The sequence below is a fragment of the Rahnella victoriana genome (assembly GCF_021276285.1).
In the GTDB taxonomy this organism is placed as follows: Bacteria; Pseudomonadota; Gammaproteobacteria; order Enterobacterales; family Enterobacteriaceae; genus Rahnella; species Rahnella victoriana.
In genome coordinates, this window is record NZ_CP089920.1 from 57,672 (window position 1) to 115,342 (window position 57,671).

The window sequence follows — 57,671 nt, forward strand, 5'->3', positions numbered from 1 at the left end:
CCGGCGATGCGCCTCGCGCACCTGTAAAAAACCCTGAGCGTGTTCTTCCACATCCAGTAATGGATTTATTTTTTTCTCTTTCACTACGCCTGCCTCTTGCTAACTCAATGGTTTTTCCGCCCCCGCGTACATCACGGCAACTCACGCATTGTAAACCAAGTGCACACATCTACCAATTTCTGAAAACTTTGCCTTGGCTATGGAGTATAGCCTGTGCTATACCTGAGTAATAAACCGCCGGTTGATGTGCAGTGTGACAGGAGAACTTTCATGGGAAATGGACAGAACATCGTAAAATTATTCAGTCAGTCGCCGTTCCGTTTACGGCTGATGCTGGTTGGCATGATCGTGGCGCTGATCACCGGCCACGCGCAGGCGGCGGAAAAAGACAAAAAAAAGTTTAAGGTCGTCACCACCTTTACGGTGATCCAGGATATCGCGCAAAACGTCGCCGGTGATGCAGCGACGGTGGAGTCGATCACCAAACCCGGCGCGGAAATCCATGATTACCAGCCGACACCGCGTGACATCGTAAAAACGCAGTCTGCTGATCTGATTTTGTGGAACGGTTTTAACCTCGAACGCTGGTTCGGCCGCTTCTTCGCCAACATTAAAAATGTGCCTTCCGCCACCGTGACAGACGGCATCGCGCCATTGCCTATTCAGGAAGGGCCGTATGTCGGCAATCCGAACCCGCATGCCTGGATGTCGGCCAAAAACGCACTGGTGTATGTCGAGAATATTCGTGCGGCGCTGGTGAAATATGATCCGGAAAATGCCGCTGTCTATGACCGTAACGCGAAAAGTTACGCCGAAAAAATCAGCCTGCTTGATGCACCGCTGCGTGAACGTCTGGCAAAAATTCCTGAAGGTCAGCGCTGGCTGGTGACCAGTGAAGGCGCGTTCAGTTATCTGGCGAAAGATTACGGCTTAAAGGAAGCTTATCTGTGGCCGATCAACGCCGAAGAACAGGGTACGCCGCAGCAGGTGAAAAAAATCATCGATCTGGTGCGTCAGCAGCAGATCCCGGTGGTGTTCAGTGAGAGCACCATCTCAGACAAACCGGCGAAACAGGTCAGTAAAGAGACGGGGGCGAAGTACGGCGGCGTGTTGTATGTCGATTCACTTTCCGCCGCAGACGGACCTGTACCGACATATATTGACCTGCTGAAAGTCACGGTGGGCACCATTGCAGAAGGATTCGGCCAATGAAAGATGCTGCGCTGCAACTCGACGTTGACGATATCTCGGTGACCTACAACAACGGTCATACGGCGATTGAAAATGCCTCGTTTACGCTGCGCGGCGGCTCGGTTTGCGCGCTGCTCGGCGTCAATGGCAGCGGTAAATCTACCCTGTTTAAAACCATCATGGGGATTATCCGTCCGACCCACGGACGGGTAACGCTCGATGGCCTGAACGTGGCGAAGGCGCTGAAACAAAACCTGATTGCTTATGTGCCGCAGTCGGAAGAAGTGGACTGGAATTTCCCGGTGCTGGTGCGTGATGTGGTGATGATGGGGCGTTACGGAAAAATGTCGTTTCTGCGCATCCCGTCAGCGGAGGACAAAAAACAGGTGGCGTCGGCGCTGGTGCGGGTCGGCCTGACCGAGCTGGCGCACCGCCAGATTGGCGAACTGTCCGGCGGCCAGAAAAAAAGGGTCTTTCTGGCGCGGGCGCTGGCTCAGCAGGGGCGGGTTATGCTGCTCGATGAGCCGTTCACCGGCGTCGATATCAAAACGGAAAATGCGATTATTGACCTCCTGCGCCAGTTGCGCGATGAAGGGCATCTGATCCTGGTGTCTACTCATAACATCGCCAGCGTGCCGGATTTCTGCGACCGCGTGGTGCTGATTAACCGCACGGTAATGGCCGCCGGTCCGCTGGAAAGCACCTTTACCCATCAGAATCTTGAAAATACCTTCGGCGGCGCGTTGCGCAATATTGGTTATCTGGTCCCGCAGGAACCGGTGAGGCGGGTGATATGATCGGATTTCTGCTTGAGCCGTTTCAGTACAACTATATGGTGAAAGCGATTTGGGTCAGTGCCGGCGTGGGCGCGGTATGCGCTTTTTTATCGGCGTACCTGATGCTTAAAGGCTGGTCGCTGATGGGCGATGCGCTGTCGCATTCCGTGGTGCCGGGCGTGGCGGGGGCGTATGCGCTGGGTTTTCCGTACGCCATTGGCGCGTTCGGTACCGGTATTCTGGCCGCGCTTTCCATGACGCTGTTACGCCATTTCACCAAACTGCGGGAAGACGCGATTATCGGTTTCGTCTTCTCCACCTTTTTTGCCCTTGGCCTGTTACTGGTGTCGCTCAATCCGACCTCGGTTAACGTGCAGTCGATCCTGTTTGGCAACATTTTAGGCATTGATGATGCCGATATCTTGCAGGTGCAGATTATTGTCGGGGTGTCGCTGCTGGTGTTATGTGTGATCTGGCGGGATCTGCTGGCGGTCTTTTTCGATGAGGCGCATGCCGTTTCGGTCGGGCTTTCCCCGCTGTGGCTGAAAGTCATCTTCTTCACCATTTTCAGCGCCTGCAGCGTGGCTGCATTGCAAACCGTCGGCGCGATTCTGGTGATCGCCATGGTGATCACCCCCGGCGCGACGGCCTATCTTCTCTCCGACCGCTTCTCCCATCTGCTGATAATTTCGGTGGCGATCGGTGCTGTCACCAGTGCGGCAGGGGCATGGCTGAGCTATTACCTTGATGGTGCCACCGGCGGGGTGATTGTTTGCCTGCAAACCACCGTTTTCCTGCTGGCGTTTCTGTTCGCGCCGAAACACGGCTGGCTGGTGAACCATTTCCGTATTAAAAAACGGAGCCGCGCATGATGTCCTGGTTTGAAGTGCTGACGGAGCCACTGAGCTTTGATTTTATGCAACGTGCGTTGCTGACCGCCGTGGCGACCAGCATTGTCTGCGCGATATTTTCCTGCTTTCTGGTGCTGAAAGGCTGGTCGCTGATGGGCGATGCCATTTCGCATGCGGTGCTGCCCGGCGTGGTACTGGCGTATCTGGCGGGGATCCCGCTGGTGATTGGCGCTTTCGGCTCCGGCCTGTTCTGCGCCGTCGCGACCGGTTTTATCAAAGAGCATTGCCGGGTAAAAGAAGATTCGGTGATGGGCATCGTCTTCTCCGGTATGTTTGCCGCCGGACTGGTGCTGTTCTCGCGGGTCAACACCGAACAGCATCTCAGTCATATCCTGTTTGGCAACGTGCTGGGCGTGACCGACAGCGAAATGCTGCAAACGCTGATCATCGCCACGGTGGTGACGCTGGCAATCATCTTTAAATTCAAAGATCTGATGCTGTTTTGTTTTGATCCGGTACAGGCTAAAGTTATCGGGCTGCCGGTACGTTTCTATCATTATGCGTTGTTATGCATGCTGGCGCTGACCATCGTGGCCGCACTACAGGCGGTCGGCGTGGTGCTGGTAGTGGCAATGCTGATCACGCCGGGCATCACGGCGTTTCTGCTGTGTAAAACTTTACCGAAGATGCTGCTGGTCGCAGTGACCGCGTCAATGCTGGCCGCCATCAGCGGCACCTTTATCAGTTTTTATATCGATGCGGCGACCGGCCCGACGATTGTGCTGGTGCAGGCGGCACTCTTTCTGCTGGCGCTTGCCCTGCATTTATTGCGTAAATCCGTCAAACCCCGCCATGCCGCACCGAATGCGTAGTACCGGCACGGCAGGTTTGCCATGCTGCACGCCGTGTTCCTTTCCTGAGAGATTCTGATGACTCAACAATTTGCGCCTGTCGAACTGGAAAAAGCTTACCGTCTGATCAACCACGGCACGACCGCGCTGGTCTCCGCGCACCATGCGGGCGTGGACAATGTGATGTCCGCTTCCTGGGTGTGTGGTCTGGATTTCAGACCGGCCAAACTCACCGTGGTACTGGATAAAATCGCCCGCACGCGCGAGCTTATCGAAGAAAGCGGATTTTTTGTGATTCAGGTGCCCACGGTGGCGCAGTTGCAAATGACCTATGACCTCGGTAACCGCACGCTGAGAAACGATCCGGAAAAACTGCAACACTGTGGCGCGGAACTGTTCCGCATGCAAGGGCACGGTGATCTGCCGTTTGTGGCGGGCTGTACTGCATGGCTGGCGTGCAGGCTGATCCCGGAACCGCATAACCAGCAGGCGCATGACTTATTTATCGGGGAAATTGTCGGAGCATGGGCGGATACCCGCGTGTTCCGCGACGGCCACTGGCATTTCGAAGAGGCGGATCCTGCGCTGCGCAGTCTGCATTACATCGCGGGCGGCCAGTTTTACGCCACCGGTGAACCTCTGAATGCGAATACGGAATTGAGCTGACGGGCAGGGCATTAAAGAAAGGTCATATGGGGAAATAACAGGGCGGCGAGGCCAACATCCGCCCGAAATAATAAATGCTACAGAACTCTCATTTGTTGAAACAAATGCAATTCTGTAGCATTTTAGGTACTACACACGTTTAAATTTCCCTGGTGTTGGCTAATGTTGCCGCCTGACTCTGCTGGTCAGGTTTTTTTTTGCTAATTAATTGTTATGCGGTGATTATACGGGTGGAGGCGCATCCGGATAGTTGTACTAAGGTGTAATGGGATACTGTACTTTATGACAGAAACTCCACGAAAATCAAAAGGGAACGGGCTTTAGCCAGGGGGGAGACAGTTATGCATTCTCGTGTAAGAAATGATCAGAAAATAATAGAAACGTTGCGCGACTATATCGAGCGGAAATTAGTTTCGTACGGGCCTTTAAAATACACCTATATGGTCATCAATAAAAAAAATCCTACTAATATTTTTGTGGTGACCAGCTATCCGGATGAATGGGTCACTATTTATACCACGCATAACTATCACCATATTGATCCTGTGGTTCTCACTGCCTTCAAGCGTGTTTCCCCTTTCGCCTGGGATGAAAACCTGACAGTACTTTCTGACCTCAAATCGTCGAAGATTTTTTCATTGTCGAAGAAGTTCAGCATCGCCAATGGCTACACGTTCGTGCTTCATGACCATATGAATAACCTCGGCATGTTGTCGCTGATTATGGAATCCGGTCAGGAAAAAGGTCCGGAAAGTAAAGTGGCTCAGGACATGGATAAATTGCAGTGTCTGCTGATTAAAACCCATGAAAAAATGCTGATGCTTAACCAGAGCGCGGCGACGGCCTCGGCAAATACCACGATGAATACCAGCAAACCCATTTTCTCCGCGCGGGAAAATGAAGTATTGCATTGGGCAAGTATGGGCAAAACCTATGACGAAATTGCGCAGATTGCCAATATCACCACCCGCACAGTGAAATATCACATGGGGAATGTCGTCAGGAAACTGGGCGTGATTAACGCCAAGCAGGCCATCCGGCTTGGCGTTGAACTTGAGCTGATTAAGCCTGTACTGGTGTCACCTGCAAAGACATAGGCCACTCGCACAGGGCGGCGATATCTGACTCAGACTGCTCACTGATCCGCTTCGCCAGCAGATGCTGGTTGTGGCGGTCAATCGGCAGACGCAGAAGATAAATCGGTTCATTTTCAGCGACAAAGCCTTCTTTCACCACCTCGACTTCCCAGCCTGAGCGTTTGGCAATCGTCAGCATCGCCCGGCTGACGATGGTGTAAATCCCCGTATGGCCGTGATGACGCGCATAGTTGATCATCGACAAAAACAGCACATAACTGATGGGATAACGGCTGCCCAGCAGGTCTTTCGCCCGGTTCTTATCGACAAAAAAACGGCTCGATTCGATATAATCACCCTCAGGTAATGTCACGTCGCCAAATAATGCGTGGAACGTGTGGGTGATCATATTAGGCAGGCGCAAATCAATAAAACGGACGCTGCACACCAGCTGGTTGTCGTAAATTCCCAGCATGTAGCGCGTATCCGAATTATCGTATTCATCGAACTCCATGCCATTGCTGCAATTAACGGCCCAATCCAGACGGTCCTTAAAGGTTTTCTTCCTCAGTTTATACAGGTCTTGCGAACGTCTTTCTGTCAGGTCGTTGTAGCTGACATCAAAAATTTCTAACATTTTTTTTCCTGATATTGAATACGGTCGAAGAGGAGGTTATTTGCATCTGCTCTGATTATTGCAATAAATAATCGGCAAATAAATCACAGACTGTAGGGGAATTGTGATTAGCAGGAAGAAAAACAAAAGCCATGCGCTGGCGCATGGCCTGATCAGGGGCAAGCAGGGCGGTTTAGCGGTAAACCGGCAGTAAACTGAAAGCCGACAGGATATGCACCACCGCATTCAGAATGCCGAACAGCAACACCAGCACGATCATCTTATTGCCGCCCCACACGCGATACTGCGGGCTGCCGAAACGCTGGCGGGAGGCACGGGCCATCAGCGCAGGCACAATCACTGCCCAGACCGTGGCGGCGAGACCGGCAAAACCAATCGCGTAAATAAAACCATCCGGATAAATCACACCGCCAATCACCGGCGGCACAAAGGTTATCAGCGCCGTTTTAAAACGACCGGTGCGGCTGTCATCGAACTTAAACAGATCGGCAAGATAGTCGAATAATCCCAGTGTCACACCGAGGAACGAGCAGGCGACGGCGAAGTTGGAGAAAATCGTCAGCAGCAAATCCAGCCCGGCGCTGTTGAGGATCTGACTCAGCGACTGCACCAGCACGTCAATATTGCCACCCCGTTCGGCGATACCGATAAATTCCGGGCGCGGAATGTTGCCCATCGTCCCCAGCATCCAGATGATATACAGCCCCAGCGCCATCAGCGTGCCGGTCAGGAGACATTTTTTAATGATCTGCGGGTTCTTGCCATAGTACTTCATCAGGCTCGGCACGTTGCCGTGATAGCCAAACGACGCCAGACAAAACGGCAGCGTCGCCAGCATATAAGGCGCGTAACTCGGGTTCAGCTCCACGCTGTTGAGCAGATTCACCGGTTTGATATGCCACAACAGACTGCCGAAAGTCAGGAAGAACGCGATGATTTTGGCACCCAGCACGATAGCGGTCATGCGGCTCACGGCGCGGGTACTCAGCCAGACGATAAACGCCACGGCCAGCGCGGTCAGCAGGCCGCCGAGGCGCGGGGAGAAACTCACCGACATTTCGCGCAACGTATGCTGGATCACCGAACCGCTGGCCGAAATATAGGCATACGTCAGGATATACAGCACGAAGGCGATGGTGATGCCGTTCAGCCGGTTCCAGTTTTTGCCCAGCAAATCGCCGGTCACCGTATTGAAACTGGAGCCGACCGGGTAGTTAAGGTTGGCTTCCAGGATCATCAGACCGGAATGCAGCATGCAGAACCAGGTAAAAATCAGTGCGGCGACTGACCAGCAGAACCAGGCACCCGACATGACCACCGGCAAAGAGAACATCCCGGCGCCGATAATGGTGCCTCCGATAATCATTGCGCCGCCCAAAACAGAACGTTGCGGGGCGGTCACGGAAAGCGTCGCCATAATGCGTATCCTCGCGTGGCTTTTATCACGATTCGGTAAATGAATTGCTGTAAAAGAAGTGACAGGAAAAATGGTCATCAGATGCGCGTTTATGCTGCGTCTTTGGCCTTGAGCGCCGCAATATAGTGGATCGCCAGCGGAATGTACACCGTTGAACTAGTTTACTGGTACGAAAAGGGGCATTAACTCCCCCCCCAAAGGGAAATAACGCCTGAAATGTGTACAAAATATTATTATTGTGCAATTTTCAGGTTAATCGGGTAATGAATATTTCCAGCGCAGATCACAGATTTCATTAGGGTTTATCCTATTACGCCAAATAAAAAAGCTGTTCGTAAATACAGGGTTGACAGCGAGTTTATTACGAGTAAATTAGAACTCAGCACCAGAGAGAAGTGGAATGAAAATTTTATTTCGCGGTGCATTTAGCAGGTTGATAAACTTGCAAGTAATGAGATGCGATAAAGGCCACGAAGTATTTTAGTTTGGGTGATTCAACACCGGGTGGTAATTTCAAACCCGTGAGATGACGCTTTAAGGCCACGCAGTAAAGCTGTGCAATCGCATGATGTGGAACACAACGCGATGATGTAACGCCTTGTTAGTCAGAGTAATGTTCGCGATTTGGGTACGTTAAGTCTGAAATCGAGAATATCGCGACGAGAGTAAGGTCACGCATCAAAGAGTCTATATCGCGAGGGTGATGTACTCATTTATCCCGACTGAAAACCGGCTTAAGTGAAATGAACAGGATACCGATGTTATTCCACGAAATTATAGGAGGATAGCGTTACCAGACAGCAAAATATATCCTGTGAAACGATGTACATCTTTAAAAGCAGTAATATGTAATTAAGTTGATGAATGTTAAATATTAATTTGATAGTACCTTAAAAGCCCCGGTTTAACGACTGGGGCTTTTTCATTATTAAGATGCCATTCTTTATGACAGCAGGTTATTACTTACCGCTGATGGTGCCTTCCAGAATCGCTTCTGCGCCCAGACAAACCAGGAAACACACCAGTGTGGTCTCTTTCTTCGCCGTGGCGGCAGACAACGTACTTTCCTCATCACTGATCGCATCGCCCTTCGACAGGCTGACATCTGCGATACTGATTTCACCGTCCATCACATACAGCCATTGCGCAAAACCGGGATGCGCGGGGATTTCCGTGGTGCTGTCAGCGTCCATGCGGATGTCGTACACATACACCGCCTGACGGATTTCCAGCGGTGATTCAATGCCTTCCGGCGCGGCCAGCAGCGTCCACGCGTTTTGTTTCACCCCGTCCGGTCGATCCATAAACTGCACGCGACCTTCAAGATTTGCCTTACGCGGGCGGATAAAAATCTGCAACATTTCGGCCGGTACCAGCGGCGTGGATTCTTCATGCCAGAAGCTTTCTCCGGCATTCATCATCATCAGCTTTTTCGGCGAGAGCGGCACACGGTGACCCGCCGAATCCTCGTGCACCATCGATCCGCGCCACAGATAGCTGAGGATCTCGTCATTGTTATGCTCATGCATCTTCACCAGCGTACCCGGTTCCAGATTGGCATGATCAATCACACTCAGCGGCCCGAAAGCATCATCGCCATTTTCAGGCAGGATTTGCCCGGGGCGAATACGGCGGATACGAAACGGGCCATATTTGAATGTGGTTTTAGGCTCAGCACGTAAAACGTTAAACATAATATCTCCGGCAGGGACAGGAATGCATTGCGTCAGTAAAAATTCGGATACCATTTCTTAACATATGTCTTCAGACCAGATCCAGCAACGCATTCAGTTGCGCAATCTTTTGCAACCATTGCTGCTGAAGTTCGGGCTTCTGATGTTTCGGTTTCCGCGCCCGGTCTTCTCCCAGCTTGCTTTCCAGATCCAGCAGCTGGGCGAGCAGCCGTTCCTCCTCGGTTTCCGCCACTTCCGCTGTTTCGGTTGCGGGTGCCGTTACCGTCAGGGAAGGGACGGAAGACGCCCCAGCCAGCAGGGCATACACCGGTGCCAGCGCGTGCCACTCCTCCAGACGCTGTTGGTCGATCAGCCAGAAGCGGTTGCAGCTTTCTTCGATCAGCGTCCGGTCATGTGAAACCAGCAACACCGCGCCGCTGAAGGTTTTCAGCGTCTGCGCCAGTTCCTCTTTGCCTTCCAGATCCAGATGGTTGGTCGGCTCATCGAGCAGCAGCAGGGAATAATTCGCCAGCGTCAGGCCGATAAACAACAACCGCGACCGCTCGCCGCCGCTGAGGGTACTGACTTTTTGCTGATGACGGATAAACGGGAATCCGGCACCGATCAGGGCCATTTTCCGCTGTTCTTCCGTCAGCGGTGCAAACGGCGACAGCGCATCCGTCAGCGAATCATCATCCTGTAACTGATGCTGGTTCTGATCGTAATAGCCGGTCCGCACGCGCGGGTGAAAAATAATGCCTCCGTCATCTGGTTGCGGCTGGCTGTACGCCTGCCATAAAGCCTGTAAAAGCGACGATTTCCCGCAGCCGTTACGCCCGACCAGCGCGATGCGATCGCCGCTTTTCACCCGCAGGTTATCCAGGGAAAACAGCACCGGCGCCTCTGCCGCCGGGCGTACCTGCAAACCGGAAAGTGCCAGCACACGGTCCGCCGCCAGCGCCTCGCCGTTCAGCCGCAGCGTCCACTGATTTCCCGCTGTGACCTCCGTCTGGTCGTCTTTCATCCGGCCGACCTGTTTTTCCATTTGTTTGGCCTTGCGCGCCAGCCCTTCGTTATCGTAAACGCTGCCCCACACGGCCAGCCGTTTTGCGCTTCGCGTGACGCGGTCAATTTCCTTTTGCTCGGACTTACGGCGCAGGGCGTCGGCGATATCTTTCTCATCCAGCGCCTGTCGCGCCTGCGAGCAAGGCAAACGGATAAATTGCAGCGTTTTATCGCGCAGGATCCAGGTGCTGTGGGTCACGCTGTCGAGCAAACGGCGGTCATGGGAAACCAGCACAAAGCTGCCATTCCAGTTTTTCAGAAACTGTTCCAGCCATAACAGCGTGGGCAGATCCAGATGGTTACTGGGTTCATCAAGCAGCAACACATCCGGCTGGCGGATCAGCGCGCGTGCCAGCAGCAGACGGGTATGCTGTCCGCCGCTGAGGGTTCCGGCCGTCAGTTTCAGGGCCTGTTCATCAAACCCGAGGCTGGAAAGCAGCACCTGCGCCTGCCAGGGTTCCGGCTGATGCAGGCTGTCGGGCAGAAGGCTGAACACCGCGTCCAGCAGGCTGTGGTCATTGAGTTCAGCGGGCAGATGTTGCTCGACACGCGCCATCAGGCAGTGATTCGTGAGCGTGACGGTGCCGGCGGTGGCCGCCAGTTCACCGCTGAGGATTTTCAGCAGGGTACTTTTACCGCAGCCGTTATGGCCGATCAGACCGATGCGGTCGCCTTTTTTCAGGCCGAAGGAAATCTCAGCCAGCAAAGGGCCGAAGGCATTATCGAAAGATAAGGATTGTGCAGATAACAATGTCGTCATGATGCTTACTCAGGTTTAAGGCATAGCAATGCCCATCGTCAAAATAGCCGACGATAACCGGTAAGCCGGAGGGAAGTTCTCAGGATGTCAGTTAGCTTCGCTCAGGCAGGTTATCGCGGCACGGAGCCGGAAACACCTGAGCAGTGACGATCGCTAAGGACGAGTGAAATTAAAAAAACTTCACGGGTCAGCATGGCAATCCTCCTTATATATAACATTGGTGAATGAATGAGCTGATTATATTGGGGATTTTCGATTTGTTCCAGTGCCGAAAATCCCCGCAACGTGATCAGGATGCGGCGACGTCATTTTCCAGTTTCTGCCGTTTACGCAGACCGGGGAACCACGTCATCCATAATCCCACCACGATCAGCGTGCCGACACCACCGATGGCCGCAGCAGGCACTGCGCCAACCCAGGCCGCCAGCAGGCCGGATTCAAATTCGCCGAGCTGATTCGAGGTATTGATGAAGATGGAATTCACGGCGCTGACGCGGCCGCGCATGTCGTCCGGCGTATCAAGTTGCACCAGCGCGCCACGGATCACCATGCTGATCATGTCGAAACCGCCGAGGGCAAATAACGCCAGCATGGATAACCACAGCGAGGTGGAAAAGGCGAATACCAGCGTGGCGGCACCAAACCCGGCGACAGCGGCGAACATGATTTTCCCGACATTCCGGTTGAGTGCCCGATGGCTGAGCCAGAACCCGACAATCAGGCCGCCGACCGCCGGTGCGCCGCGCAATAAGCCCAGTCCCCACGGACCAGTGTGCAGAATATCATGGGCAAAAATCGGCAGCAGCGCGGTAGCCCCGCCGAGCAGGACCGCGAACAGATCGAGGGAAATAACGCCCAGCACGTCCGGCCGGGCGCGGATAAAACCAATGCCAGCGAACAATGTTTTGAAAGTGGCGGGTACGCGGCGTGGCGGCGTCTGCTCATAACGTAAACGGCTGACCATCACGATCGACAGCAGGTACAGACAGGCGCATACCGCGTAAGCCACCCCCGCGCCCGCGACATACAGAAAACCGCCGAGCGCCGGACCGACCATGGCCGCCGCCTGTCCGGAGACACTGTTGGCGGCCATCGCGCGTGCCAGTAAATTCGGCGGCACCAGCGCGGGCAACATGGACTGCAACGACGGCGCTTCCATCGCTTTAGCGGTTGAAATCACAAAGATCAGGCCGAGCACAATCACTTCATTAACGTGATGCGTCAGCGTCAGATAAGCCAGTGCGGCAATCGCCACCCATTCAGCGATTTGCCCGAGCAGTACCACGCGGCGGCGGTCAAACTGATCGGCCACGTGTCCGGCGACTAATGCCAGCAACACGGAAGGTAAAAACTGCACCAGCCCGATAAGCCCGAGATCAAACGCGCGGCCTGTTATCGAATAAATCTGCCAGCTCACCACAATGGAAAGCATCTGGAAACCAAAACTGGATGCGGCGCGGGCGATCCAGAAAGCGACAAACGAGCGGTGCTGTAACAGTGAATCCGGACCGACGGCAGGAGCAGACATGACAAATCCCTGAAAAATGAAAGATGCCGTGTCTGCGGTCAGTGACGACTCGTTAGCGCGGCAATTATTGTGTATACAAATAATTAACAAACAATCTGAGTCGTCTTTTTATCATAAAAAGTTCAGCAAATCTTCATCTCACATTGTGAAGAAATTGTGCAGCTCGCGGGCTAAGACCACAGGCTGTTCTTCGGGGATAAAGTGGCCGCTGTGCGCAATGATAATGCCGGTGACGTTTTCAGCGAAAGCGCGCAGGGGAAGAGCCATATCCGGAATCGATCCCTGACTGGCGCTGACCGCCAGCAGCGGCATTGGCAGTTTTCCCCGCCGGTTCAGCTCGCGGTTCTGTTCAGCGGATTGCGTCACCGAGCGGTAATACGCCAGCCCGGCGCGCAGACCGCCGCTTTTGAGGAAAACACGCAGATACTCGCTGATATCGTCCTCGCTGAACGCATCCGGCGCGGCGGTTTTACGGCGTAAAAACCAGTCGAGATACACCCGTTCGTTGCCGGTGATCAGCGCCTCCGGCAAATCAGGCAGCGTATGGAAGGCGAAATGCCAGGTTTTCCACGAGGTATCCGGCGTCACCGGCAGGGCATCCGGCAAGGTAATTCCGGGGATCCCGGCATCCAGCAGCGCCAGCCGCCGGACTTCATCGCCATACATCGCCGCATACGGATAAGCCACCCATGCGCCGACATCGTGTGCCGCCAGCGAATAATGTGAATGCCCGAGAAGCTGCATCAGGCCGTGAATTTTCTGCGCCAGATTTTGCGTGTCGTAGCCGCTTTCCGGCCGGTCAGAATCCCCCTGACCGGGAAGATCCGGCGCGATCAGCCAGAAATCGTTCGCCAGTGCCTGCATCACGCCGCGCCACGCATACCAGGTTTGCGGAAAACCAGCCAGCAATAACAACACTTTACCTTCAGGATTGCCGCCGCTGACGTAATGCAGGCGCACGCCTTCGACGCTGGCATAGCGATGGGTAAAGCCGGGCAGTGCGGGATCAGCCACGGCAAAAGGGTCGGCAGACACCACAGAAGAGCGCGTTTTATCAGTCATAGTCAGTCTCCGTAAAAAGGATGATTAGGAAGTGTTTGTTTCCTAAATGGGAAAAAATTTTTAATCGAGCATTTTCAGGGCCAGTTGCAATGTCGCGTCCATGTCCTGATTGTTTTCCACTTTACCGGCAACCCGCATGCCCAGTGCAATACACAGCAGCAGCGAGGTGGCGGCGGCTGCGTCGAGGGTGGGCGATATTGAACCGTCGCGCTGACCCTGTTCAATCAGACCCGTGAGCAGGGACTTGTTGCGCATAATGGCCTGACGAATCAGTGTGGCGAGTTCCTCGTCCAGCGTGAGTAATTCGACGGCGCCGACAACCACCAGACAGCCGCGACGGCCTTCGATTTCATGGGAAGAGGTGAGGTAAAAACGCAGCAGTTCGGCGATACGTTCACGGCCGGTAGTGACGCGCTCAATCTGCTGGCGCAACTGGGCATTACGCAGCGACGTATAGCGTTCAAATACGTGAAGAAACAGGGTGCGTTTATCGGTGAAAGCTTTGTAAATACTGCCTGCGGTCAGGTTCATCGCCTGACTCAGATCACTGACGGAGGCGGCATGGAAGCCTTTTTCCCGAAACACCGTCATGGCGTTATCCAGCGCAAGTCCGGTATCGAATTCACGCGGACGGCCGCGATCTTTAGGTGAAGCGGATGTCATAAAAATGCCACCATTAGGAAACGTTAATTTCCTAATGGTGGCATTAACACAGAAACGGATCAAGCCGTTTGTCAGATCACGGCGGGTTTACCAGCGCAGTTCGCGACCGGAATATTCCACAAAGTGATGGCCGCCTTTGCCACGCCAGGCATCGAACTGATCGACAATCCCGGTGGCACTTTCCGTCACGGTCAGGGTGGCATTCTCGCCGCCCATATCCGTCTGTACCCAGCCCGGATGCACGGAAAGCAGCGTCAGTTCCTGCTTCTCTGTCTGCTCCAGCAAGCCACGGGTCAGCATGTTCAGTGCCGCTTTACTGGCGGAATAAAGCGGATAAGTCGCCACTTCGTTCTCATTCAGGCTGGACAGTTCAGAGGTCATTAATGCCAGCACACCGGTGCGGTGATTTAACAGCGGCAGCAAAGCAGAGGCAATGCGCACAGGGGAGATGGTATTGGTCATAAACAGCTGAACAATTTCTTTATCGCTGGCCTGATGCAGATCCTGATGATCCGGCCCGAACGCCCCGGCGTTGACAAAAATCAGGTCAAAACGGCTTTCTGAAAGCGCGTCTTTAACCGCTTCGCGCTGTTCCGCTTCGTTGATATCCAGTTTCAGCCAGTCGGCAGAACCCGAAGCGCCTGCGGGAACCGCGTCACGCGTGGTGGCCGTGACCTTCCAGCCGCGTTCTGCGAGCGTTTTTACCACACCCAAACCGATACCGCGTGATGCGCCGATGATCAATGCTTTCTTAGAGTCAGTCATATTCATCCTTTTTAATCAATGCGTTAACTTCAGTTCGTTATTTTTATCAAACCGGTGAAACGTATTTCATGGTTAACCGCAGTATGTGACAGCCGGACGCCAGCAACAATGGGCTGGAGTCTGATTTTCCCAGCCGGGTTTTTTTGTTGAAAAAATCATCGTGACCGGACTCGCAAATTTGTCATGGGGCAGGGGATAATCAATGAAACGGCACCTTGCTGATCACGCTGCTGTTTGGTTACACCTTGTGTTATATGCCCCCTCTGGCGCTGACCAACAATATTATTGTGTTCCACAGCCTGAAAAACGTCGATAAGCGTTTCCGGTGTGCTGTATAACCCTCTGGTGGCGGTGCATCCGGTGTACAGACAACGCCGGGCTTTCGTTCATGCCGCCGGTAATTTGCCACGGCTCGTTGTCCAAAAATCTTTCAAAGGAGAAGAAAAGCATGCTCGCCTTTAAATGGATAAGTCTCGGATTTGTTCTCGTACTCTTACTGTCTTTCGGATACAGCTACGCCAAAGCTACACAGACCCGGGAAGAACCCGCCGGAGAGAGCTGGTCCACGGCACGGCGGGATTCCGCCGGTATTGCGCCGGATCCGGTGAAATTCAAAAACACCGCCATTATCCAGATCTATGCCGCCCCGACCTATGGCTGGCGCGGGCTGGTGGCCGTGCATCCGTGGATTATTTTCAAACGTGAAGGTGAAACGGAATTTACCCGTTATGACGTCATCAGCTGGGGCAGCACCAATGTGGTCAGGCGTAATTACACCGTCCCGGATGGTTACTGGTTTGGCTCGCGGCCGCGGGTGCTGGTGGATCACCGTGGTGCAGCGGCGCAGGCGATGATCCCGCAGATCACTGCGGCGATCAAAAGCTATCCCTATCCGCACACTTATCACGCGTGGCCGGGGCCGAACAGCAATACCTTTATCGCCCATATAGGGCGTGAAGTGCCTGATTTACATCTCGATTTGCCATCCAATGCCCTCGGGAAAGATTACCGGGCAATCACCCATCCGGTGGGTTTGCCACCCTCAGGGCGCGGCGTGCAAATTTCCGTGCTCGGGTTGCTTGGCGTGACGCTGGGCGTCGAAGAAGGGGTAGAGGTCAATGTGTTAGGGCTGAATCTGGGCATTGATGTGAAGGATCCGGCTTTGCGGTTGCCGTTTGTCGGACGCGTCGGATTTGATAATCCGGGTAACGCTGAACTGTGATCCCGTGTTAAGCATAAAATTCTCTTAACTGTTTATCTCTCCCCTGGCCTGCTGTTTTTTCACTTTCGCCTGAAGTCTTTCAGGTGAAAGTTCCGGGAATTTGTCTCAGAATAATCTCACCCCGTGCGTTCATCCCGCCCTGTAAAAAGCCACAAAAACGCAAATTACCCCGCATTTCTTTGTAAGGATTTTGCAAATTTCCCTAGGAAGTGACTGACTTTTGTAAGGCTAATGGGTCTGTTGTAATCAAATTGTCTTCATTTCCGCCTTCCGGGTGATCAGATTTTTCCTTTCTGGCAACAAAACAACGGCCTGATTTTTAAGATTTTTCCATTCACGCCATCAATGTTTCTAATAGGATATTTCGCCTTAAATCAATGTATTTCAAACCGTGCCCCTCTCCGGGGGCCACTTTTGCACAGGACAGAAGGTTGTAATAATACCCCTGCAAGTCAGAAGGAATGTGGGTTCCGGAAACTGCGTCAGTATGGCGCGAGGACGTTTCCGGTAAGGATAATGACAGGAGTGTCAGATGAAAAAAACGCTGAGAAAAGTCGCAGGTAAGTTAAGTATTTTGACAGTGTGTCTGGTGCTGCCCCTTGCCGGTCATGCAGATGTAACAAAAAGTGACGGGGACTGGGCCGCAGCACCTTCTATGAAAGGGCTGGACTCAGTGGATCTGAAAACCGCCATCCTGCAGGCGTTTTCACGCAGCCCGTCGGTCACCCAGCAGGCGTATCAGATGGGGATCGGCCAGGCGCAGATCCGCGAGGCGCAAAGTGCGTGGTTTCCGCAGATCGGGCTGACTGCCAATACCGGCAGCTCGACGCAACAGGATTTCTCCAACAGCATGAACAACGCGGCGGCTTACGGCCTGACGTTGTCACAGCTGATTTATGATTTCGGCAAAACCAATGCCAGCATCAGCCAGCAGAAATCTGCCCAGGAAAGTTATCGCTATAAATTACTGGCAACCCTGTCGGACGTCGCAGAGCAAACTGCCACGGCGTATCTGGATGTATTGAAATATCAGGATCTGACGGCAGCAGTGGAAGAAAATATTCGCGCGCTGGAAGACGTGAGAAGAATGTCGTCCTTACGTTCCGATGCCGGATTAACGACGCAATCCGATGTATTACAGGCTCAGTCACGTATTTCCGGTATGCGTTCGACACTGAAACAATATCAGGCGAACTTAGCGGCGGCGAAGGCGCAATTAACGTCACTGACCGGCGTGAGGGCGAATAATTATAAACCTTTCGTGACAGATAAATTCGACACGCCGGTTGCGCCGGATAATATCGATTATTCGACCATACCGACGGTGTTATATGCGCAGGCGCAACAACAATCTGCGTCATTTGACGTAAATAAAGCCAAATCCGATTATTTGCCGACGCTGAGTTTGCAGGCGAACCGGACGCGTTATGAAACCAAAAACGATCCGTACTGGAATAACCAAATCCAGTTACAAGTCAGTGCGCCGCTGTATCAGGGAGGGGCGGTTTCCGCCAGAGTCAGGCAGGCCGAAGGGCGCAAAAACATCGCAGGCACGGTGGTGGATCAGGCCAAACTCGACGTTCTGCAAAAAGCCTCGGTGGCCTACGCCAACTGGGCTGGCGCGGAAGGACAGGCGCAGGCCAGTGCCGACCAGTTGCAGGATTCCATACGCTCGCGCGATGTGTACAAAAGCGAATATAAACTCAGTCAGCGCACATTGAATGACTTACTGAGCGTCGAACAAGATGTGTTTCAGGCAAAGTTTTCGCAAATCAGCGCGAAATACGACAGCCGTTATTCGCTGGTCAGTTACGCCACGGCGATTAACGATTTATTACCCCAGCTTGGGATCAGTCAGGGAGCCGGTCAGCCATTACCTGACCTTAAGTAATCTGCATTTAACAAAAAATCCAATTACTGGCAACGGTATTGGAATAACGCCCCACAGGTATAACAAGGATTAAGGAAGATAGCATGCGCAAAACCATGGATATTATTTCTCGTAAAACATCGTTGAAAAATGAATTCACTGCACAGGGAAATACGGCTGTTGCCATGAATGAATCCGGCATTGTGGTTATTCATGACTCGGTGAAAAATGTCGCCAGTTATGAACGCAGCGGCAATGACCTGATTATTCATATGCAGGATGGCTCTGTCATTCGCTGTGTAGGATATTTCGAGAATATTGGTGATAAAGACGAAAATAAACTGGTCTTTCAGGATGGCAAGCAGGAGCTGACGGAAGTCACCTTCACGGACGCTGCCGTTGCTCATGACGCACCTGTGTTTGCCCTCCATGCGGTTGAAACCCCGCTGGCTGGCATCGAATCGCTGTTACTCAGCACCACGGAAGTCACGGTGGAATGGCCGTACCTGCTGGGCGGCGCGCTGGGCGTGGGCGCAGTAGGTGCACTGCTGGCGCACGGCGGGGGTTCGGACGAAAAAACGAAAGTCATTGATAACACCAAAGCGGTTGAAGTGGCGCAGCCAACGTTCCTGGTGACCGATACGCAGGGTGACAGTCAGGGCATTCTGGCCAATCAGGCGGTCACAGACGACACCCGTCCGACCTTTACCGGCACCGGGTATCCGGGCGCGGATATCGCCATCGTCGATGCCAGCGGCAATATCATTGCCACCGCCCTGGTCGACAGCAACGGACAATGGACCGCCCAGCTGGCGCCGCAGGCGGCCGGCTCGCATACCTACATTGTGGTGCAGGAAAGCAACGGTTCCACCACCAGCGCGGGTTCCATCACCCTGACCGTGGTCACCGCCAAAGCCTCCCTGAGCATTGATACGATGGCGGGCGATAACGTCCTGAACGCCGCCGAAGCCGGCAGCGATGTCGCGATTTCCGGTAAAAGCGACAATCTGGCCGCAGGCACCACGGTGACGGTCTCTCTCAATGGCGCAAGCTGGCAAACCACCGTGGGCGCTGATGGTGCCTGGTCGATAAAGGTTCCGGCGGCAGACGCACAGGCACTGGCCGATGGCGTGTATACCGTACAGGTCAGCGGCGTGGATCGCGCGGGCAACACCATTACCTCCAGCTCTTCTTTGGCGGTTGATACGCACCCTCCGTCGCTGACCATCGCCACTCTGGCGGGCGATGACATGCTTAATGCGGCCGAAGCGGGCAAAGACCTGACGCTCAGCGGCACTTCGGATGCCGGTGCCGGACGAGTCGTCACCCTGAACCTGAACGGCCAGACTTACACCGCGACAGTCGGTGCGGATGGCAACTGGTCGGCGACCGTTCCTGCGGCACAGGCAGGCGCGCTGGCGGACGGCAATGTCACGATCAGCGCATCCGTCAGCGATGCAGCGGGCAACAGCACCTCCACCACGCATGATTTGCGTGTCGACACTACCGTTCCGGTCGTCACCATCGATACCATCGCCGGTGACAATATCCTCAACAGCGCGGAACAAACCCAGGCGCAAATCGTTAGCGGCACCAGTACCGGCGGGGAAGCGGGCGACACGGTCACCCTGCTGGTTAACGGACAGACGTACACCACGACACTCACCGCCGATGGCTCATGGAGCATCGGTTTACCGGCGTCCGTGTTCAGTTCCGTGGCGGATGGCAGCTACACTGTCAGCGTCAGCATTACCGACAAAGCCGGAAACACCGGCTCGCAGTCAACGACAGTGCTGGTCTCTTCAGAAGTGCCGGAACTGGCCATCAATACCGTGGCAACCGACGACATCATCAATGCCATTGAGAAAGGCAACGCGCTGGAAATCAGCGGGACCAGCAACAGTGCCGATGGCACGCCGGTATCGCTGACGCTGAACGGCGTGACTTACAGCGGCACTATTAGCGGCGGCCACTGGTCTGTCACCGTCCCTGCCAGCGATGTTTCAAAACTCGGCGAAGCGACCTATACCCTTTCCGCCAGCAGCACAGATGCCGAAGGCAACAGCGGTGCGGCCACCCACAACGTGGTGGTTGATTCCGTTCTGCCGACCGTCAGCATCGCAGTGACGGCTGGCGACAACATCATTAACGCTACCGAAATTGACACCGACCAGACCCTCAGCGGTAAAGTGGCCAACGCCGCCGCCGGGGATGTGGTCACTGTCACGGTGGGCGGCAATATCTATACCACTACAGTTCAGGATGACCTGAGCTGGAGCGTCAGCGTGCCTTCTGCGGATCTGCAAGGCTTCGGCGACGGCGACCTGACGATTTCCGCCAGCGTGACTAATCAGCATGGCAACACTGGCAGCGCCGATCGTGATATCGCGATCGACGCCGGTCTGCCGGGTCTGCGTATCGATACGGTGGCGGGCGACGATATCGTCAACAGCATCGAGATCCAGCAGAACCAGATCATCAGCGGCACCAGTACCGATATCGCTGAAGGCAACAGCGTGACTGTCACCGTTAATGGCGTCGATTATCAGGCGACAGTTGGGGCGAACGGCGCCTGGTCAGCAGCGGTTCCGGCAGCGGACGTGGCGAACTGGCCAGCGGGTCAGCTTGCGATTAGCGTGACCGGCTCCGATACCTCGGGTAACTCTGTCACCATTTCCAATAACGTCACCGTAGATCTGAGCAGCGTGGCGATCTCTGTCGACACCATCGCGGTGGACGACATGATCAATGCCGCCGAAAAAGCGGCGGATCTGACGCTGACCGGTTCGACACAAAACGTCGAAGCCGGTCAGACGGTGACCGTGAACTTTGCAGGTCACACCTACACCACAACCGTGCAGGCTAATGGCGGCTGGAGCGTCACCGTTCCGGCAGGCGATATGACCAGCCTGAAAGACGGCGACGTGACCGCAACCGCCAGTGTCACCAACGTCGCAGGCAACAGCGCGAGCGCGGCGAATACGGCGGAAGTCGATGCATCGGCACCGGCTATCACCATCAACACTATCGCCGGTGATAACGTGCTGAACAGCGCGGAAGCGGGCGCGGACGTAGTCCTGAGCGGCACCTCGACGGCGGAAGCGGGTCAGGTTGTGACCGTGACCGTAAACGGCAACGATTACACCGCAACGGTGGGCACGGACGGCAGCTGGAGCACTGCGGTTCCGGCAGCAGACGCGCAGGCACTGACTGACGGCACCTATTCCGTCAGCGCAACTGTAAAAGATGTGGCGGGCAACAGCAGCAGTGCGACCGGTTCATTACTGGTTGACGTCACCGCACCAACGTTAAGCATCAATGCCGTTTCCACTGACGACGTGATCAATGCTCAGGAACTCCAGCAGAACCTGATGATCACCGGTTCGAGCACCGGCGTGCCAGCGGGCGGATTAGTCACCGTCGACATCGACGGCCACAGCTACACGGCAGCCGTTGATACCAATGGCAACTGGAGCGTTGGCGTACCGGCGAACGTGGTCAGCACCCTGACCGACGGTTCCTACACCGTCAGCGCAAGCGTCAAAGATGCCGCAGGCAACGACGGTTCAATTACACACGACGTCACGGTGGATACCGTTGCGCCGGTTCTGACTATCAATACCGTTGCAGCCGACGATGTGATTAACGTTATCGAGAAAGGCGAAGCCCTGACCGTCAGCGGCACCAGCAACGGCGCGGACGGCAGCGTGATTACGCTGAATCTCAACGGCCAGAACTACGCTGCGACCGTCAGCAACGGCGCGTGGACGCTGAACGTTCCGGCTTCCGATGTGGCGAAACTTGGCGAAGCGGATTACACCCTGACCGCCAGCAGCACCGACGCGGCAGGTAACACCGGCAGCGCAACGCACGATGTTCTGGTCGACAGTTCTCTGCCGTCCGTCAGCATCAGCCCGGTCGCCACCGACAACATCGTTAACGCCACTGAAATCAATGCCGATCAGACCATCAGCGGCAAAGTCACCAACGCCGCAGCGGGCGACACCGTCACCATTACGCTGGGCGGCAAAACTTACACCGCTGAAGTACAAAGTGACCTGAGCTGGAGCCTCAGCGTACCTTCTGCCGATCTGAAAGGATTTGGCGACGGCGACCTGACCATCAGTGCATCCGTGACCAATCAGCATGGCAACACAGGCAGTGCAGATCGCGAGATCAACATCGACGCCGGTCTGCCGGGTCTGCGTATCAACACCGTGGCGGGCGATGATGTGATCAACAGCATCGAGATCCAGCAGAACCAGATTGTCAGCGGCACCAGCACCGATATCGCGGCAGGCAGTTCAGTCACTGTGACCATCAACGGCGTCGATTATCAGGCGACCGTGGGTGCGAACGGCGCGTGGTCTGCGGCGGTTCCGGCAGCGGACGTGGCGAACTGGCCAGCGGGTGCGTTGAATATCAGCGTGACCGGCACTGACGTGTCCGGCAACTCTGTGACCATCTCGAACAACGTCACCGTGGATCTGAGCAGCGTGGCGATCTCTGTCGATACCATCGCGGCAGACGACATGATCAATGCCGCCGAAAAAGCGGCGGATCTTACGCTGACCGGTTCGACACAAAACGTCGAAGCCGGTCAGACGGTGACCGTGAACTTTGCAGGTCACACCTACACCACAACCGTGCAATCCGGCGGTAGCTGGAGCGTCACCGTTCCGGCAGGCGATATGACTGCGCTGAAAGACGGCGACGTGACCGCAACCGCCAGTGTCACCAACGTGGCAGGCAACAGCGCGAGCGCGGCGAATACGGCGGAAGTCGATGCGTCGGCACCGGCTATCACCATCAACACTATCGCCGGTGACAACGTTCTGAATCTGGCGGAAGCGGGTGCAGACGTGGTCCTGAGCGGCACCTCGACGGCGGAAGCGGGTCAGGTTGTGACCGTGACGGTAAACGGCAACGATTACACCGCAACGGTGGGTACCGACGGCACCTGGAGCACGTCCGTTCCGGCAGCAGACGCCTCGGCGCTGACTGACGGCACCTATTCTGTGAATGCTAAGGTGAAAGATGTCGCCGGTAACAGCAGCAGCGTCAGCGGTTCGGTGCTGGTGGATATCACCCCACCAGCTCTGACCATTAACACCGTGTCAGCCGACGACGTGATCAATGCTCAGGAGCTCCAGCAGAACCTGATGATCTCCGGCGGTTCCACGGGCGTGCCAGCGGGCGGATTAGTCACCGTCGAGATCGGCGGCCACAGCTACACCGCCGCAGTGGATGCGAACGGCAACTGGAGTGTTGGCGTTCCGGCAGACGTGGTCAGCACGCTGACTGACGGTTCGTACACCGTCAGCGCAAGCGTCAAAGATGCCGCAGGCAACGACGGTTCGGTTACGCACGACGTCACGGTTGATACCGTGTCGCCGGTGCTGACTATCAACACCGTGGCCGCCGACGATGTGATCAACGCCATCGAAAAAGGCGAAGCGCTGACCGTCAGCGGCACCAGTGACGGCGCGGACGGCAGCACTGTCACCCTGAACTTCAACGGGACAAACTACACCGCCACTGTCAGCAACGGCGCATGGACGCTGGACGTTCGGGCAACCGACGTAGCGAAACTTGGCGAGGCGGATTACACCCTGACCGCCAGCAGCACCGACGCGGCGGGCAACACCGGCAGCACCACGCATGACATTCTGGTCGACAGTTCTCTGCCGTCCGTGAGCATCAGCCCGGTGGCGACAGACAACATCGTTAACGCCACTGAAATCAACGCCGATCAGACCATCAGCGGCAAGGTCACCAACGCCGCAGCGGGCGACACCGTCACCATTACGCTGGGCGGCAAAACTTACACCGCTGAAGTACAAAGTGACCTGAGCTGGAGCCTCAGCGTACCTTCTGCCGATCTGAAAGGATTTGGCGACGGCGACCTGACCATCAGTGCATCCGTGACCAATCAGCATGGCAACACAGGCAGTGCAGATCGCGAGATCAACATCGACGCCGGTCTGCCGGGTCTGCGTATCAACACCGTGGCGGGCGATGATGTGATCAACAGCATCGAGATCCAGCAGAACCAGATTGTCAGCGGCACCAGCACCGACATCGCGGCAGGCAGTTCAGTCACTGTGACCATCAACGGCGTCGATTATCAGGCGACCGTGGGTGCGAACGGCGCGTGGTCTGCGGCGGTTCCGGCAGCGGACGTGGCGAACTGGCCAGCGGGTCAGCTTGCGATTAGCGTGACCGGCTCCGATACCTCGGGTAACTCTGTCACCATTTCCAATAACGTGACCGTGGATCTGAGCAGCGTGGCGATCTCTGTCGACACCATCGCAACGGACGACATGATTAACGCTGCCGAAAAAGCGGCAGACCTGACGCTGACCGGTACCACGCAGAATGTGGAAGCCGGTCAGACGGTGACCGTGAACTTTGCAGGTCACACCTACACCACAACCGTGCAATCCGGCGGTAGCTGGAGCGTCACCGTTCCGGCAGGCGATATGACCAGCCTGAAAGACGGCGACGTGACCGCGACGGCCAGCGTCACCAACGTCGCAGGCAACAGCGCAACAGCGGCGAATACGGCGGAAGTGGACGCTTCTGCGCCGACAGTAACCATTCAAACTATCAGCGCCAGCGATGTGCTTAACGCCATCAATGCGGGTACCGAGGTCACACTCAGCGGCACCAGTACGGCGCAGGCCGGGCAGACCGTCACCATCACGCTGGGCAGTGAAACTTACACCGCGACGGTAGCCGCAGACGGCACCTGGACAACCGGCGTGCCGAACAGCGTGTTCTCCGGTCTGGGCGACGGGTCTTACACTCTCACCGCCAGTGTCAGCGATATCGCGGGCAATCCGGCGACAGCCACCGGTACCGCGCAGGTGGATCTGACCGCACCGGTCGTCACGATCAATACCGTGGCGGGCGATGACGTGATCAACAGTACTGAGCACGGGCAGGCGCAGGTCATCAGCGGCACCGTGACCGGTGTCGATGCAGGCTCTGTGGTCACGGTGACCATCAATAATGTCGATTACCGCGCGGTCAGCGATGGCTCCGGTAACTGGAGCGTCGGGGTTCCGGCGAATGTGGTCAGCGGCCTGAACGACGGCAGTTACACCCTCACCGCGCAGGTCACGGACACGGCCGGAAATACCGGTTCCGCGAACCGCGATGTGACGGTGGAAACCACTGCGCCGGTCTTTGTCATCAATGATATGGCGGGTGGGGATAACATTCTTAACGCCGCCGAGGCGCAGACCACGCTGACTGTCACCGGTACGGTGACGGGGCTGGCAGATGGCGCGACGGTTATCGTGACGCTTAACGGCCTGAACTATCAGGGCACCGTCAGCGGTGGCGTATGGAGTGCGGACATTCCGGCCAGCGATCTGGCGAATCTGGGGCAGGCGCTGTATCAGGTCAGCGTCAGCGGTACCGACGTTTACGGCAACAGCGGGTCTTCCGCTAAAACGCTGCAAACGTCCTCCGACAGCCCGGCAGTGACCATTAATACGGTCGCCGGTGATGACATCATCAACGCCACTGAAATCACACAAGATCAGGTGATCAGCGGCACCGTCACCCATGCGGAAGCGGGTCAGACCGTCACCGTGACGGTGGGCGGTAAAACCTACACCGCAGAAGTACAAAACGATCTCTCCTGGAGCCTGACCGTTCCGGCCGCCGATCTGGTTGCCATGGGCGACGGCAGCCTGAACATTGCCGCCAGCGTAACCAACACCAGCGGCAACAGCGGTTCCGGTGAGCGCGATATCACGATTGATGCGGCGATCCCGGGGCTGCGTATCGACACCATTGCCGGTGACGATATCGTTAACAGCATCGAAATTAATCAGAACCAGATTGTCAGCGGAACCAGCACCGGTCTGGCAGCGGGCAGCAGCGTCACCGTGACCATTAACGGCGTCGATTATGCGGCGACCGTCGGCGCAGGCGGCAAGTGGTCAGCGGCAGTTCCTGCGGCTGATGTGGCGAACTGGCCTGCCGGTGAGCTTTCGGTGTCTGTGAGCGGCACCAGTTCCGCCGGTAACAGCGTGACGATCAGTCATGACATTACGGTCGATCTGAGCAGTGTCAGCATTGCCATCGATACGGTGTCCACGGACAACATGCTGAATGCGGCGGAGAAGGCGGCAGATCTTACCCTGAGCGGCACCACGCAAAACGTCGAAGCGGGCCAGACGGTGACGGTGATCTTTGCCGGTCACAGCTACACCGCGCAGGTGCAAACCGGCGGCGCATGGAGCCTGACGGTTCCGGCTGCTGACATGAGCAACCTGAAAGACGGCGACGCAGAAATTCGTGTTTCGGTCACCAATACTGCCGGTAACAGCGCCAGTGCGGCACAGGATGTGACGGTGGATACCGTTGCGCCAACCATTACCCTCAACACCGTTGCCGGTGACAATGTGCTGAATCTGGCCGAAGCCAGCGCGGATGTGATCATCAGCGGCACCACCACGGCAGAACCTGGTCAGATTGTGAAGGTCGGGAATTACGAGGCGATAGTGGCGGATGACGGCACCTGGAGCGTGACGGTTCCGGCCGCAGATGCGGGCGCACTCTCAGACGGCACCTTTACCATTACCGCATCCGTCAGCGACGTGGCGGGCAACAGTGCGTCGGTCAGCAATGATTTGCTGGTGGATGTGACGCCGCCAACGCTGACCATCAACACCCTTGCAGCAGACGACGTGATCAACGCGCAGGAACTTCAGCAGAACCTGATGATCACCGGTTCGAGCACCGGCGTGCCAGCGGGCGGACTGGTAACCGTCGACATCGACGGCCACAGCTACACCGCCGCAGTGGATGCGAACGGCAACTGGAGCGTCGGCGTTCCGGCAGACGTGGTCAGCACGCTCACTGACGGAAGCTATACCGTGACGGCTTCTGTCAAAGACGCCGCAGGCAACGACGGTTCGGTGACGCACGACGTCACTGTCGACACCGTTTCTCCGGTTCTGACTATTAATACTGTCGCAGCCGACGATGTGATCAACGCCATCGAAAAAGGCGAAGCCCTGACCGTCAGCGGCACCAGCGACGGTGCCGACGGCAGCACCGTGACGCTGAACTTCAACGGCCAGAACTACACCGCCACTGTCAGCAACGGCGCGTGGACGCTGGACGTTCCGGCAACCGACGTGGTGAAACTGGGCGAAGCGGATTACACCCTGACCGCCAGCAGCACCGACGCGGCGGGTAACACCGGTAACACCTCGCACACTGTTCTGGTCGACAGTGCGCTGCCAACCGTCAGCATCAGCCCTGTGGCGACTGACAATGTCATCAACGCGACTGAAATCAATGCGGATCAGCTGATTGGCGGCACCGTCACCAACGCGGCAGCCGGTGACGTTGTCACTATTACGCTCGGCGGCAACACCTATACCGCCACCGTTCAGGATGACCTGAGCTGGAGCGTCAGCGTGCCTTCTGCGGATCTGAAAGGCTTCGGCGATGGCGACCTGACGATTTCCGCCAGCGTAACCAATCAGCACGGCAACACTGGCAGTGCCGATCGTGATATCGCGATCGACGCCGGTCTGCCGGGGCTGCGTCTCGATACCGTGGCGGGCGACGATATCGTCAACAGCATCGAGATCCAGCAGAACCAGATCATCAGCGGCACCAGCACCGATATCGCGGCAGGCAGCAGCGTGACGGTTACCGTCAATGGCGTGGATTATCAGGCGACGGTTGGCGCGAACGGCGCATGGTCAGCAGCGATCCCGTCAGCGGATGTGGCGAACTGGCCTGCGGGTCAGCTTGCGATTAGCGTGACCGGTTCTGATACCTCGGGGAACAGCGTAACCATTTCGAATAACGTGACCGTGGATCTGAGCAGCGTGGCGATCTCTGTCGACACCATCGCGGTGGACGACATGATTAACGCTGTTGAAAAAGCGGCAGACCTGACGCTGACGGGTTCAACACAAAACGTCGAAGCCGGTCAGACGGTGACCGTAAACTTTGCAGGTCACACCTACACCACAACAGTGCAATCCGGCGGTAGCTGGAGCGTCACCGTTCCGGCAGGCGATATGACTGCGCTGAAAGACGGCGACGTGACCGCGACGGCCAGCGTCACCAACGTCGCAGGCAACAGCGCGAGCGCGGCGAATACGGCGGAAGTGGATGCATCGGCACCGGCTATCACTATCAACACCATCGCCGGTGACAATGTGCTGAACAGCGCGGAAGCGGGCGCGGACGTGCTCCTGAGCGGCACATCTACTGCCGAAGCGGGTCAGGTTGTGACCGTGACGGTAAACGGCAACGATTACACCGCCACGGTCGGCACCGACGGCAGCTGGAGCACGTCTGTTCCGGCAGCAGACGCGGCGGCACTGACTGACGGCACCTATTCCGTCAGCGCAACTGTAAAAGATGTGGCGGGCAACAGCAGCAGCGCGACCGGCTCTGTGCTGGTGGATATCACTGCGCCGGTGGTCAGCGTGAATACGGTGGCGGGCGACGATGTGATCAACGCAGCGGAACATTCGCAGGCGCAGGTCATTAGCGGTGGCAGCACCGGCACCCAGCCGGGCAATCTGGTGACGCTGGTGATTGGCGGAGTCACCTATTCCACAGCAGTGGATGCCAGCGGTAACTGGAGCGTCGGCGTTCCGGCGGACGTGATTAAAGGACTGGCCTCCGGCGAGAACACGATTTCTGTCAGCATCACCGACAGCGCGGGTAACACCGGCAGCAGCGATCATCTGATCACCGTGAATACCGATGCGGTCAGCCTGAGCATCGACACGATTGCGCAGGACGACATCATCAATGCAGCGGAAAAGGGCACCAGCCTGACGATTTCCGGCGGCAGCGACATGCTGGCGACCGGCACCGAAGTGACGGTAGTGCTGAACGGGAAAAGTTACACCGCAGACGTGAACGCGAACGGAGACTGGACGCTGAGCGTACCGGCAACCGATCTGGCGGCTATCGCGGACGGCAATTATACCGTGACCGCCAGCGCGAATGATGCTGCAGGCAATCCGGCCAGCGCGACGCATAACGTGGTGGTGGATGCCACCGCGCCTGCACTGCTGATCAATCCGGTAACGGCCAGCGGCATGCTGAATGCGGCCGAACTGGGGCAGCCGCTGACGCTGAGCGGGACCTCTACCGCACAGGCTGGTCAGACGGTCAGCGTTACGCTGAACAATGAAACCTACACCACCACCGTGAATGCCAACGGCACCTGGACGGTGAATCTCCCGGCAGATGACGTGGCAGCCCTGACGGACGGCACGCTGACGGTCACCGCCAGCACCACCGACGTGGCGGGCAATCCGGTCTCTGCAAACACTTCGGTGATTGTCGATACCGTTGCGCCAACGCTGACCATTAACACCATTGCCGGTGATGACATCATCAACACCACCGAGCAGCAGGCGGGTCAGATCCTGAGCGGCACCACCTCGGCGGAAGCGGGACAAATTGTCACTGTCACCTTTAACAATCGCGAGTACCACGCCACCGTCACCGCTGACGGCACGTGGAGCCTGAATGTGCCTGCGGCAGATTTCAACGGCGCGGCAGACGGCAGTTATACCGTCACTGCATCCGTGAAAGATGTGGCGGGTAATCCGGCGGCGACAGATTCTTCTGTCAGCCTCAGCGGTGCCGTACCTGAAATCACCATCAACACCTTCGCGCAGGACGATGTGGTCAGCGCGGCGGAACACAGTGGTCCGCTGGCGATTACCGGTACCTCAACGGCGACGGCCGGTTCGACCGTTACCGTGACCCTGAACGGCGTGACCTACACCACGCAGGTGGCAAACGATCAGAGCTGGACGCTGAACCTGAGCGCCAATGCCGTGAACGCGCTGGCGGATGGTGAGAATTACAGCATCACGGCATCGGTCACCAACAGCATCGGCAACAGCGGGTCGGCCAGCCACGACATTGCGGTCGACACCACCGCGCCATCGATGACCATCACCATTGATTCGGTCAGCGATGACACCGGTCGCAGCACCAGCGATTTCGTGACCAGCGATAACACCCTCACCCTGAACGGCGCGCTTTCTGCGGCTCTGGGTAACAATGAGTCCGCGCAAATCAGCCTGGATGGCGGGGTGACCTGGAACACGCTTACCGTGACCGGAACCACCTGGAATTACGCGCAGGGAAGCGCGCTGGCGGATGGCAGTTACACCTATAACGTGCGGGTGATTGACGCGGCGGGCAACGTCGGGTCAACGGCGTCGCAGACGGTGGTGATTGACACCGTGGCACCGGACGCCAGCCAGACCATCAGTATCGACGCGGTTTCGCAGGATACCGGACTGAGCAGCAGCGACTTTATCACCAGCGACACCACCCTCAACCTGCGCGGCACGCTCGGCGCGGCACCGGGGGCGGATGAGTATGTACAAATCAGCCTCGACGGTGGCACGACCTGGAATGACGTCAGCATCAGCGGCCTGACCTGGACCTACATCGACGGCCGCATGCTGACCGACGGGGATTACAACTACCAGATGCGGGTGGTGGATCTGGCCGGTAATGTCGGCGCGACCGCCAGTCAGGTGGTCACGATTGATACGACCGCACCGGACAGCAGCAAAACGGTCAGCGTTGACGCCATCAGCACGGATACCGGTCTGAGCAGCACTGACTTTGTGACCAGCGACACCTCGCTGACGGTCACCGGTTCGCTCGGCGCCACGCTGGCGGCCGATGAAGTGGTGCAGGTGAGTACCGACGGTGGCCTGACGTGGGCGAACGCGACGACGATCGGCACCGGCTGGACATTTACCGATGGCCGCACGCTGACGGACGGTGACTACACCTACAACGTCCGCGTAGTCGATGCAGCGGGTAACGTCGGCAACGTGACCTCGAAAGTGGTTACTGTCGATACCACTGCGCCGGACAGCAGCAAAACCGTGACCATTGACAGCATCGCCACTGATACCGGTTCTTCTGCCAGCGACTTTGTCACCAGCGATACGTCGCTGACCGTCACCGGTTCGATTGGCGCGGAACTGAGTCCGGGCGAAGTGGTGCAGATCAGTATCGATAACGGCGCGACCTGGACCACGGTGACGCTTCAGGGCAGCACCTGGACCTATGTTGACGGTCGCACGCTGACCGAGGGTCAGACGCTGTATCAGGTTCGCGTGGTGGATCAGGCGGGTAACGTCGGGCAGACCGCGCAGCAGGTGGTCACCATTGACACCACCGCGCCGACGCAAATCATCACCATTGAGGCGATCAGCAATGATACCGGCGATTCCGCCAGTGACTTCATCACCAGCGACAATACGCTGACGATGACCGGTTCACTGAGCGCGGCACCCGCCACCGACGAAAGGGCACAAATCAGCCTCGACGGCGGTAAAACCTGGTCTGACGTGGTGGTGAACGGTCTGGGCTGGAGCTATGACGCGACCGGCACCGTGCTGGCGGACGGCAATTACAACGTGCAGGTTCGGGTTATCGATCAGGCGGGCAATGTCGGCACGATCGGCAGCCAGACCGTGGTCATCGACACGCTGAATCCTGAGGCGGTAGCAACCATTGTGCAGTATTCCGATGACGAAGGCGATCGTACGGGTTCGTTCGGTTCCGGCACCTACACCGATGAAACTGCACCGACGCTGAGCGGCACGCTGAGCAAGGCGCTGGCCGATGGCGAAGTGCTGAAAATCTACCGTAACGGCGTGTATGTCGGCGTCGCCACGGTGGTCGGTCTGGCGTGGACCTTCTCCGATTCAGCGCTGGCGGACGGCACGTATATCTATGTGGCGAAATCGCAGGATCTGGCGGGGAACATCACGTCGTCCACTGATTTCACCCTGACGGTAGATACGTCGATTCCGACCACGATTGCCACCGTGACGCCGGAATCTACGCAAGATACGACGCCGGTCATCAGCGGGACGTTGTCCGAAGCGCTGGGCGAAGGCATGTATGTGCAGGTGGTGGTAAACGGCGTGACCTACACGTCGGAAACCGGCGGCGCCGTGGTGGTCGATCCGCTGAACAACACCTGGTATCTGCAGGTGCCGGGCGCGCTCGGGCTTGCAAGCTACGACGTCACCGCGCAGGTCAGAAGCAGCGCAGGTAACGGTAACGATGCCGGCATCAGCACCAGCGCGATAGTGATTTATGCAGAAACGGCGGTGGACACCAGCTGGGCGACCACGGCCAGCGGCGCTTACACCAACTCGCTGGCATTCAGCCTGAACAGTAACGGCTTGTGGAACATTGTTTCTGGCATGTCGGACTACAGCAGTACGGGACTGAACAACTATACCGCCACCACGCTGACCAACTCCCGCGGTAACTATGTGGTGAGTTATACCCTGGCAGATACCGACCGTAACGGCACGTCTGATATTTATGCGTCAGAAACCATTTACACCAACTATCAGCAGGTGATGTGGAAGGCCAATACGGACGGGACGTATACGCAGGGTGTTCAGGGAACGGGCGTGCTGATCTACTGGGGCGGCGTGATTGCTTACGATAAAACCGGCGATGGCTGGATTGATCTGGCATACGGCGATTCGGGCGGCGACTCCCGTACCTATCTGGTCAATAACAATGGCGTGCTGACCGTCGATGGTACCAATGGTGCGGCAGGTCTGGCCGGGATTTCTTATCGTGAAATCTCCGGTGTGGATATCAACAACGACGGTACCGTGGACATCGTTCAGCACACCAACCGCAGCGGCGTGTATGCCCTGTCGGTTGCCAGCAACAATGGCTCCGGCACGCTGACCGAAACGCAGGTTCTGGCGAACGTCTTTGTCCCGAATGAAAACAATCAGACCAGCGCGGCGTCGATGACCTGGGGTGATTTCAACGGAGACGGGTACATGGACCTGTATCTGGCGACCAGCCGTAACTCGGGTTCCTCCACCAACTACGGCGGGGTGATCTACTACAACGACGGTAACGGCAATCTGTTGAGTTCCACCACGCAGGTTGAGACAGCCACCACTAACTCGTCAGCGGGCGGTTATCTGTCAGCCGCCGTGGACTGGGACGGTGACGGTGATATGGACATCATCAAGTTCAGCACCTATTCCGGCAGCCAGAAGGCCACGCTGTATCTTAACGACGGCACCGGCAAGGGCTGGACCAGCAGCGCGCTGGCTTCGTCACTGGTCAACGTGACCGGGATTGCGACCCTCGATTACGACTGGAACGGGACGCAGGATCTGCTGGTGTCACAGGCCAATGGCAAAGTGGTGTATGTCGCTAACAACAGCACCATTGCGGACGGCACGGCCATTCACCTGCGCATTCTCGACGGCGAAGGGATGAACGTGTTCTACGGCAACACCGTGCAGCTTTACAACGCGGCCGGTGAACTGGTGGCCTCGCAGATCATCAACGCCCAGTCGGGTATCGGGATCAACGATGCCTCGGCGCTGGTGAATTTCTACGGGCTGGATCCGAATGAAACCTACTCGGCGGTGCTGGTGCGCAACATCAACGGTGTGTCGTCCAATGCGACCTGGACGGATCTCACCGCTGGCGACGGTACCAGCAGCTACTCGTTAACCGCAGATGCGGCAACCGGCGGTAACAGCGGCACGATCACCGGTACCGGTTACAACGACACGTTTGTCGCGGAAAGCGGCACTTATGTCTACAACGGTTCCGGCGGCTGGAGCACCTCGTCCGACCATGCGACATGGAGCGCCACCGGCGGTCAGGACATTGTCGATTACCGCAACGCCACCAGCGGCATCACGGTGGATCTGAGCAGCAGTAACGCACAGAACACCGGGTTCAACACGTCAACCTTCAAGGATATCGAAGGCATTGCCGGGTCGGACTACGACGATGTCATCACCGGCAGCGCGGGCGATAACCTGTTCGAAGGGCGCGGCGGGAACGATACCTTCAACTTAGCCAGCGGCGGGCACGACACGCTGTTGTACAAGTTGCTGGACAGTTCTGACGCCACCGGCGGTAACGGGTCCGACACCATTAACGGCTTCACGGTCGGGACATGGGAAGGCACAGCGAACTCGGATCGTCTGGATCTGAGCGATCTGTTGCAGTCGGGCGGGTATACCGGCACCGGCTCGGCAAGCTACGTCAACGGCGTGGCGACCCTGGACGCCTCGGCGGGCAATATCACCGATTACCTGTCGGTGACCACAGAAGGCAACAACACCGTCATCAAGGTTGATATGGATGGCAGTGGTTCAGCACAGTCGATGACCACCATCGCCACGCTGACCAACGTGCATACCGATCTGGCGACGTTGCTGGCGAACCATCAGCTGATTGTCGGTTAATCAGTAGCGGGGGCGGAACAGGGGAAATGCTCTGTTCCGCTTCTCCGGATGGCCTGTTCATGTTCCGGAATGAGCGTGAAGGAAGAATGAATTAGGGAAGAATGAAGATGAAAAAAGAGACCATGTTAGATAAAGGCTACACCGCCTGGCTGAAAGCCATGCTCGATATCGCAAAGCACTATCGTCTGGACTATTCAGAAGAACACGTCAAAGCCACCATCGCGTGGGAGATGGGTTCTCCGGCCGACGTGGTGCTCGATGAAATGGCCAAAAAACTCGGACTGGGGCGCGTGACGCGTGATTTCCACCCGCGTGATTTGGATCCGGTTTCCGTGCCGTTTGTCATTACGCTCGATAACGGGCGACTGGGCGTGGTGACGCATATGGACGCCAGCGGCCAGTGCGCCGTGCAGTTCACGGAAGATCAGGGTCTGGAAACCACCTTAACGGCTGAACAACTTGCTGAGCGGGCGCAAAGCACCACCTTGCTGCGGCCGCTGCACACCATTCCTGATGCGCGTGTTGATAACTACATCAAACCGTACAAGAAAAACTGGTTCTGGGATCTGGCGCTGAAAGACTGGCGTCGTTACAGCGACATCATGCTGGCCTCCATGATTGCCAACGTGCTGGCGCTGGCGGGCATGCTGTTTTCCATGCAAGTGTATGACCGCGTAGTGCCGTCGCAATCCATCCCGACGCTGTGGGTGTTATTCGGCGGCGTGATGCTGGCGATTATTTTTGAATTCGTGATGCGCATGGTCCGTGTGCATATTTCCGATGTGGTGGGGAAACGCGCCGATCTGCGCATTTCTGACCGCGTATTTGGCCGCGCGCTGCGTATTAAAAACAGCGCCCGCTCCAAATCCACCGGATCCTTTATTTCGCAAATCCGCGAGCTGGAATCCGTGCGGGAACTGATCACCTCGACCACCATCAGCGTGATGGCCGATCTGCCGTTCTTCCTGCTGTTTACGGTTATTCTGTGGATGATCGGCGGGCCGCTGGTGTTTGTGGTGTTGCTGGCGCTGCCTTTGCTGCTGATCCCCGGTTTACTGATCCAGAAACCGCTGGCGAAGCTGGCAAACGAAGGTATGCGTGAATCGGCGGTGCGTAACGCCTCGCTGGTGGAAGCGGTGGAATCCCTCGAAGACATCAAACTGATGCGCGCCGAACAGCGTTTCCAGAACCAGTGGAATCACTGCAACGAAGTGTCGGCGGATATCAGTATGCGTCAGCGTTTTCTGACCAGCATGCTGATGACCTGGACGCAGGAAGTGCAGTCCATTGTCTATGCGGTGGTGTTGCTGGTCGGCTGCTATCTGGTGATGAGCGGCGACATGACCACCGGGGCGCTGGTGGGGACGACCATTCTGGCCTCCCGTACCATTGCGCCGCTGGCCCAGATTTCCGGTGTGCTCTCCCGCTGGCAGCAGGCGAAAGTCGCCCGCAAAGGGCTGGATGAACTGATGCAGCGCCCGATTGATCAGGAAGATGGCCGGAAGATGGTGCACAAGCCGCAGATCACCGGCGAATACGCGCTCAATGACGCGGTATTTTACTACGACGAAGAAGCCAAAATGGTCAATCTGGCCATTGCGCGTCTGAACATCAAACCGGGCGAGAAGATTGCCATTCTGGGTAAAAACGGTGCCGGTAAATCCACCCTGTTGCAGGTGCTGGCGGGCATGCAGCAGGTGCAGCAAGGTCAGGTGGTGCTCGACAACGTCAACATTAAACAGATTGATCCGGCGGATCTGCGCCGCGACGTGGCGCTGCACAATCAGCACGCGAACCTGTTCTTTGGCTCGGTGCGCGACAACATCACCATGGGGCGTCCGCAGGCCACTGACGAGGAAATCCATCAGGCGCTGGTGATCAGCGGGGCGCTGACCTTTGTGCAGCAAAAAGAGGACGGCCTGAACTTCCTGATCCACGAAGGCGGTGTCGGGCTTTCCGGCGGCCAGCGTCAGGCGCTGTTGCTGGCGCGCAATATCATCCTCCAGCCGCAGGTGCTGCTGCTTGATGAACCGACCGCGTGGCTGGATGAGATTTCCGAATGGAATCTGATTACCCAACTCACCACATGGGCAAAAGACAAAACGCTGGTGATCGCCACGCACCGTCTGGCGCTGTTGCAACTGGTGGATCGCATCATCGTGATGGATAACGGCCGTATTTCCCTCGACGGCAACAAAGACGAGATCCTGAATAAGCATTTCAGGCAAAAAGGACAGACCGCCGCAGCCAACACACCGCCGGTGAAACAGGAGGCTTCATGATGAACGGACGCAAAACCTTTCAGCGTCAGCGGGCGGAAAAAGCCCTGCCGCGCTCTACCATTCTGGTGTGGGCATTGTCACTGATGCTGCTGTGCTTCTTCCTGTGGGCGAACTTTTACACGCTCGATGAAGTCACCACCGGCACCGGCAAAGTGATCCCCTCGTCGCACGAGCAGATTGTGCAGTCGCTGGAAGGCGGCATTGTGCATTCGATTGATGTGCAGGAAGGCGAAGTGGTGGAGCGCGGACAACGTCTGGCGCAGCTGGATCGCACCAAAACCGAATCCGGGGTGCAGGAAAGCGTGGCGCGCTTACATGCGGCGCTGGCGACGGCGGCGCGTTTAACGGCGCAAATCAACAACACGCCGCTGACCTTTCCGGCAGAACTGGATGATGAGCCGGAACTGGTGAAGTCGGAAACCGAGCTGTATAACTCCAGCCGCACCAGTCTGGAAAAACAGTTATCCGGACTGCAGCAGGGCGTCACGCTGATCCGCCGCGAGCTGGTGATGACCACGCCGCTGGTGAAACAGGGCGCGGCCAGTGACGTGGAAGTGCTGCGTCTGCAACGTCAGATCAACGAAATGGAAAGCAAAGCCACCGATCTGGAAACCCAGTACAACGTGCGTGCCGGTGAAGAGCTGGCGAAAGCCAACGCCGAAATCGAAGCCCAGCGTTCGGTCATTTTAGGGCGTAAAGACTCGCTGAACCGTCTGGAATTCTTCTCGCCGGTGAAAGGGATTGTGAAAAGCATCGACGTGAACACGGTGGGCGGGGTGATCCCGCCGAACGGCAAGCTGATGACGCTGGTGCCGATTGATGATCAGATGCTGGTGGAAGCACAAATCTCACCACGCGATGTGGCCTTTATTCATCCGGGTCAGAAAGCGAAGGTGAAAATCACCGCCTACGACTATTCGATTTACGGCAGTTTTGACGGCGAGGTGACCACTATTTCTCCGGACACGATCCAGGATGAAGTGCGGCGTGATGTGTACTATTACCGCGTGAATATCAAAACGCACGCCAATTATCTGGAAAATAAGCACCACGAGAAGTTCTATACCTTCCCCGGCATGATTGCCACGGTGGATATTAAAACTGGCAATAAAAGTATTCTCGATTACCTGCTCAAACCGCTGAACAAAATGAACGAGGCGCTGAGGGAGCGTTAATCAGCCCGTCATCCACCGTACCGCAGATGAAAGTCTGCGGTACGGTTATGGGGTATTTCAGCGAAACGACCTGAAGCTATTCGCCAGACTGTACGCGGTCTTCTGGCCGTTGGTTTGATATTCCCCGGCAAGCGTTTCCCGCACCAGTGCCCGCAGATCCGTTCTTGCAGTGTTATCTGACACGCCCAGAATATCGCTGATCTGTGCGGCCGAGAATTCAGTATCAGGCCAGGCTTGCATAATATTGAATAAGGCAAACTGACGGCGTGTCAGCCGGTGGAATGCACCCGATTCGAACAATATTTTCTCTGCCACGGCCCTGCGTTTTAACATCGTCTCGATATGTTCCAGATAATGATTTAATGCGCGTTTCACGATCTGCATCTGAAATTCGATAAAAAAGGTCAGATCCATGCCGTCGGATTCGGTGTACTGATAACTCTGCGCGTATTTTACCGGGGCGGCATAAAGCAGGCTGCTGATGGAAATATACTGAAAAGCGTCGTATCCGGACTTTCTCAGCGACCAGTAAAATAATGCGCGGCTGGTGCGTCCGTTGCCATCCCTGAAAGGATGCTCATGCGCCACCATAAAATGCAAAATGCAGGCACGGATCAGCGGATGGATATAACCGCCATTCTTCCCGTTGGCCCAGTCGCAAATAGCCTGCAAACGTGGGGTAATCTCCGCGGCGGGTGGCGGCTGATGGACGACATTGCCGTCATAGTCTGCGATGACCACATCGTCGGTGGTGCGGAAATCGCCGGGAACATATCTGGCATCATCAATACCTCCCATTCCCGGCAATCATGTGCTCACTTTCCGTGCAGGGTTTGCGACCTGATTCAAGCATTTTCCACGCCACCAATGTGGTGGTATTGGCCCCTTCGAGTTGCGAACTGGTGATGGGTTCTTCGTACTGCAAATGCACCAGTGCTGCGCCGATATCGGAAAGCCGTTTCTGCTGCTGGCTCAGCGCCAGTGTGGTCGCCAACTTGTCTGCCTGTTCGCAGACTTCCGTCATCAGCGCCGTCTGGTTGAAGCCCGCCTGCTGATTTTTAGTGTTGGCATAGCCGATAAACTGCATGGCGGAATGACGCGTCCGCCGGGTAAAACTCCAGGCCGTGACCGGATCCAGCCCTTTGGCAACGCGATACTGATACTTATGCCATGGCAAATAGCGACCCTGTTCATCGACCAGTCTGGCGCAGGATTGATATTGAACATAGTGTTCGCCATGAAGGCTCTCCAGCGGAACCAGCACGGGAGGAAATTTTATAGCCATAGGGAAACTATCTCAAAAATTAACGATATTGAGATAGTCTACGCGCATCTGACCGGGCGTCAAACAGACAGAAAGGTGCAGTGTGGGAAGGGTGATATTGATTCCAAAAAAAAGCCCGCAATTGCTGGCGGGCCTCTGTGTTACTCAGGCTTTCTTACTTCACGCATTTCGCGCAGGTACTGGCATGGATTTGCTGGAAGAAATCGTTGCCTTTGTCATCCACCAGGATGAAGGCCGGGAAGTCTTCCACTTCAATTTTCCAGATGGCTTCCATCCCCAGTTCAGGGTATTCCACACATTCCAGACTCTTGATGCTTTGCTGCGCCAGCACCGCTGCCGGGCCGCCGATGCTGCCGAGATAGAAACCGCCGTGTTTGTGACACGCGTCGGTCACCTGCTGGCTGCGGTTGCCTTTTGCCAGCATGATCATGCTGCCGCCGTGGGATTGCAGAAGATCCACGTAGGAATCCATGCGGCCAGCGGTGGTCGGGCCGAGGGAACCGGATGCGTAACCTTCAGGGGTTTTCGCCGGGCCTGCGTAGTAAATCGGGTGATCTTTGATGTACTGCGGCAAGCCTTCACCGTTATCCAGACGCTCTTTCAGTTTGGCGTGCGCAATGTCACGACCGACGATGATCGTACCGCTCAGCGACAGGCGGGTAGACACCGGATATTCAGAAAGCTGAGCCAGGATTTCTTTCATCGGACGGTTCAGGTCAACCTTCACCACACCGGCTTCGCCCTGCTGACGCAATGCTTCAGGGATGTATTTGCCCGGATTGTCTTCCAGTTTTTCGATCCAGATGCCGTCGCGGTTGATTTTGGCTTTGATGTTACGGTCTGCGGAGCAGGAAACGCCCATCCCGACCGGACAGGACGCGCCGTGACGCGGCAGACGCACCACGCGGATGTCGTGAGCAAAGTATTTGCCGCCGAACTGTGCGCCCAGACCGAGGTTGTTGGCTTCCACCAGCAGTTCCTGTTCCAGATTCACATCACGGAATGCCTGACCGTGTTCGTTACCTTCGGTTGGCAGGCCGTCGTAGTAATGGGTGGAGGCCAGTTTCACGGTTTTCAGCGTCGCTTCCGCCGACGTACCGCCAATCACGAACGCGATATGGTACGGCGGACAGGCTGCTGTACCCAGCGTGCGCATTTTATCCACCAGATAATCTTTCAGCTTAGCCGGCGTGATCAGGGCTTTGGTTTCCTGATACAGATAGGTTTTGTTGGCGGAGCCGCCGCCTTTGGCGATGCACAGGAATTTGTACTCGTCGCCATCGACGCTGTAGAGATCGATTTGCGCAGGCAGGTTGGTGCCGGTGTTCACTTCTTTGTACATATCCAGCGCGGCGTTCTGGGAATAGCGCAGGTTATCTTCAATGAAGGTATTGTAGACGCCCTGAGACAGGCTGGCTTCGTCGCCGCCGCCGGTCCAGACGCGCTGGCCTTTTTTACCCATGATGATCGCGGTGCCGGTGTCCTGACAGGTCGGCAGGATCCCTTTGGCGGCGATTTCAGAGTTACGCAGGAATTGCAGCGCGACGTATTTGTCGTTTTCGCTGGATTCCGGATCATGAAGAATTGACGCCACCTGTTGCTGATGCGCCGGGCGCAGCATGAAGGAAGCATCGTGGAACGCCTGTTGTGCCAGCAGGGTCAGCGCCTGAGGTTCAACCTTTAATACCTCTTCGCCGTCGAAATGGCTGACAGAAACATGGTCTTTGGTCAGCAGATAGTATTCGGTGTCATCTTTGGAAACGGGGAAGGGATTTTGATAATAGAACGGTTTGTTCGACATTGTTTTCTCACTTTTTCCGTTTTTGCCGCCACGGGTGGGACTGTTGACTCGGTAGAGCAGAGGTGTTCGGGGCGACGTTTATATTCGACCTGTATGTTGCCAGCCAAATACACAGGCTGGCAACGGGGTTTATATGTTTTCTTTCAGTAAATGCTCTGTTAATGCTTTGTGGGTGATTTTATCGCCACACTCAGAACATCATGACCATCCACGGATACCCGATCACCAGTAAGGCAATCAGGAAGATAGCGCCGAAGATGGTACCGAGACGCCAGTAATCTTTGGTCGGCAGATAACCGCTGCCGTAATAAATCGGGCTTGGGCCGGTACCGTACGGGGTGATGATCCCCATGACGCCCAGAGACGTCACCATCAGCAGACAGAATACCTGCATGTTGATGCCCGGAATGGCAGCACCAATCGTCAGCATCGCGGGCAACAGCGCGGTGGTGTGCGCCGTGGTGCTGGCGAACAGGTAGTGCAGCAGGTAAAACGCCAGCAGCAGGGCGATGGTCGCCGCACCCGGAGAGATACCGCCCATCAGCGCCGCGCCTTCTTTACCCAGCCAGGCGATGAAGCCGGTGCGGGATAAGCCGTCTGCCAGTGCCACCAGCGTGGCGAACCAGGCGAAGGTGTTCCACGCCGGTTTGTTGCTGGTGATGTCATTCCAGTTCAGCACGCCGGTCCACAGCATCAGCACCACGACCAGCAGTGCGGCCATTGCCGGTTCAATAAAGCTTGCCGCGAAAATCCACATTGCCAGCGCACAGCATACGAAGACCAGCAGCAGGATTTCATGACGGGACATTCTGCCCAGTTTTGCCAGCTCAGCGGTCGCCCAGCGCGGCACTTCGTCATTGATTTTCACTTCCGGCGGGTAGAACCAGTATGCCAGCAGCGGCATGGTCAGCAGAAGCAGCAGACCGACCGGCAGGAAGGCGATGAACCAGGTGCCCCAGGAAATGTTAATACCGGTGACGCTGTTCACAATACCCAGCGCCAGCAGGTTAGGGGCCAGTGCAGAAAGGAACATGGAACTGGTGATACAGGCTGCGGTGATCGCCACCCACATCAGGTAAGAACCGATTTTACGCGCACTCGGGTCATTCGGTTTGGAGCCGTACAACGGCGGCAGGTTGGCGATGATCGGGTAGATCGTGCCGCCGCTGCGCGCGGTGTTGGACGGGGTGAACGGGGCCAGTAACAGGTCCGCAAAGGTGATGGCATAACCGAGCGTCAGGCTGCGGCGGCCCAGATATTTCACCAGGATCAGCGCCAGACGGCGACCGAACTGGGTTTTATCGTAGCCCGCGGCAAACATGAATGCGCCGAAGATTAACCAGACCGTTGAGTTACCAAAACCGCTGACCGCCCATTTAAAGGACTGCGCCGCGGTTTTGAATTTCGGATCTGCCAGCTCAGCCGGGCTGAACAGCAGCCATTGACTGAACAGGGCGATGACCACCACGCCGGTTAAGCCGATCACCGCACCCGGCAATGGCTCGAAGATCAGACCGATAATGACACCGACAAAGATGGCAAAGAAATGCCATGCATGAGGTTCCAGACCGGCAGGGACCGGAACCAGCAGCAACAGCACGGACACCAGCACGGGAAGTACCATAAAGATCCAGCGATTTTTTTTGCCGGATCCGGCATTTTTCGCTGGCTCTTTCACCGCAGTTTTTGTTGTTTCGCTCATAATATTTATCTTAGGTAGTTAGGAATATTGTGATGATGCATAGGTAAGATGTTGTCTGGTTTTTTTAGTTACTTAATCTTTTTTTTAGTTATTCAATAGTGGCATGTTAATTGCCTCATTATTGTTATTTGCCCTGAGTACTTCGTATTCCCCGTAAGAGGGAGGAAACATTTATATAATGCGATTTCCTTGTTTTTTACTGTTGATCTTGATCAACAAAATACAGCGATGAAACTCTTTTTAAATGAAATAAAATGACGACGAAGTCAGGTGCGGGGAAAATAAACGCCAACGGATGCGCGGAGGCGCCCAGCAGAAACATGACGGCAAAAATGGAGTAGGCGAAATGAGAGTGATTCACAGCGGAACAGGCCGGTCACTGACGACCCTGTGCAACTTGCCAGACGGCGAACTCCGTGATCTGCAGGGAAAAAAGGGTGCGCAGGATGTAATAATAATCCCATCAGTTAAATACAAATAAGCGCGGAGTTTGCATCCGTGTAATTATTTAATTTAACCGTTAACATATTTTTAATATAACAGGTGTTAAGTTAATAGATAAATAGTTAATTAACTAATGTAAGAGGTTTTGAAAGTAAAAATAAAACTATATTAAAAGTATGACATCGGCATCGAAATAAAAACAACGAATAATAATTCGACACTCCACAACGCTTAACCGAAATAGCGCGCCGATAACGAATTCAGAAATTAATAATTAAGTTTGGAGTCACGATTATGAGCAACAAAAATGTGTTACTGAGTCCGTTCACTTTGCCAAATGGCACCGTGCTGAAAAACCGTATCCTGATGGCGCCGATGACCACCTGCACCGGTTTTTATGACGGCACGGTGACCAGTGAACTGGTCGATTATTATCGCGCCCGTGCCGGCAGCATCGGCACGGTGATCGTGGAGTGTTGCTTTATCGATGATAAAGGTCTGGCCTTCCCCGGTGCCATCGGCATCGACAATGACAGCAAAATCGACGGACTGGCGAAAATCGCCGCCGCCGTGAAATCTCAGGGCTCGAAAGCGGTGTTGCAGATTTATCATGGCGGCCGCATGAGCGAACCGAAACTGATCGGCGGCCAGCAGCCGGTCGCGCCAAGTGCGCTGGCGGCGCCGCGTGAGGGTGCCGCCACGCCGGTGGCGCTGACCGCAGAAGAAGTGGACGCCATGATCACCAAATTCGGTGAAGGCGTGCGTCGTGCGATTGAAGCCGGTTTTGACGGTGTCGAAATTCACGGTGCCAATACCTATCTTATTCAGCAGTTCTTCTCGCCAAACTCTAACCAGCGTGACGACAAATGGGGCGGCAGCCGCGAGAACCGCGCCCGCTTCCCGCTGGCTGTTCTGGATATCACCCATGAGATGGCGAAGAAATACGCCGACGACGCGTTTATTATTGGTTATCGTTTCTCACCGGAAGAACTGGAAGAGCCGGGTATCCGCTTTGCCGACACGATGTACCTGCTGGAACAACTGGCGGCGCGTGGCCTCGATTATCTGCATTTCTCCCTCGGTTATGCGCTGCGTCCTTCCATTGTCGATACCACCGATCCGACACCGCTGATCGACAAATATGTCGCGATGCGTTCCGACACGCTGGCCAAAATCCCGGTGATGGGCGTGGGCGGGATCGTCAATACCTCCGACGCAGAGAAAGCGCTGGAACACGGTTACGACATGATCGCCATCGGTAAAGCCTGCATTGCTTATCCGGACTGGACTGACCGTATCGCCGCCGGTCAGAATCTTGAGCTGTTCATCGACAGCACCCAGCGCGAGGCGCTGACCATTCCTGAGCCGCTGTGGCGCTTCTCGCTGGTTGACGCGATGATCCGCGACATGAGCATGACGTCGAAGAAATTCAAAGCCGGTGTGTTCCGGGAAAAAGTGCAGGACGCGAACCATGAGCTGGCGCTGAATGTCAGCCTGGACACCGATCGCATTGCCGATATCGTGCTGGAAGCGGGCGCGGATCTGGATGTGGAATTCACCACCCATTTTGACATCATCCGCAGCCGTATTCTCGACGCCAACAGCCCGCACGTCGATGCGGTCACCGGCGCGACCGAGCAAAGTGAAGCGGTGAAAAAAGCCGTATCGAAAGCCATCGCCAAATCCTGTAAAGCGCAGTTGCTGGAAGAGGGCGGCAACCTGAATGCGCCGCAAAGCTATGACGTGGTGGTTGTCGGCAGCGGCGGTGCCGGTCTGGCCGCGGCGATCCAGGCGTGTGACGAAGGCGCGAAAGTGCTGATCGTGGAGAAAATGTCGACCATTGGCGGTAACACCATTAAAGCGTCAGTCGGCATGAACGCCGCAGAAACCCGTTATCAGCAGCTGAAAGGCATTGAAGACAGTAAAGAGTTGTTCTATCAGGAAACCCTGAAAGGCGGCCAGTTCAAAAACAACACCGTGCTGCTGAAAGAATTCATCGAACGCGCACCGCTGGCGGTGGAATGGCTGGCCGATCACCAGATTGAGCTGAGCGATATCACCATCACCGGCGGCATGAGCATTGACCGTACGCACCGTCCGGCGGACCGCAGCGCAGTAGGCGGCTTCCTGATCAGCGGTCTGGTGAAAAACCTCAACAAGCGCAATATCGACGTGATGCTCGACACTTCCGTCACTGAAATCCGTTATGCCGGTGGCGCGGTGCAGGGCGTGCAGTTGCTCAATGACGACAATGAAGTGCTGACCGTGAACGCCAAAAGCGTGATCGTGGCGACCGGCGGTTTCAGCGCCAACCGCGACATGGTAGTGAAATATCGCCCTGAGCTGGACGGTTTCGTGACCACCAACCACAAAGGTGCGACCGGCAGCGGTATCGCCATCCTGCAAAACATCGGCGCAGGTACGGTGGACATGGGCGAGATCCAGATCCACCCGACCGTTGAGCAAACCACTTCTTACCTGATTTCCGAGGCCATTCGTGGCGGCGGTGCGATTCTGGTCAGCCAGGCGGGCAAACGCTTCTTCAATGAGATGGAAACCCGCGACAAAGTGTCCGCGAACATCATCGCGCTGCCGGAGAAATTCGCCTACGTGGTGTTCGACGAGCAGGTGCGCCTGAACAACAAAGCGGCTGACGAATACATCGCGAAAGGCTTTGTCATCAGCGGCAGTTCACCGCGCGAACTGGCGGCGAAACTGGAGATGGATTCTGACGCCTTCCTGGCGACGCTGGAAAGCTATAATGTGGCCGTTGATAAGCAGGATGACGTGGAGTTTGGTCGCCGCACCGCGCTGCGCCACCCGATCAATCAGGGGCCGTTCTACGCTATCCGCATCGCGCCGGGCGTGCATCACACCATGGGCGGCGTAACCATCAATACCGATACCTGCGTGCTGGATGCGCAGCAACAGGTGCTCGGCGGGGCGTATGCGGCCGGTGAAGTGGTCGGCGGCATTCACGGCGGTAACCGTATCGGCGGTAATGCCGTTGCAGATATCATTATCTTCGGTATCCTTGCCGGACAAAATGCCGCGAAATTCGCGATGCGGTAACCGTTCATCAGCAAGGATTTTCCATGACGCCAGACGATCGTATCTATGCTTATTCCGCTGTGTTGATGGGTTCGCCCATTCTTCTCAAGCTGTTTGAACATGACGAGAGTCTGGCGTCGCGCATTTTCAGGCTGATCAAATTGCAGGAAATCACCTTCACGGTGAACCGCCCGCACTCCGACATCATGGCGATTAACCATGCCGCCGGACGTGACCCTGTCACCGTCAGCGCGCCGGTGTTTGAGTTAATCCGCCGCGCCAAAGCCATCAGTTGTCTTCCTGACAGCAGTTTCAATTTCACCATCGGCCCGCTGGTCAAACGCTGGAAAATCGGCTTCAGCGGTCACAGCATCCCCGCCGCAGAAGATTTACAGACGCTGCTGACGCTGACCCATCCGCAGGATGTGATCCTTGATGAATCCGCGCGCTCGGTGTTTCTGCAAAAAGCCGGTATGGAGATTGATCTGGGTGCGATTGCCAAAGGTTATATCGCCGATGTGGTGCGCGATGCCCTGCGGGAAGCGCAGGTGGAGAACGCCTTAATCAATCTCGGGGGCAACGTGCAGACGCTCGGTGCCGGTGCGGAAGGCGCGTGGGGCATCGGCCTGAAAAAGCCGTTTGCCGATGCCGATACGCTGATTGGCGTGATCGGTGTGACCGGCAAATCGGTGGTGACGTCAGGGGTTTATGAGCGGTATTTCGAGCTGGACGGCCACTGTTATCACCACATTCTCGATCCGAAAACCGGTTATCCGCTGGATAATGAACTGCTCAGCGTGACCATTATTTCGCAGGACTCGATAGACGGGGATATCTGGACGACGTTGTTGTACGGAATGGGCGTGGAGAAGAGTCTGGCGTATCTGCCGCAAATTCCGCATATCGAAGCGATTTTCGTCACCCGCGACGGGCAGATCATCGTGTCATCACAGCGGCAGTTTACCTTCACGCCGCTGGATGACAGTTATCAGATCATCACTTACTGACAGTATTGTTTGAGTAACGACGCGTGATCGGCCTGCAGACGGTAACGGTAGACCGGTCTGCCGGTGACGCCGTAATGAATACTGGTGAACAAAATGTTCATCTGCGCCAGCCAGATCAGGTATTTACGGCAGGACACCCGTGAGATGTTCACCGAGCTTGCCAGTTCATCCGTGGAGAACTCAATGGTCGGATGGGCATCAATCCACTGACACAGCGTGCGTAATGTCTGCGGCGTTAAGCCTTTTGGCAGCTTTTTGGTGTCCGCTGCCGCCGGATTGCTGCCGTGGATCAGCCGGTCAACGTCGGACTGTTCGTAATACTGCTGATTATCCATCAGCGTTTTCTTCTGCTGCCAGCCGGTCAGTGCTTCCTCAAAACGGGAGAACTGGAACGGTTTGATCAGATAATCCACCACGCCGTAATTGAGCGATTTTTTGATGGTCTCGGCATCCGCTGCAGAAGAAATCACAATCACGTCGATGGGGCGACGGGCGTTACGCAGTTCAGGCAGCAAATCCAGCCCGTTATCCTGCTGCATGTACACATCGAGCAAAATCAGATCGATAGACAGTTCTGAATTCAAAACCAGATCTTTCGCCTGTTGCAATGTCGACGCGGTGCCGCAGCAGGTGAAGCCATCAATCTGGCCCACATAACAACGGTTAAGCTCTGCCACCATGGCATCATCATCCACTATCAGCACATTGATCAAGAACGTGTCCTCTCCGCATCCCAGGGAAGTTGTACAAAAAATTGGGTATAAACGTCAGGCTCGGATTCTACATTAATCATTCCGCCGAGGCTTTCTACTTGCTGTTTCGCCAGGAATAACCCCATGCCGCGTTGATCGCCTTTCGACGACACACCCTTTTCGAATATTGCGTCAATATTTTCCGGCTGAATGCCCGGACCGTCGTCGCTGACAATACAGGCCAGCGAGCCGTTCTGGTAATGCAGCAACACGCTGACCTCACCATCAGGCTGATCGCCCAGCGCATCCAGCGCGTTTTCTATCAGGTTGCCCAGCACGGTGATCAGCGCCGCCACCTGATCTTCATTGTTATTATCCGGCAGCAGACTGTCATCGCTGAGCGTCAGCAGATGCCGGGTATCCGATGCGCGGTTGATCTTACTCAGCAGGAAACCGGCAATCACCGGAGACTTGATTTTCAGCAGCAGCGAACCGATTTCCGCCTGATAGTTATTGGCGGTTTTGAGAATGTAATCCTCAAGCTGCGCGTAGCTTTTCATGTGCAGCAATCCGAGGATCACATGCAGTTTGTTCATGAATTCATGCGAACGTTCACGTAACGAATCCGCGTAGTTTACCATGCCACTCAGACGCTGCATTAACTGGCTGACCTCGGTTTTATCCCTGAAAGTACAGATCGCGCCAATGATCACGCCGTTATTGCGTACCGGCACGGTGTTACTCAGCAGCAGGCGCCCCTTAAAGTTAATTTCTTCATCACGACGCGGCACGCCGGTATTAAGCACGTCGCGCAGGTTGGCGATCAGCGGCAGTGATTCTTCGTGCGGCGTGACGTCCTGCGCGGTTTCCTGAAAGATCTGCCGTGCAGTCTGATTGATCAATGTGACATGAGCAAGATCGTCCACCGCGATCACGCCTTCCTTGATCGACTGCAACATCGCCTGACGCTGTTCAAACAGGGTAGAGATTTCGTACGGCTCCAGCCCGAACAGAATGCGTTTGAGCATTTTCACCAGACAATAGGTGCCCAGCGCGCCGACCATCATGCCGAATAACACGGTCCACAGAATGCTCCAGCGGCTTTTGTTGATTTGCTCGGTGACTTTGACCAGCGAAATCCCGATGGCGACCACGCCGATTTGCCTGTGATGATCGTCATACACGGGGGTAAACACGCGCAGCGCCTCATCGAGCGTGCCTTTGTTTATGGAGACATTTTCATTGCCGAGCAGCGCGGGATTGATGTCGTCGCCGATAAAATGATGACTGATCACATCGGCATTGGGGTGCGAGTAGCGGATGCCGTCCATATTGGTGACCACCACAAACAGCAGGTCGTTGCGCTTTTGCACCGCGCTGGCGATGGGCTGGATAATGCCGCTGTCCGGCGGCAGCGCCAGGGCATTTTTTATCTCAGGTAAATCCGCCAGCGTGCGCGCCACCGCCAGCGCCTTATCTTTTACGCCGTCGCGCGTGGTATCGCTCACCTGCACGAAATACAGCAGATGAACCACCAGCAGGACAGACGCGATCACCGCGCTGATCATCAGAATGACAGAGGTACTGAGCTTCATGGGGTGCTTACGCACGGAAAGAGGTTGCTGCGAGTCGCTCATGGGAGCCCCGGAGAAAGAGAGCCAATAGCTCATGGGTGATGTCTGACAGTTCGCGTTGTTCGTCGGGCGTGATGAAGCAGAACACTGCGTGAACCATCCCTGTTCACGCATCATGATATGTCTGTTTGCCTGATACTTCCGCTCTTTATTACTTTCGAAAGTGAGAATGGCGGGGAAACAGCAGCAAAAAAGGCCTGAATCGCTTCAGGCCTTTCTTTTCCATCACGATAACCCGTTACTGGAAGTAAATATCGCCGTTCTCGGCTTTGAGGATCTTGCCGTCGGTATCGGTGATCAGCGCGTAGCTGCCGCCGATGTAGGTCCAGTGGCTGCCCGCGTCCGGCGCAGGCAGGTGACGTTCCTGCCAGCCGACAATTTCATACGGCTTGGTGCGGTACAGCGCAGGCACCTGATCGCCAATGGCATAGAGTTTGGAATCATCGTAGAACGATTTGATTTCATGTGAATTCGACGCGGCAAAAGCCGTGTTCGCCAGCGGTAACAGGGAAGAAACGACCAGAGCTGACAACATTACAATTTTAGAATGACGCATAGATTATCCCGTTAAAACCATCAACTTAATGCCTGCCTCGGTGATATGCCGCCAGTCCGTTGTATGAGCAGTAAAGCCGAAGCCTGTGCTTTTTCTGTAGGACAGGATAATAGCGAGAAATGGCGCTCAGGCTGGGGGATTTTTTTGTGTCGAAATGCAAATGAATGAGGCGAAGGTTTTGTTGCTTTCCACATTATTCGTCTGCTTTGTAAACTTTTGAGACAAATAAACACTGACGAAATGTACCTGAAAATTAACGATTAATCCCTTTCGCAGGGATGAAATCTGCGCTCAGGCCGGAATGTCGCCTGACGTTACATATCCTTTAATCACCCTCTCTCACAAAAGAAACCATCATGAACAGTAAACGGATCTTTACCTGGTCGTTCATGACCGGGCTGGTTATCGGGTTGATCGGGCTGGCTTATCTGCTGCTGGGGATCTGGCTGGCGGCACTGGGCGGATCACCCTGGTATATCCTGTTTGGTGCCGGGTATTTACTCAGCGGGATTTTCATTGCGCGGCGCAAAGCCCGGGGCATCTGGCTCTATCTGCTGACGTTTCTGGTGTGCTGCGGCTGGTCGCTGTGGGAAGTCGGCCTTGACGGCTGGCAGCTGATGCCGCGTCTGTTTGTGATGGCACTGCTGGGCGTCTGGTGCAGCCTGCCGTGGGTCACCCGTCAGGTGATGGCAGACGGGGATAATCCCCGTGCCGGTACGCTGGCCGGGCTGGTGTACATCGTGGCAATTGCCGGGATTTTTTATACCGGCTGGCAAGTGACCGCGTCACGTTTCGTTCACCATCAGGCGATCCCCGCGCAGTCCGGCGATACGCCGCCAGCCGCCACGCCGGCAAGCAATGACTGGCGCTTTTATGGCCGGACAGAAGCGGGGCAACGCTATTCCCCGCTGACTCAGATCACCCCGGCGAATGTCAGTCAGCTCAAACCGGCATGGGAATACCATTCCGGCGATGTGATGAGAAAAGGCGAGGACAAGGGCGGACGTGAATTCAATTTCGAAGTGACGCCCATCAAGGTCGGGAATTCCCTTTTTATCTGTACGCCGCACCGCGAGGTGATCGCCCTTGACGCCACGACCGGCAAACAACGCTGGAAATTCGACCCTAAATCTGACACCTCAGCCAATGAATATCTGGCCTGTCGCGGCGTGGCATACAGCCAGAGCGCAGACGACAAAGTGTGTCCGGAAAAAATCATCGCCACCACCAGCGAAGCGCGGATGGTGGCACTCAACGCGCAGACCGGTAAACCCTGTTCTTCCTTTGGGCAGAACGGCTTTGTCAGCCTGACCGACCATATGGGCGACGTGCCGCCGGGCTTCCACTTTATTACCTCGCAGCCGATGGTGATGGATGGCCGCATCGTGCTCGGTGGCTGGATTTACGACAATCAGTCCACCGGTGAGCCGTCGGGCGTGGTGCGTGCTTACGACGTAAATTCCGGTCAGCTGGCGTGGGCGTGGGATATGGGCAGAAATCCGCCGAATGCGCCGCTGAAAGCAGGGGAAGTCTACACGCGCGGTACGCCAAACGGCTGGGGAACCTACACCGGCGACCCGGCCCTCGGACTGATTTACATTCCGCTCGGCAATGCGACGCCGGATTACTACGGCGCCAAACGCCGCCCGTTTGATGATAAATATTCCAGTTCGCTTGTGGCGCTGGATATCCATACCGGCGAGGAACGCTGGCATTTCCAGACCGTGCATCATGACGTGTGGGACTTCGATGTGCCGGTCGGCCCGACGCTGGTCGATCTGCCATCGCCGGATGGCAGCACGGTGCCTGCGCTGGTTCAAACCACCAAAATGGGGCAACTGTTCCTGCTCGATCGCCGTACCGGCAAACCGCTGGCGCAGGTGAATGAAAAACCGGTGCCGACCTCGCCGTCCTTGCCGGGTGAACGCCTTTCGCCGACGCAGCCGGATTCGGTCGGTATGCCCAATCTTTCTCCTGCCGATCTGAAAGAATCTGATGCCTGGGGCGCAACCCCTATCGACCAGCTTTATTGTCGTATTCAGTTCAAAAGCGCCCGTTATCAGGGACAGTTCACGCCGCCCGCAGAGGGCAAATCCATTGCCTATCCGGCCTTTGATGGCGTCATTGACTGGTATGGCGCGTCGGTGGATCCGATCCGCCATGTGCTGATCGCCAACACCAGCTATATCCCGTTCACCATGGAAGTGAAGAAATCCGCCGATGCCATCCGGGAAGGGCTGATGCAGAAATGGGCGGGCTGGACGAGCAAGCAACCGTACCCGAAACCGAAAGATTTCTCGGTCGGGCCACAATACGGCACACCGTGGGCGGCGATCGTCAAACCCTGGCTCAGTTTACTGGATGCGCCGTGCAGCGCGCCGCCGTGGGGGAAAATCGTGGCGATTGATCTCAATACCCGAAAAATTGCCTGGGAAAGACCGGCCGGGACCACACGCGACATGAACATTTTCGGTACGCACACCAATGTGCCACTGCCGACCGGGATTTTCATGATGGGCGCGGATGTGATCACGCAAAGCGGGCTGATTTTTACCGGCGCCACGGCGGATAATTATTTGCGCGCATTTGATGAAAACAACGGTAATGAACTGTGGCGCGCGCGGCTTCCGGCGGGCGGGCAGGCCACGCCGATGACCTATACCGGCGATGACGGCAGGCAGTTTGTGGTGATCGCCGCAGGCGGTCACGGCGGGCTGGGCACCACGTCCGGCGATGCGGTCGTGGCCTATGCGTTACCGGCCAAATAAGTGTTCCCGGTAACGCAGGATCTTCAGAAGTGTCTGATGATGCCCACAGGCCGCCCGTGATGTTCTATTTTTAAAATCCATTCATCAAAAAATAAGGAATGTTTATGAACAGCAAAACAATCCCCAAATCACTGAATGAACCGCATGTGGATGCCTATCCGACGCCGCCGTTTGAGCATCAGAAACAGCCGTTTCCGGGGCTGGCCAGCAAAATGAATCCGCTGCCGGATCACGGCGAGCTGACCTATAAAGGCAGTGAACGTCTGAAAGGTCGTAAGGCGCTGATCACCGGCGGTGACTCCGGGATTGGCCGCGCGGTGGCGATTGCCTTCGCCCGCGAAGGCGCACAGGTTGCCATCAATTATCTGCCGGACGAAGAGCCGGACGCGAAACAAGTGGTCGATTTGCTGTGGGCGGAAGGGCTGAAAGTCGTGGCGATCCCTGGTGATATCCGCGATGAGAAATTCTGTCAGCAACTGGTGAAAGAGGCCGAAGAAAAACTCGGCGGGCTGGATCTGCTGGTCAATAATGCCGGTCGTCAGCAGTTCTGCGATTCGATTAAAGACCTGACCACCGAAGCCTTTGATGCCACCTATAAAACCAATGTGTATGCGATGTTCTGGATCACCAAAGCGGCGCTGGAATTCATTCCACGCGGCGGTTCGATCATTAATACCACTTCCGTGCAGGCGTTTTCACCGAGCGATAATCTGCTGGATTATTCGTCAACCAAAGCGTCGATCATGGCGTTCACCAAAGGGCTGGCAAAACAGCTGGCGGGCGACGGGATCCGGGTCAACGGCGTTGCGCCGGGACCGTACTGGACGCCGTTGCAGATTTCCGGCGGTCAGCCGCAGGAAAAAATTGAATCCTTTGGGGAACAGGCTCCGCTAAAACGTCCGGGACAGCCTGCCGAAATCGCACCGCTGTATGTGACGCTGGCCTCTTCGGAAAGCAGTTATTCTTCCGGTCAGATCTGGTGTTCAGATGGCGGGACAGGGACGGTGTAAGCTTCAGAGATCCGGTGAAAAATGTCCGCGTCATGTCGTCGTCTGAGACATAAAAATTGCGGATTATTCCTATTTTTCAACAGGCAGGGCAAGCCATCTCGCGGACGGGATAAAGGCAGCTATGATTGATTTATCTGTACCCCGCTACAGATAACCACTGCATTTTACCTTGTGTCTGTGTGTGCTTGCCCGCTCTGCATGCGGGCTTTTTTTTAACTGAAAATGCCCTGATAGTGAATGACCTCAAAATTAGCAATGAGATTTATCCAATTGTGCTATATTTTGAGGATTCATTTCATCTTATGCAGAGCGCGTCACATGCCGGATATTAAAATTGTTTGCGAACAATGCGGGTCTGATCGTTTTGTTGCGGCAGCCAATACCCCGCTGGCCGATATCGTCCATTCCATTGTCTGTGCCCAGTGTCAGCACCCGGTCAGAGTGGATGAGGTGGTTATTTTCAGAGAAGGCGTTTATATCAGCGGCACCTTTGATGCTTTTCCTTCCGCCGGACCGGGCAGGTTACACGATTTTGATATATGAGGTATCAACGTATTAAAAACGCCCAAAACCCGCTGCGCTGGCGACGGGAACTTGTAACAATCATTTCAAAATCTCCGCGATAAAATCTGTAAAAGTAGACATTCCTCGACTTTTCCTCTAAAACTTCTGCGGTTAATGCCAGACAATACCAGTATTCAGCAATCAAATAATAACCGCTGAATGTTAAAGAGCGGCTGCACGACAGCCGCCGGGCAAGCGTATTCACAACGATTCCGACAGACTTTCTCTGGAGATTTTATGCATTCCTCTGTTAATAAAAACGAAAGCCGGACCTTCTTCGGCCATCCCTATCCGCTGGGTTCACTGTTCTTCACTGAGATGTGGGAGCGGTTCTCGTTTTACGGCATCCGTCCTTTACTGATCCTGTTTATGGCGGCGACGGTGTACGACGGCGGTATGGGACTGGCGCGCGAAAACGCCTCGGCTATCGTCGGTATCTTTGCCGGCTGTATGTATCTGGCGGCGCTGCCGGGCGGCTGGCTGGCGGATAACTGGCTGGGGCAGCAAAAGGCGGTCTGGTACGGGTCGATCCTCATCGCCCTTGGCCACCTGTCGATTGCGCTGTCGGCATTCATGGGAGACAGCCTGTTCTTCATCGGCCTGATGTTTATTGTCCTCGGTTCCGGCCTGTTCAAAACCTGTATCTCCGTGATGGTCGGTACGCTGTATAAGAAAGGTGATGCACGTCGTGACGGCGGTTTCTCGCTGTTCTACATGGGCATCAATATGGGATCTTTCATCGCGCCGCTGATTTCCGGCTGGCTGATCAAAACCCACGGCTGGCACTGGGGCTTTGGTATCGGCGGTATCGGGATGCTGGTGGCGCTGATTATCTTCCGTCTGTATGCCGTTCCGGCCATGAAACGCTATGACAGCGAAGTGGGGCTGGATTCCACCTGGAACAGTCCGGTGGCGAAGAAAAACGGTGTCGGCGGCTGGTTGCTGGCGCTGGCGGCAGGCGTGGCGGTGATCGTGACGCTGATCGCGCAGGGCATCATTGTGATCAATCCGGTCGCGGTGGCCAGCGTGCTGGTGTATGTGATCGCGGCGTCCGTGGCGCTTTATTTCATCTATCTGTTTGTGTTCGCCGGGCTGAACCGCAAAGAACGCGCCCGCCTGCTGGTGTGCTTTATTCTGCTGGTGTCTGCGGCCTTCTTCTGGTCTGCGTTTGAGCAGAAACCGACCTCGTTCAACCTGTTCGCCAACGACTATACCAACCGCATGATCGGCGATTTTGAAATCCCTGCCGTGTGGTTCCAGTCGATCAATGCGCTGTTTATTATCCTGCTGGCACCGGTCTTCAGCTGGGCATGGCCGCGACTGGCGCAGAACAATGTGCGTCCGGGCAGCATCACCAAGTTTGTCATCGGCATTTTATGCGCGGCGGCGGGCTTTGGGATCATGATGCTGGCGGCGCAGAATGTGCTGAACAATGGCGGCGCAGGGGTTTCACCTCTGTGGCTGGTGGGCAGTATCCTGATGCTGACTCTGGGCGAACTGTGCCTCAGCCCGATTGGTCTGGCGACCATGACGCTGCTGGCGCCGGAAAGAATGCGCGGCCAGATGATGGGGCTGTGGTTCTGTGCCAGCGCGCTGGGTAATCTGGCCGCCGGTTTGATTGGCGGACACGTCAAAGCCGATCAGCTGGATATGCTGCCAAATCTGTTCGCGCGCTGTTCCATCGCGTTGCTGATCTGTGCGGCGGTGCTGTTTGTGCTGATCATTCCGGTACGCAGAATGCTGGCAAATGCGCAGGTAAAGACTGAGCAGGAAAAGGCCACCGAAGCCTGATTTTGCACGATGCGCGTTTAGACAAATGAGTCACACGAAGGCCGGTCTGATGACCGGCCTTCTTTATATCCCCAGGCTATTTCCCCAATTTACCGGCATGTTTCAGAGACTGATTCAAATCCTGAATACGTTTCATGGTTTTCATGGTGCGCGATGCGGTGGCGGACGCCACGGAGAGGATCAGCATTTCCAGACAAACCAGAACCGTGCCATGCAGCGGCATCCTGCCGTTTTCTCCTCCGCGTGGCACATTGATGACCAGCGCGGCTTCTTTGGCAAAATAGGAGTCAGGCGCATTGGTCAGCAAAATGACCGGAATACCCAGACGCTTCGCCTCCAGCAGGGTGGTTTTTCCCTCCCGATGGGCGCTTTTTTGCGCCATCATAATCAGCACATCCCCCCGTTGCAGGCAGATCAGTTGTTCGGCCAGCGCAATCCCGGAACGGTTAAGTGACAGGGAAGGGATGCCAATCCGGCTAAAAAGGCGGGCGCTGTAATCGGCAAGAATACCCGACGCATTCAGGCCAAACAGCGCCACCTGCCGCGCGCCTATCAGCAAAGCCACGGCCTGAGAAATGGCCTGCCGGTTGTGTGGCTCCGATAACGCATCGCAGGCGCGTTTATGCCCGTCGAGCACGAAATTGATCCCGGAATCGATATCACAGGCCAGTTCGCTGACGGTGGTGATCATCTTCTCTTCCGAATTGACCGCCGTACCAAACCAGGCTTCCAGCGTTTTTTTCATGTCACGTAAACCGGCAAAACCCAATGCCTGAACGGCGCGGATGACGGTGGCGTCGGAGACCTCCGTGGCGGCGGCGATTTCCATCGCGGTCGCGTCCAGTGCTGATTCACGGTTGTTCTGAATGTAGGACGCGACGGTTTGTAAGCCGGGCGGCAGGGTGGATATCCGCGCACGATAGCGTTCCCCAAAAACATCAATACGCTTTTTAAGTGGAATGGCAGCCATTGAATGATCTTGCTCCTTTGCGTGTTAAGCATTTAACCGGGAGAAATTAACGGATTTATGTTGTTGGCTATATTAGCAATGTAGTGTTTTTCGGGAAGAAAAAATTCATTTTGCAGGGTTATTCAGGCGAAGCTTGAAAGGTAATGGAAGGGTTTTCGGTATATCTCATTAAAAATGAATAGGTAATTATTTGGTGGGCTGTGTGATTTTGGCAAGGTCCGTCCGGCTGTCGTGTAGTGAAAATCATGAAGATATGATTTACTACTACATGCTTGCGTGTTGGAATGATAATCAATTGCATTAAGGCGCGAGACAGTCGCCAGATGTTCTTCACTGCAAAAGATGTCATATTTCACACCAGGTCGAATGAAATGAATAATAACAGGCAGTTGGCTTTTAAAAGAAAACACCATCCGGCGATACTTGCGGTTCTCTGTGGTGTGGCGATGCTGTCGCCGAAGACCGGGTATTCCGCCGGGGATGGCGATACTCTGACCATTACCGGGCAGGAACAGGAACAAAACGATCAGGGATACAGCGCAGGCACCAGTTCAGTCGCCAGTAAAACCCC

Annotated in this window: 33 protein-coding genes and 2 pseudogenes (2 of these 35 cut by a window edge); 19 read left to right on the plus strand and 16 right to left on the minus strand. The window is 55.8% G+C overall.

The features are described from left to right. Positions 1-84: the start of a manganese-binding transcriptional regulator MntR gene (gene mntR / locus J9880_RS21735; RefSeq protein ID WP_095925684.1), read on the minus strand. Its footprint begins 366 nt before the window's first position; the window shows 84 of its 450 coding nt (coding positions 1-84); it begins with the start codon at positions 82-84; its stop codon lies off the left edge, out of view. A gap of 186 nt (positions 85-270) precedes the next feature. On the opposite strand from mntR, the gene J9880_RS21740 reads away from it, so the two are divergent. The 6 genes from J9880_RS21740 to J9880_RS21765 all read left to right on the plus strand — a co-directional run bounded on the left by J9880_RS21740 (position 271) and on the right by J9880_RS21765 (position 5,432). Continuing rightward, the gene (locus J9880_RS21740) at positions 271-1,212 is read left to right on the plus strand and encodes a metal ABC transporter substrate-binding protein (protein ID WP_095925685.1); all 942 of its coding nucleotides are present in this window, start codon (positions 271-273) and stop codon (positions 1,210-1,212) included. Next, positions 1,209-1,988: an ATP-binding cassette domain-containing protein gene (locus J9880_RS21745; protein WP_232770742.1), complete on the plus strand. Its 780-nt coding sequence runs from the start codon at positions 1,209-1,211 to the stop codon at positions 1,986-1,988. The genes J9880_RS21740 and J9880_RS21745 overlap by 4 nt, the downstream gene beginning before the upstream one ends. Further along, positions 1,985-2,839: a metal ABC transporter permease gene (locus J9880_RS21750; protein WP_133822266.1), complete on the plus strand. Its 855-nt coding sequence runs from the start codon at positions 1,985-1,987 to the stop codon at positions 2,837-2,839. The genes J9880_RS21745 and J9880_RS21750 overlap by 4 nt, the downstream gene beginning before the upstream one ends. After that, positions 2,836-3,690 carry a metal ABC transporter permease gene (locus J9880_RS21755; protein ID WP_232770743.1) on the plus strand — a complete coding sequence of 285 codons (855 nt, stop codon included), beginning with the start codon at positions 2,836-2,838 and terminating at the stop codon, positions 3,688-3,690. Before J9880_RS21750 ends, J9880_RS21755 begins: the two co-directional genes overlap by 4 nt. 57 nt (positions 3,691-3,747) lie before the next feature. Then, complete coding sequence (locus tag J9880_RS21760; protein ID WP_232770744.1) at positions 3,748-4,335, plus strand: flavin reductase family protein; 588 nt, start codon at positions 3,748-3,750, stop codon at positions 4,333-4,335. A gap of 341 nt (positions 4,336-4,676) precedes the next feature. Then, positions 4,677-5,432, plus strand: coding sequence for a helix-turn-helix transcriptional regulator (locus J9880_RS21765; RefSeq protein WP_232770746.1), 756 nt, complete (start codon positions 4,677-4,679; stop codon positions 5,430-5,432). Here J9880_RS21765 and eagI read toward each other — a convergent pair. From eagI to J9880_RS21805, 8 genes are all read right to left on the minus strand, one after another. Continuing rightward, positions 5,398-6,048: an acyl-homoserine-lactone synthase EagI gene (gene eagI, locus J9880_RS21770; protein WP_095925691.1), complete on the minus strand. Its 651-nt coding sequence runs from the start codon at positions 6,046-6,048 to the stop codon at positions 5,398-5,400. The genes J9880_RS21765 and eagI overlap by 35 nt on opposite strands. A gap of 172 nt (positions 6,049-6,220) precedes the next feature. Then, positions 6,221-7,465 (minus strand): tryptophan permease, encoded by a 1,245-nt coding sequence (gene mtr, locus J9880_RS21775; RefSeq protein ID WP_232770747.1) that lies wholly within the window; start codon positions 7,463-7,465, stop codon positions 6,221-6,223. A gap of 959 nt (positions 7,466-8,424) precedes the next feature. Then, positions 8,425-9,159 (minus strand): pirin family protein, encoded by a 735-nt coding sequence (locus tag J9880_RS21780; RefSeq protein ID WP_232770748.1) that lies wholly within the window; start codon positions 9,157-9,159, stop codon positions 8,425-8,427. Between the two features lie 70 nt (positions 9,160-9,229). After that, positions 9,230-10,963 (minus strand): ABC-F family ATP-binding cassette domain-containing protein, encoded by a 1,734-nt coding sequence (locus tag J9880_RS21785; RefSeq protein WP_232770749.1) that lies wholly within the window; start codon positions 10,961-10,963, stop codon positions 9,230-9,232. Between the two features lie 289 nt (positions 10,964-11,252). Further along, positions 11,253-12,491 (minus strand): MFS transporter, encoded by a 1,239-nt coding sequence (locus tag J9880_RS21790; RefSeq protein WP_119824399.1) that lies wholly within the window; start codon positions 12,489-12,491, stop codon positions 11,253-11,255. 138 nt (positions 12,492-12,629) lie between these two features. After that, on the minus strand, positions 12,630-13,553 hold the full coding sequence (locus J9880_RS21795; protein WP_232770750.1) for an alpha/beta fold hydrolase: 924 nt from the start codon (positions 13,551-13,553) through the stop codon (positions 12,630-12,632). Between the two features lie 60 nt (positions 13,554-13,613). Continuing rightward, positions 13,614-14,216 carry a TetR/AcrR family transcriptional regulator gene (locus tag J9880_RS21800; protein ID WP_232770751.1) on the minus strand — a complete coding sequence of 201 codons (603 nt, stop codon included), beginning with the start codon at positions 14,214-14,216 and terminating at the stop codon, positions 13,614-13,616. Positions 14,217-14,303: 87 nt separating this feature from the next. After that, on the minus strand, positions 14,304-14,981 hold the full coding sequence (locus J9880_RS21805; protein ID WP_095925698.1) for an SDR family oxidoreductase: 678 nt from the start codon (positions 14,979-14,981) through the stop codon (positions 14,304-14,306). A 206-nt stretch (positions 14,982-15,187) separates the two neighbouring features. Between J9880_RS21805 and J9880_RS21810 the strand changes: the two are divergent. The 6 genes and pseudogenes from J9880_RS21810 to J9880_RS21835 all read left to right on the plus strand — a co-directional run. Next, a pseudogene (locus J9880_RS21810) lies at positions 15,188-15,304 on the plus strand (hypothetical protein); the annotation flags it as partial. Positions 15,305-15,429: 125 nt separating this feature from the next. Further along, a complete protein-coding gene (locus J9880_RS21815; RefSeq protein ID WP_095925700.1) occupies positions 15,430-16,203 on the plus strand; it encodes a DUF3750 domain-containing protein in 774 nt (257 codons plus the stop codon). 532 nt (positions 16,204-16,735) lie between these two features. Next, positions 16,736-18,094: a TolC family outer membrane protein gene (locus J9880_RS21820; protein WP_095925701.1), complete on the plus strand. Its 1,359-nt coding sequence runs from the start codon at positions 16,736-16,738 to the stop codon at positions 18,092-18,094. An 83-nt stretch (positions 18,095-18,177) separates the two neighbouring features. Continuing rightward, positions 18,178-34,368 (plus strand): Ig-like domain-containing protein, encoded by a 16,191-nt coding sequence (locus J9880_RS21825; RefSeq protein WP_232770752.1) that lies wholly within the window; start codon positions 18,178-18,180, stop codon positions 34,366-34,368. Between the two features lie 107 nt (positions 34,369-34,475). Next, the gene (locus J9880_RS21830; RefSeq protein ID WP_229921189.1) at positions 34,476-36,650 is read left to right on the plus strand and encodes a type I secretion system permease/ATPase; all 2,175 of its coding nucleotides are present in this window, start codon (positions 34,476-34,478) and stop codon (positions 36,648-36,650) included. Next, a complete protein-coding gene (locus J9880_RS21835; RefSeq protein ID WP_232770906.1) occupies positions 36,650-37,825 on the plus strand; it encodes an HlyD family type I secretion periplasmic adaptor subunit in 1,176 nt (391 codons plus the stop codon). Before J9880_RS21830 ends, J9880_RS21835 begins: the two co-directional genes overlap by 1 nt. 57 nt (positions 37,826-37,882) lie before the next feature. Here J9880_RS21835 and J9880_RS21840 read toward each other — a convergent pair. The 3 genes and pseudogenes from J9880_RS21840 to J9880_RS21850 all read right to left on the minus strand — a co-directional run bounded on the left by J9880_RS21840 (position 37,883) and on the right by J9880_RS21850 (position 42,613). Next, a pseudogene (locus J9880_RS21840) lies at positions 37,883-39,110 on the minus strand (Fic family protein). Positions 39,111-39,264: 154 nt separating this feature from the next. Next, positions 39,265-40,911 (minus strand): class I fumarate hydratase FumA, encoded by a 1,647-nt coding sequence (fumA, locus tag J9880_RS21845; RefSeq protein WP_133822275.1) that lies wholly within the window; start codon positions 40,909-40,911, stop codon positions 39,265-39,267. Between the two features lie 190 nt (positions 40,912-41,101). Next, positions 41,102-42,613 carry an anion permease gene (locus tag J9880_RS21850; protein WP_095925705.1) on the minus strand — a complete coding sequence of 504 codons (1,512 nt, stop codon included), beginning with the start codon at positions 42,611-42,613 and terminating at the stop codon, positions 41,102-41,104. Positions 42,614-43,351: 738 nt separating this feature from the next. On the opposite strand from J9880_RS21850, the gene J9880_RS21855 reads away from it, so the two are divergent. Together J9880_RS21855 and J9880_RS21860 are read left to right on the plus strand one after the other, a co-directional pair. Then, a complete protein-coding gene (locus tag J9880_RS21855; RefSeq protein ID WP_232770753.1) occupies positions 43,352-46,129 on the plus strand; it encodes a flavocytochrome c in 2,778 nt (925 codons plus the stop codon). A 23-nt stretch (positions 46,130-46,152) separates the two neighbouring features. Further along, entirely contained in the window at positions 46,153-47,115 is a 963-nt protein-coding gene (locus J9880_RS21860) for an FAD:protein FMN transferase (RefSeq protein ID WP_232770754.1), read from the plus strand. On the opposite strand, the gene dcuR is transcribed toward J9880_RS21860, so the two are convergent. The 3 genes from dcuR to J9880_RS21875 form a co-directional block, all read right to left on the minus strand. Then, a complete protein-coding gene (dcuR, locus tag J9880_RS21865) occupies positions 47,109-47,828 on the minus strand; it encodes a two-component system response regulator DcuR (RefSeq protein WP_095925708.1) in 720 nt (239 codons plus the stop codon). The genes J9880_RS21860 and dcuR overlap by 7 nt on opposite strands. Beyond that, positions 47,825-49,444, minus strand: coding sequence for a sensor histidine kinase (locus tag J9880_RS21870; RefSeq protein ID WP_131693071.1), 1,620 nt, complete (start codon positions 49,442-49,444; stop codon positions 47,825-47,827). The genes dcuR and J9880_RS21870 overlap by 4 nt, the downstream gene beginning before the upstream one ends. 235 nt (positions 49,445-49,679) lie before the next feature. Then, positions 49,680-49,997, minus strand: a complete 318-nt coding sequence (locus J9880_RS21875; protein WP_095925710.1) for an RcnB family protein — start codon at positions 49,995-49,997, stop codon at positions 49,680-49,682. A 356-nt stretch (positions 49,998-50,353) separates the two neighbouring features. Here J9880_RS21875 and J9880_RS21880 point away from each other — a divergent pair, with 356 nt between their 5' ends. The 4 genes from J9880_RS21880 (at position 50,354) to J9880_RS21895 (ending at position 56,130) form a co-directional block, all read left to right on the plus strand. Further along, the gene (locus tag J9880_RS21880; RefSeq protein WP_232770755.1) at positions 50,354-52,765 is read left to right on the plus strand and encodes a membrane-bound PQQ-dependent dehydrogenase, glucose/quinate/shikimate family; all 2,412 of its coding nucleotides are present in this window, start codon (positions 50,354-50,356) and stop codon (positions 52,763-52,765) included. A 104-nt stretch (positions 52,766-52,869) separates the two neighbouring features. Further along, positions 52,870-53,775, plus strand: coding sequence for an SDR family oxidoreductase (locus J9880_RS21885; protein ID WP_095925711.1), 906 nt, complete (start codon positions 52,870-52,872; stop codon positions 53,773-53,775). Positions 53,776-54,093: 318 nt separating this feature from the next. Continuing rightward, complete coding sequence (locus J9880_RS21890; RefSeq protein WP_232770756.1) at positions 54,094-54,318, plus strand: hypothetical protein; 225 nt, start codon at positions 54,094-54,096, stop codon at positions 54,316-54,318. A gap of 258 nt (positions 54,319-54,576) precedes the next feature. Next, positions 54,577-56,130 carry a peptide MFS transporter gene (locus tag J9880_RS21895; protein ID WP_095925713.1) on the plus strand — a complete coding sequence of 518 codons (1,554 nt, stop codon included), beginning with the start codon at positions 54,577-54,579 and terminating at the stop codon, positions 56,128-56,130. 76 nt (positions 56,131-56,206) lie between these two features. On the opposite strand, the gene J9880_RS21900 is transcribed toward J9880_RS21895, so the two are convergent. Further along, positions 56,207-57,100 carry a MurR/RpiR family transcriptional regulator gene (locus J9880_RS21900; RefSeq protein WP_119824377.1) on the minus strand — a complete coding sequence of 298 codons (894 nt, stop codon included), beginning with the start codon at positions 57,098-57,100 and terminating at the stop codon, positions 56,207-56,209. A gap of 371 nt (positions 57,101-57,471) precedes the next feature. Here J9880_RS21900 and J9880_RS21905 point away from each other — a divergent pair, with 371 nt between their 5' ends. Beyond that, positions 57,472-57,671 carry the 5' portion of a TonB-dependent siderophore receptor gene (locus tag J9880_RS21905; protein ID WP_232770757.1) on the plus strand. It continues 1,936 nt past the right edge of the window, so 200 of the gene's 2,136 nt are visible here — the first part of the coding sequence; its start codon is at positions 57,472-57,474; its stop codon lies off the right edge, out of view.

Excerpts from the sequence above, each read along its gene's own strand:
- J9880_RS21830 (WP_229921189.1), top strand. The coding sequence starts at position 34,476 with ATGAAAAAAGAGACCATGTTAGATAAAGGCTACACCGCCTGGCTGAAA.
- J9880_RS21815 (WP_095925700.1), top strand. The coding sequence starts at position 15,430 with ATGCTCGCCTTTAAATGGATAAGTCTCGGATTTGTTCTCGTACTCTTA.
- J9880_RS21750 (WP_133822266.1), top strand. The coding sequence starts at position 1,985 with ATGATCGGATTTCTGCTTGAGCCGTTTCAGTACAACTATATGGTGAAA.
- J9880_RS21805 (WP_095925698.1), bottom strand. The coding sequence starts at position 14,981 with ATGACTGACTCTAAGAAAGCATTGATCATCGGCGCATCACGCGGTATC.
- J9880_RS21860 (WP_232770754.1), top strand. The coding sequence starts at position 46,153 with ATGACGCCAGACGATCGTATCTATGCTTATTCCGCTGTGTTGATGGGT.
- eagI (WP_095925691.1), bottom strand. The coding sequence starts at position 6,048 with ATGTTAGAAATTTTTGATGTCAGCTACAACGACCTGACAGAAAGACGT.
- J9880_RS21885 (WP_095925711.1), top strand. The coding sequence starts at position 52,870 with ATGAACAGCAAAACAATCCCCAAATCACTGAATGAACCGCATGTGGAT.
- J9880_RS21820 (WP_095925701.1), top strand. The coding sequence starts at position 16,736 with ATGAAAAAAACGCTGAGAAAAGTCGCAGGTAAGTTAAGTATTTTGACA.
- J9880_RS21780 (WP_232770748.1), bottom strand. The coding sequence starts at position 9,159 with ATGTTTAACGTTTTACGTGCTGAGCCTAAAACCACATTCAAATATGGC.
- J9880_RS21790 (WP_119824399.1), bottom strand. The coding sequence starts at position 12,491 with ATGTCTGCTCCTGCCGTCGGTCCGGATTCACTGTTACAGCACCGCTCG.
- J9880_RS21795 (WP_232770750.1), bottom strand. The coding sequence starts at position 13,553 with ATGACTGATAAAACGCGCTCTTCTGTGGTGTCTGCCGACCCTTTTGCC.
- J9880_RS21850 (WP_095925705.1), bottom strand. The coding sequence starts at position 42,613 with ATGAGCGAAACAACAAAAACTGCGGTGAAAGAGCCAGCGAAAAATGCC.
- mtr (WP_232770747.1), bottom strand. The coding sequence starts at position 7,465 with ATGGCGACGCTTTCCGTGACCGCCCCGCAACGTTCTGTTTTGGGCGGC.
- J9880_RS21825 (WP_232770752.1), top strand. The coding sequence starts at position 18,178 with ATGCGCAAAACCATGGATATTATTTCTCGTAAAACATCGTTGAAAAAT.
- J9880_RS21895 (WP_095925713.1), top strand. The coding sequence starts at position 54,577 with ATGCATTCCTCTGTTAATAAAAACGAAAGCCGGACCTTCTTCGGCCAT.
- J9880_RS21835 (WP_232770906.1), top strand. The coding sequence starts at position 36,650 with ATGAACGGACGCAAAACCTTTCAGCGTCAGCGGGCGGAAAAAGCCCTG.
- J9880_RS21880 (WP_232770755.1), top strand. The coding sequence starts at position 50,354 with ATGAACAGTAAACGGATCTTTACCTGGTCGTTCATGACCGGGCTGGTT.
- J9880_RS21870 (WP_131693071.1), bottom strand. The coding sequence starts at position 49,444 with ATGAGCGACTCGCAGCAACCTCTTTCCGTGCGTAAGCACCCCATGAAG.
- J9880_RS21855 (WP_232770753.1), top strand. The coding sequence starts at position 43,352 with ATGAGCAACAAAAATGTGTTACTGAGTCCGTTCACTTTGCCAAATGGC.
- J9880_RS21755 (WP_232770743.1), top strand. The coding sequence starts at position 2,836 with ATGATGTCCTGGTTTGAAGTGCTGACGGAGCCACTGAGCTTTGATTTT.
- J9880_RS21785 (WP_232770749.1), bottom strand. The coding sequence starts at position 10,963 with ATGACGACATTGTTATCTGCACAATCCTTATCTTTCGATAATGCCTTC.
- J9880_RS21875 (WP_095925710.1), bottom strand. The coding sequence starts at position 49,997 with ATGCGTCATTCTAAAATTGTAATGTTGTCAGCTCTGGTCGTTTCTTCC.
- J9880_RS21900 (WP_119824377.1), bottom strand. The coding sequence starts at position 57,100 with ATGGCTGCCATTCCACTTAAAAAGCGTATTGATGTTTTTGGGGAACGC.
- J9880_RS21740 (WP_095925685.1), top strand. The coding sequence starts at position 271 with ATGGGAAATGGACAGAACATCGTAAAATTATTCAGTCAGTCGCCGTTC.
- fumA (WP_133822275.1), bottom strand. The coding sequence starts at position 40,911 with ATGTCGAACAAACCGTTCTATTATCAAAATCCCTTCCCCGTTTCCAAA.
- J9880_RS21745 (WP_232770742.1), top strand. The coding sequence starts at position 1,209 with ATGAAAGATGCTGCGCTGCAACTCGACGTTGACGATATCTCGGTGACC.
- J9880_RS21765 (WP_232770746.1), top strand. The coding sequence starts at position 4,677 with ATGCATTCTCGTGTAAGAAATGATCAGAAAATAATAGAAACGTTGCGC.
- J9880_RS21890 (WP_232770756.1), top strand. The coding sequence starts at position 54,094 with ATGCCGGATATTAAAATTGTTTGCGAACAATGCGGGTCTGATCGTTTT.
- J9880_RS21760 (WP_232770744.1), top strand. The coding sequence starts at position 3,748 with ATGACTCAACAATTTGCGCCTGTCGAACTGGAAAAAGCTTACCGTCTG.
- J9880_RS21800 (WP_232770751.1), bottom strand. The coding sequence starts at position 14,216 with ATGACATCCGCTTCACCTAAAGATCGCGGCCGTCCGCGTGAATTCGAT.